Below are 56,770 nucleotides of genomic sequence, written 5' to 3' on the forward strand. Positions count from 1 at the left end.
GCCGTGCTGCTACGGGGTGGGTGGCGAGCCGCCAATCAGGCAGGCACGCGCCAGATTCGTGGCGTCTGTTGTTCCCCACGGCTACATGAAACTTTCTTCATTGCCTGCCCCAGGGTGCGACAAAACGCCACATACCCTGCAAAAACAAGCACTTCCGTACTCTTGCCTGATTGGTAAAAAACTCTTTCCAGAATCGTCGGTTTACTTAGCAAGCTACCAAATTCTATAAAGAACCTACTGCGACGTCCTGCCGCAGATATCAAAGAGTCAGGAGTTTTCAATATGACGGTAACGGTTACTGAACGCGACGAAGCGCACAAATCCCATGAGAGCATCGCGGATGGCATTCAGATCTGGGATGTACGCCAACAAGATCAATTGGTAGGGATGTTCCACCACGAATCGGACGCTCAGCGTTACGCAGCAGAGCTCGCGGAACTGGAAGCCAGGAAGGCGGCAGCGAGCCGTACGTGATTACAGGATCGCAGCAAGACAAAACCCGCCCAGGCGGGTTTTGTCGTCATGGGCTTACCACATCAGATCGTCAGGGATCTTGTACGCCGCATACGGATCGTCGCCATCCGGCTCTTCGGTCGGCTCGCTGAGCAGCACGATACGACGCGGGTCACGTTCCTGGACCTTGAGCGCGGCCTCACGGGGAATCACCTCGTAACCGCCGCCATGGTGCACGATGGCCAGCGAGCCGTTGCTCAGCTTGCTGCGCATCAGCGAGTTGACCGACAGACGCTTGACCTTCTTGTCGTCGACGAAGTTGTAGTAATCCTCGGTGGTCAGCTTCGGCAGGCGCGTAGCCTCGATCAACTGCTTGACCTGCGCGGCACGGGCTTTCTGCTCGGCTTTCTCCTGCTGCTGGCGGTTCAGCTCCTGGTCGCGCTTGGCTTTTTCGGCCATGGCTTCCTGAGCGGCACGCTGGGCGGCATCGTCGGCGACAGCCTGGCCCTTGTGCACCAGACGCTGTTCTTTCTGTTTGCTCTTGGTGACCTGCTTGGCCTGCTTCTCGTTGACCAGACCTGCCTTGAGCAACTGGTCACGAAGGGAAATACCCGCCATCTGTCTTCTCTCTCTGCCTTCTATTCCTAAATCGTCAGCTCAACCGCAGTCTGGCGAGTTCTTTTCCTGGCGCTTGGCTTCACCCCAGAGCGCATCCATCTCTTCGAGGCTGCAATCTTCGATGGGGCGCCGGGCTTCGCGCAAGGCCTGTTCGATAAATCGGAAGCGCCGCTCGAACTTGCCGTTGGCGGCGCGCAATGCGTTCTCCGGATCGACCTTCAGATGCCGGGCCAGATTGACCACGACAAACAGCAGGTCGCCGATTTCTTCGTTGATGCCTTCACGGTCGTTGTCGGCCATGGCTTCGAGGACTTCATCGAGCTCCTCGCGCACCTTGTCGATCACCGGTAGCGCCTCGGGCCAGTCGAAACCGACCTGGGCGGCACGTTTCTGCAACTTGGCGGCGCGGGACAAGGCCGGAAGTACCGTCGGCACGTCGTCGAGCAGCGACAACTGCTCGGGCACATGGGCCTTCTCGGCGCGCTCTTCGGCCTTGATCTCTTCCCAGCGATGCTTGACCTGGTCTTCGCTCAGGCGTGGCGTCTCCAGCGGTGCGTACAGATCGCCCGTGGGGAACACGTGGGGGTGACGACGGATCAGCTTGCGGGTGATGCCATCGACCACGCCGTCGAACTCGAACCGGCCCTCCTCGCGCGCCAGTTGGCAGTAGTACACCACCTGGAACAACAGATCGCCCAGCTCGCCCCGCAGGTCATCGAAATCCCCGCGCTCGATGGCGTCGGCGACTTCATAGGCCTCTTCGAGGGTGTGCGGCACGATGGTCGCGTAGTTCTGCTTCACGTCCCACGGGCAACCGTACTGCGGATCGCGCAGCCGGGCCATGAGGTTGATGAGGTCTTGGAGTGTGTACATGGAAATCCTGTTGGCATTTCAACTCAAGGCATCGCGCGCCTGACCCGACGCCTTCGCGGGCAAGCCCGCTCCCACAGATGAACCCGTTGAACCCTGTGGGAGCGGGCTCGCCCGCGAAGACGTCATCACAAACGCTGCAAACCTCAAGGCGTACGGTTACGCCGCGTCTCGATGATGTTCGGCAACTGCGAGATGCGCCCCAGCAACCGGCCCAGTGCATCCAGCCCCGGAATCTCGATGGTCAGGGACATCAGCGCGGTGTTGTCTTCCTTGTTCGAGCGGGTGTTGACCGCCAGCACGTTGATGCGCTCGTTGAGCAGCACCTGGGACACGTCACGCAACAATCCTGAACGGTCGTAGGCACGAATGATGATGTCCACAGGATAGGTGAGCACCGGCACCGGCCCCCAACTGACCTGGATGATCCGCTCCGGCTCGCGCCCGCCCAGTTGCAGCACCGAGGCGCAGTCCTGGCGGTGAATGCTCACGCCACGGCCCTGGGTGATATAGCCGACGATGGCATCCCCCGGCAGCGGCTGGCAGCAGCCGGCCATCTGCGTCATCAGGTTGCCCACGCCCTGGATCTGGATGTCGCCACGCTTGCCCGGCTTGTAACCGGAGGCTTTGCGCGGAATCAGTTCCAGCTGTTCGTTGCCACGCTCGGGCTCGACCAGTTGCTGCGCCAGGTTGACCAGTTGCGCCAGGCGCAGATCACCGGCACCCAGGGACGCGAACATGTCTTCGGCGGTCTTCATGTTGGCCTTGTCCGCCAACTTGTCGAAGTCCACCTGCGGCAGGGCCAGGCGCAGCAGCTCGCGTTCGAGCTGGACCTTGCCCGCCGCGACGTTCTGATCCCGGGCCTGGAGCTTGAACCAGTGCACGATCTTGGCCCGCGCCCGGGAGGTGGTGATGTAGCCCAGGTTCGAGTTCAGCCAGTCGCGGCTCGGCGTGCCGTGCTTGCTGGTGATGATCTCGACCTGCTCGCCGGTCTGCAGGCTGTAGTTGAGCGGCACGATGCGGCCGTTGATCTTGGCGCCACGGCAGTTGTGGCCGATCTCGGTGTGCACGCGGTAGGCGAAGTCCAGCGGCGTCGCGCCCTTGGGCAGGTCGATGGCGTGACCGTCCGGGGTGAACACGTAGACCCGGTCTGGCTCGATATCCACGCGCAATTGTTCGGCCAGGCCGCCAATGTCACCCAGTTCTTCATGCCATTCCAGCACCTGACGCAGCCAGGAGATTTTCTCTTCGTAATGGTTGGAGCTGGATTTGACGTCGGTGCCCTTGTATTTCCAGTGGGCGCAGACGCCAAGCTCGGCCTCTTCGTGCATGGCGTGGGTGCGGATCTGCACCTCCAGCACCTTGCCTTCGGGGCCGATCACCGCAGTGTGCAGCGAGCGATAGCCGTTTTCCTTGGGGTTGGCGATGTAGTCGTCGAACTCCTTGGGAATGTGCCGCCACAGGGTGTGGACGATACCGAGCGCGGTGTAGCAGTCGCGCATCTCCGGCACCAGCACGCGCACGGCGCGCACGTCGTAAATCTGGCTGAACTCCAGACCCTTGCGCTGCATCTTGCGCCAGATCGAATAGATGTGTTTCGCCCGGCCACTGATGTCGGCGGTGACGCCGGTGGCCAGCAGTTCGTTTTCCAGCTGCGACATCACGTCGGTGATGAAACGCTCGCGATCCAGCCGGCGCTCGTGCAACAGCTTGGCGATCTGTTTGTACTGCTCAGGCTCCAGATAGCGGAAGGACAGGTCCTCCAGCTCCCACTTGATATGGCCGATGCCGAGGCGGTGGGCCAGCGGCGCGTAGATGTCGAAGACTTCCCGGGCAACCCGGTTGCGCTTCTCGTCGGTGGTGTTCTTGACCGCGCGGATGGCGCAGGTCCGTTCGGCCAGCTTGATCAGCGCGACGCGCACGTCATCGACCATGGCCACCAGCATCTTGCGCAGGTTTTCCACCTGCGCCTGAGTGCCCAGCACCAGCGACTGGCGCGGGCTGAGACTGGCGCTGATGGCCGCCATGCGCAGCACGCCGTCGATCAGCTTGGCCACCGTGGGGCCGAACCGCTGGCTGACATCCGGCAGCGGGATCTTGCCTTCACGCACCGCGCGATAAATCACGGCGGCAATGAGCGAGTCCTGGTCGAGCTTGAGGTCGGCCAGGATTTCAGCGATTTCAAGACCCGTCTGAAAACTCGACGTGCCTTCGGCCCAGAGGTTCTTGGCGGCGTTGTCCTGTTGCTCGGCCTGTCGGGCAAATTCGCAGGCTTCTTTCAATGCCTGCCGGTCTACCGCCAGGTCGACGCTGACCACGTGATCAAGCCAAGCGTCGAGATTGATACTGCCGTCTGTGTTTATCGGCTGGTGTGCTCTCACCTGTACCATGTTGCTTACCTTCCCTACGGCGCGATGAAATGCGCCATCAGTCGCCAGCCTTCTACAGCGCACCTGCCTTGCGGGCCTTGCAAGGTTCACGTGCGCGGGCCAGTCGGATTAAACGAGACTCCGTGTGAGGCGCTGACTTGTGTCCTTAAGTCGGCGCTTCACTTACTCGCTTCAAATAACGCCATCGCCTCGACATGCGCTGTCTGCGGAAACATGTCGAGAATTCCGGCACGTCTTAAACGGTAGCCCTGCTTCTTCAATTCGACCGTGTCGCGCGCCAGAGTTGCCGGGTTGCACGACACATACACCAACCGTTCGGCGCCCAGTGACTTGAGCTTGCCGACCACCTCGAACGCCCCGTCACGGGGAGGATCGAGCAGGACCGCGCTGAAACCTTCCGCCACCCAGGCCGCCTTGTCCAGCGGCTGCGACAGATCCGCCCGGTAAAATTTCACATTCTGCAAATCATTGCTCAATGCGTTGTCGGTTGCACGTTGAACCATGGTATCAACGCCCTCCACCGCCACCACTTCGCGCACATTCTGCGCCAGCGGTAGAGCGAAGTTACCAAGCCCGCAGAACAAGTCCAGTACTCGTTCGTCCGGACGTGGCGCAAGCCAGGCCAGCGCCTGTTGAATCATCGCGACGTTGACCTGCGCATTGACCTGCACAAAGTCACCAGGACGATACGCCAGTTGCAGATTCCACGGCGCAAGCTCGTAACCCAACTGCGCCGAAGGGTCCACCGGCTGTGGCTCCCCCTCACCGTGCAACCAGAGCTGCGCGTCGTGGGTTTCACAAAATGCCTTGAGTGTCGCCAAATCCTGCTCGGCCAGCGGCGCGGTATGGCGCAAAAGCACGGCATTGGCCGAACCACTGAACAACTCGACATGCCCCAGCGCCTGCGGCTTGCTCAAGCTTGCAAGCATGGCCGGCAGTGCCGTCATAATCGGCTGCAAGGCCTGTACCAGCACCGGGCATTGGTCGATGGCGATGATGTCCTGGCTGGAGGCTGCGCGAAAACCCACGTCCAGGCGCTTGGCCCTGGCGTCCCAGCGCACGGCGATGCGGGCGCGGCGGCGGTAGGCGTATTCGTTACCGGTCAGCGGCGCGGCCCACTCTTCAGGCTCGACACCGGCCACGCGGCTCAACTGCTCGGCGAGCATGTGCTGTTTGAGGGCAAGCTGTTCGGCATGGGGCATCTGCTGCACGCTGCAACCGCCGCATCGACCGAAATGCGGGCACGGCGCCGGGCGACGCAGGTCGCTTGCCTGAAACACCCGTTCGGTGCGCGCTTCGACCACCTTGCCGTGGGCGCCGAGCACCCGCGCTTCGACCTCCTCGCCGGCCAGGCTGCCCGCGACGAACCAGGTACGACCGTCGACAAAACCGACGCCACGGCCGTCATTGGCCAGGCGCTCGATGGTCAGACGCTGTTTCTTGCCCGTAGGCACCTGCGCGGTCCGTGTGCCGCCACTGGGCTGGAAGCGCAGTCCTGAATCACGCTTGGCCATCAGTTGGGTGCATCGTAGATGCCGGTCGACAGGTAACGGTCGCCCCGGTCACAGATGATCGCGACGATCACCGCGTTCTCGACTTCTTTCGAAATACGCAGCATCCCGGCGACGGCACCGCCCGAGGAGACGCCACAGAAGATGCCTTCCTCGCGGGCCAGGCGACGCATGACGTCCTCGGCTTCGGCCTGGGCCATGTCGACGATGCGATCGACGCGGTCGGCCTGGTAGATCTTTGGCAGGTATTCCTGCGGCCAGCGACGAATGCCGGGAATCGAGGCGCCGTCCATGGGTTGCAGGCCGACGATCTGAATCTCGGGGTTCTGCTCCTTGAGGAAGCGCGAGGTGCCCATGATGGTGCCGGTGGTGCCCATGGAGCTGACGAAGTGAGTGATGGTGCCTTCGGTCTGCCGCCAGATTTCCGGGCCGGTGCCAAGGTAGTGAGCTTCGGGGTTGTCGCCATTGGCGAACTGGTCCAGCACCTTGCCGCGGCCTTCGGCCTGCATGCGCTCGGCCAGGTCACGAGCGCCTTCCATGCCTTCTTCCTTGCTGACCAGGATCAGCTCGGCGCCATAGGCGGTCATCGCGGCCTTGCGTTCGGCGCTGGAGTTGTCCGGCATGATGAGAATCATGCGGTAACCCTTGATCGCCGCGGCCATGGCCAGGGCGATGCCGGTGTTGCCGGAGGTCGCTTCGATCAGGGTGTCGCCCTGATGGATCTGCCCGCGCAACTCTGCGCGGGTAATCATCGACAGCGCCGGGCGATCCTTCACGGAACCGGCCGGGTTGTTGCCTTCGAGCTTGAGCAGCAACGTATTGCTGGTATTCCCGGCCATGCGTTGCAGACGCACCAGCGGGGTGTTGCCGATGCAATCGGCGATGGTTGGATACTGCAGGGTCATGGCGTTTCGCGGTCCAGACGTGCGGGGGTCGCCTATCATACCGGCAATCGCCTCAACCCCATATCACGCAAAGTGAGTTGGATATTTCGAAAAGGAATAAGGGTGTAAAAGGAAGCGACTGACACCACTTATCCCCGTAGCAGCACGGCTTGCCGGCGGGAGCGGTGGATCAGACAAAGATTCATTGCCTGACACGACGCCCCCGCCGGCAAGCCGTGCTGCTACGGGATCATGTGACGGTTAGAATTTCTGCGGCGGGAAGGCGCATGATCATCCGCAACCCCTGCGCGGTGTTTTCCGCCCACATGTCACCACCCTGCAAACGCAGCGAATTACGCGCGATGCTCAGGCCCAGACCGAAACCGCCGTCCCCCGGCCGGGCGCCGTCCAGGCGAATGAACGGGGCGAAGATGCGCTCCAGATCGCTGTCATCAACGCCGCCGCCTTGATCCTCCAGCCACAGCAGCCAGTCATCGCCATCCAGACGCCCGCCCAGGCGCACGATGCCTTCAGGGGGCGAATGCCGGATCGCGTTGCGCAGGATGTTCTCCAGCGCCTGGGCCAGGGTATTCAGATGCCCGCGCACCCAGCATTCGCTGCCCAGGTCGCAGACCAGTTGCCGCGACGGCCAGCAGCTTTCGAAACAGGCGTTGTCCACCAGCATGTCCCACAGCGCCTGCACCTGAATGTCTTCATCGGGGAGTTTCTCGCGCTCGGCGTCGAGCCAGGCCAGATGCAGGGTGTCGTCCACCAGCCGGCGCATGCCTTCCACTTCGCGCCCCAGGCGCTCACGCAGTTCGGGCAGGCTCTGCTCGGTGTCGCAGGCCACCCGCAGGCGGCTCAGCGGCGTGCGCAGCTCATGGGACAGATCGCGCAACAACTGTTGCTGGATCTGCACCGTGGATTGCAAGCGCGTGGCCATGTGATCGAAGGCGCGGTTGAGTTCGCCCAGCTCGTCCTGACGCGAAGTCATCTGCGACGACAACCCGCTGGACAAGCGGTCGGCACGCCAGGCATTGGCGTGTTCACGCAACTGGTTGAGCGGGCGAATCAGCAGCCGGTACAAACCCACACACAACAAGAGTGTGAACAGCGCCGGGATGATGACGTTGGTCAGCATCTGCCAGATCAGGGCATGCCGCCCCGGCTTGAAGCGCTCGGGCAGCTCGATAATCAGGCTGCCCACGCTGGCGTCCCGGGGGAACGGGATTTTCAGCCAGGGCGCGGTCTTCTGCCGGCGGCTCATGGGCCAGTCGACCCCGCGCATGAAGGTCAGGCGCTGCACCTGGGCGTCGCTGAGGGGCAGACTGCCCAACGATTGCAGGTCGCTGCCGATCACTCCGACCCAGCCGGATTCGTGCTGGCGCACCTCCCTGAGCCAGTCATCGACGCCCTGCTCCTTGCCCACTTCCCAGGCCTGCTCGGCCTCGGCCGCGTAGCTGTTGAGGACCCGCCGCGCATCAGGCGAAAGAAAGGCATTCTGGGTTTCGATATAGCGGCCCCAGTACCAACTGAGCCAGATCATCAGCAGGCAGAAACCCACCAGCAAAATGGCCAGCCGCCAGAACAGCGAGTGCCTTCCCGGCAGTCGAAAGCGTTGTTCAGCCATCCAGGTCAGCCGCCGTCAGCACGTAGCCCTTGCCCCACACGGTACGCACCTGCCGCGCCTCGTAGCCGATGGCCTTGAGCTTGCGACGGATCTGGCTGATGTGCATGTCCAGGCTGCGATCATGCTGGGAATAGCCCCGCTGCAGCACATGCTGATAAAGGAAGGGCTTGCTCAGCACGTCCTCGGGGCTGCGCCACAGGGTTTCCAGCAGGCGGTATTCGCTGCGGGTCAGTTGCGCCGATTTGCCGGCGAAGCCGACGTCGCACAGGCCTTCATCGAAGGTCAGTTCGTCCTGGGCGGGCATCGCAGGCGCCGGCACCGCCATGTTGAACCGCCGCTCCAGTTCCACCCGGCGCAGGATCGCCTCGATACGCACCTTCAGTTCATCGACGCTGAACGGCTTGGGCAGGTAATCGTCCGCGCCATTGCGAAAACCAGTGATGCGGTCGGCCTCGGCTCCCAGCGCCGACATCAGGATGATCGGCATCGAATGCTGGCGCCGCAGGTGGATCAGCACGTCCAGGCCGTTCATGCCGGGCAGCAGGATGTCCATCAGCACCACGTCGAACGGTTGCTGTTGCGCCCGGGCCAGCCCCTCGCTGCCGTTCTGGCACCAGGTGACGTGGAAGCCGCAACGGTCCAGTTGGTCGTGCACGAAGGCGCCCAGCATCGGATCGTCCTCGATGGCGAGTATGCTGGGGCGATGAATGATGGCGGGATTCATTGGCGTCTGCGAGTGATTCTCAAGGCGGCGATTATTCAAGATTGCTTGAGTATCGGCAATGGCGATTGATCCGAACGTTCTGTAGGAGCCTGAGGTGATCGCCAATCAGCCGAGATTCCCCGCACGCAACTGGCTACACTGCGCAAACTACCAAAGGTGCTGTACGTCCCAATCACAGGCAACCATGGTCCGCGTCTTGCCTTCATGAACCGGCATGACGACGTGAACAGGATTGCCGGAGAACAAGTGTGCTGAACAAACTGGGCATCAAAGGCCGCGTATTGCTGCTGACCCTGCTGCCGACCTGCCTGATGGCGGCGCTCCTGGGCGGTTATTTCACCTGGATGCAGCTTTCGGAGTTGCAGACCCAGTTGCTCAAGCGTGGCGAAATGATCGCCAACGAACTGGCCCCGCTGTCGGCCACCGCCCTGGCCAACAACGACAAGGGCCAACTGGACCGCATCGCCGGCCAGGTGCTGGAACAGGCCGACGTACGCGCGGTGTCGTTCCTGGATGCCAACCGCAATCCCCTGGCACACGCCGGGCCGAGCATGATCAACCAGGCGCCGGTCGGCAACAGCACGCACATGCTGCAGCGCTCGGAAAACGACGCCACCCGCTACCTGATGCCCGTTTTCGGGCGTAACCGGCACCTGACCGGCGAAGTGATTCCCGCCGAGGCCGACCGCCTGCTGGGCTGGGTGGAACTGGAACTGTCCCACAGCGGCACGCTGCTGCGCGGGTATCGCAGCCTGTTCGCCAGCCTGCTGCTGATCGCCGTGGGCCTGGGCCTGACCGCCATGCTCGCGCTGCGCATGAGCCGCACCATCAACGGCCCGATCTCCCAGATCAAGCAGGTGGTGGCGCAACTCAAGGACGGCAATCTCGAAGCGCGACTGCCGCCCATGGGCAGCCACGAGCTGGACGAACTGGGCTCGGGCATCAACCGCATGGCCGCGACCCTGCAGAACGCCCAGGAAGAATTGCAGCACAGCATCGAGCAGGCCACCGAAGACGTGCGCCAGAACCTTGAAACCATCGAGATCCAGAACATCGAGCTGGATCTGGCGCGCAAGGAGGCGCTGGAGGCCAGCCGCATCAAGTCCGAATTCCTGGCCAACATGAGCCACGAGATCCGCACCCCGCTCAACGGCATCCTGGGCTTCACCCACCTGTTGCAGAAGAGCGAACTGACCCCGCGCCAGTACGATTACCTGGGCACCATCGAGAAATCCGCCGACAACCTGCTGAGCATCATCAATGAGATCCTCGACTTCTCGAAGATCGAGGCCGGCAAGCTGGTGCTCGACGCCATCCCCTTCAACCTGCGCGACCTGCTGCAGGACACCCTGACCATCCTCGCCCCCGCCGCCCACGCCAAGCAGCTGGAGCTGGTGAGCCTGGTCTACCGCGACACGCCGCTGTCGCTGGTGGGTGATCCGCTGCGGCTCAAGCAGATCCTGACCAACCTTGTGAGCAACGCGATCAAGTTCACCCGCGAAGGCACCATCGTCGCCCGGGCCATGCTCGAAGAAGAAGCCGACGACCAGGTGCAATTGCGCATCAGCGTCCAGGACACCGGCATCGGCCTGTCCAGCCAGGACGTGCGCGCGCTGTTCCAGGCGTTCAGCCAGGCCGATAACTCGCTGTCGCGGCACTCAGGCGGCACGGGCCTGGGGTTGGTGATCTCCAAGCGGCTGATCGAGCAGATGGGCGGGGAAATCGGCGTCGAGAGCAACCCCGGCGAAGGCTCCGTGTTCTGGATCAGCCTGACCCTGCCCAAGACCCGCGACGATCTGGAAGACCTCCCCGCCCCACCGCTCATGGGCCGCCGGGTAGCGGTGCTGGAACATCACGACCTGGCGCGCCAGGCGCTGGAGCATCAACTGGAAGACTGTGGTCTGCAGCCGATGGTGTTCAACAATCTGGAGAACCTCATCAACGGCGTCACCGTGGTGCACCAGACGCCCCACGCCATCGACATGGCGGTGCTCGGCGTGACCGCCCACCAGTTGCCGCCCGAACGCCTGCGCCAGCAGATCTGGGATCTGGAAAACCTCGACTGCAAGGTCCTGGTGCTGTGCCCGACCACCGAGCAGGCGCTGTACCAGGCTTCGGTGCCTGACGCCTACACCCAGTTGCAGGCCAAGCCTGCGTGCACCCGCAAACTGCGGCGCAGCCTGTCGGAGCTGATCAACCCCAAGCAATTGCGCAACGAGCTGCCGGAACCGGTGTCCAGCCGCCCGCCGCGCATCCTCTGCGTCGACGACAACCCGGCCAACCTGTTGCTGGTGCAAACGCTGCTCGAAGACATGGGTGCCAAGGTGCTGGCCGTCGACAGCGGCTACGCGGCGGTTCAGGCCGTGCAGGACGAACCCTTCGACCTGGTGCTGATGGACGTGCAGATGCCGGGCATGGACGGGCGCCAGGCCACCGAGGCGATCCGCAGCTGGGAGACCGAACGCCAGTCGACGTCCCTGCCCATCGTCGCCCTCACGGCCCACGCCATGGCCAACGAAAAACGCGCGCTGCTGCAAAGCGGCATGGACGACTACCTGACCAAGCCGATCAGCGAACGGCAACTGGCGCAGGTGGTGCTCAAGTGGACCGGCCTTGCGCTGCGCAACCAGGCGCCGGAGCGACACCCGGAAATCAGTCATGGCGGCGTCAGCCTGCAGGTGCTCGATCATGAGGAAGGCCTGCGACTGGCGGCAGGCAAGGTCGATCTGGCGGCCGACATGCTGGCGATGCTGCTGGCCTCCCTTGAGACTGACCGCGAGGCCATCCGCGCCGCACGCGAGGCCGATGATCAGGTGGCCCTGATCGAGCGGGTCCACCGCCTTCACGGTGCCACCCGCTACTGCGGCGTGCCGCAACTGCGCGCCGCCTGCCAACGCAGCGAGACCCTGCTCAAGCAGGATTCCCCGGACAGCGACAAGGCCCTGGACGACCTGGAAACCGCCATCGCCCGGCTGGAAGTCGAGGCGCGGGTGAGCGCTTGATGCAGTCCCGTAGCAGCCCGGCCGGGCGGCGCTCCGCTTGCCGGCGGGGGCGTACTCAAGATCGCCCCCGCCGGCAAGCCGTGCTGCTACGGGGTAGCGTACCGCCCTGTAGGAGCGCGCTTGCCCGCGACCGCGGTGGGTCAGATACCCGGGATGCGCCTGACACACCGCCATCGCGGGCAAGCGCGCTCCTACAGGTGTCAGGTGCCAGGTGCCAGGCCGTCGCCCTGGAGCGGGCATCCGTATTCTAAAGTGTTAGCATGCGCGCCTATTTGGAGACCCCCATGGCCGAACACGATTTTCGCTACAGCATGCTCACCCCGCACCACACCCTGATCGAATGCCGCAGCCTGGCGCTGGGCCGCTATCAAGTGACCGGCAACGGCGGCTCGATCAAGCACGACGACGTGCTGCTCGTCACCGTCAAAGGCAGCAAAGACCTCTACATGCGCCTGAACGTGGAAAAGGTCCGTCACCTGATCAACCCGCCCGGCCAATGGGTCGCGGTCGCCAATGGCCCGGCGTTCACGGAGCTGGCGATCCATCAGTGGAAGGTCAACTGCAACGGCTGCGGCAAGGAGCAGGACATCGAATTCATGGTCGATGGCAAGGAAGGCAAAAAGGCCCTGAAACCGGCTGCCACCGCGCGCATCGCCGAACTGGGCTGGAAAACCGTCGGCGAGAACCACCTGTGCCCGGCCTGCGCGAAGAACGCCGCATGAAATGCCTCGCTCTGCCCTTGCTAGCCACTGCCCTGCTGACCGGCTGTGCCAGCGATACTGGTGCGCTCCAGCGTGACCATGGCTATGTGCTGGAGTGGATCGGGGAACGCCCGCTGATCGACAACAGTCACCTGACCATGACCTTGGGCGAGGATGGCCGCGCCTATGGCAATGCGGGCTGCAACCACTGGTTTGCGTCCTACCGGCTGGACGGCGACTCGATCAGCTTCGGCCCCGTGGGCAGCACCCGAAAAATGTGCGCCCCGGCGCTGATGGACCAGGAACACCGCTTCCTGGAAGCCATGGGCAAGGTCGAGCATTGGGATGTATCAGACGTGCAGCAACTGGAGCTATGGCCCGCGCAGGGCCTGCCGCTGCGCTTCTGGCCCGAGGAAGGCTGAGGGTCGCCCACAATCCTGTAGGAGTGAGCTTGCTCGCGATGGCGACCTCAAGACCGCCCCGCCGGCAAGCCGTGCTGCTACGGACCGCGTGAGCGACACAGATCGAAGTAGCAGCCGGGCTTGCCCGCGGGTCGATTCCGAATCCGCCGACGCCGGCAAGCCGGACTGCTACGGGCCGGTTTCGCTCAACCCTTGCCCTTCAACTCCGCCAGCTTCTGCGCCACGCCGGCTGCGGTCTGTTCGCCCATCAACTGCTCGCGCACCTTGCCCTTGTCGTCGATGATGTAGGTCACCGGCAACGCTTCGCTCTTGGGCAGGTCGTACTGGTCGGCTGGATCGTTCGCCAGCACCGTGAACTTTATGCCCAGCGCATTGCTGGCGTTTTTCAGCTCGTCGCCCTGCAAATTATCGAAGTTGACCCCGAACACGCTGACCTTCTGCCCGTTCATCTGCTCGGACAGCTTGTTCAGCTCGGGAATCTCGGTGCGACACGGGCCACACCATTCGGCCCAGTAATTGACCACCAGCCAATGTTTGTCGACCCGTTCACTGGCCACTTTCTGGCCGTTCTGATCGGTGCCCAGATCCACCCCGCACCCGCTGAGCAACATGCTGCCGATAAGTGCTACTGCTGCTGCCAACCGCCTTGCCATGATGCCTGTTCCTTTAAGAGAAAACGTAACCGGGCCCCATCTTGGCCTTTGTCGTCACAGCTGTAGAATAGCCGCCACCTCATGAAAGATGCGACCGCAAATGACCGATCTGACGCTTTATCACAACCCTCGCTGCTCAAAATCCCGTGGCGCGCTGGAACTGCTTGAAGCGCGCGGCCTGACCCCGACCATCGTGCGCTACCTCGAAACCCCGCCTGACGCCGGCCAGTTGCGTGAGCTGCTGGGCAAGCTGGGCATCGGCGCCCGCGACCTGCTGCGTACCGGCGAAGACGAATACAAGACGCTGAACCTGGCCGATGCGAGCCTCACCGATGAGCAACTGATCGCCGCCATGACCGCCCATCCCAAGCTGATCGAGCGCCCGATCCTGATCGCCGGCGACAGGGCCATGATTGGTCGTCCGCCGGAAAAAATCCTGGAGATCCTGCCGTGAGCGCGCCGTACATCCTGGTGCTGTTCTACAGCCGCAACGGCTCGACCAGCGAAATGGCCCGGCAGATCGCCCGCGGTATCGAGATGGGCGGCATGGAAGCGCGCCTGCGCACGGTGCCGGCGATTTCCACCGAATGCGAAGCCGTTGCCCCGAGCATCCCGGAAACCGGTGCTCTCTACGCCACCCTCGACGACCTGAAGAACTGCGCCGGCCTTGCGCTGGGCAGCCCGACCCGCTTCGGCAACATGGCCGCGCCGCTCAAGTACTTCCTCGACGGCACCAGCAGCCTGTGGCTGACCGGCGCGCTGGTGGACAAACCGGCCGCAGTCTTCACCTCCACCGCCAGCCTGCACGGCGGCCAGGAAACCACGCTGATGTCGATGCTGCTGCCGTTGCTGCACCACGGCATGCTGATCACCGGCCTGCCCTACAGCGAAGCGGCGCTGATCGAGACCAGCGGCGGCGGCACGCCCTACGGCGCCAGCCACCACGCCGGCGCAGACGGCAAGCGCCCGCTGGACCCGCACGAAACCAAGCTGTGCCGCGCACTGGGCCAGCGCCTGGCAAAAACCGCACGGGCGCTGGAACCTTCCCGTGGCTAGAAAACCCAAGGTGCTGCCCGCGCTGCAATGGCTGGAACCTCGGGTTCGCTGGAGCCGGGTTGGCGCCTTGCTGTGTTTTCTGGGCCTGATCGCGCTGTTGGCGATCTATTACCTGATCTTCGCCGACGTGCACGGCGCACGGCCTTGGGTGATCCTGTCGATCGAGCTGGTGCCGTTGCTGCTGCTGGCGCCCGGCATGCTGACCGGCAGCGCTCGCGGGCATGCCTGGACCTGCTTTGTGGTGAACCTGTATTTCATCAAAGGCGCTCTGGCCGCCTATGACCCGAGCCGCTCGCTGTTCGGCGTGCTGGAAATGCTGGCGAGCCTGGCGGTGTTCACCAGCGCGTTGCTGTATGTGCGCTGGCGGTTTCAGTACAACCGCAAGCTCGCAGGTGAATCTTCCTGATCTAACCCGCGCATCCTCGTAGCAGCACGGCTTGCCGGCGGGGCGGTGTGTCAGACGACATATCACTGCCTGATCTGCCGCTCCCGCCGGCAAGCCGTGCTGCTACGGGAGTGCGGTTAAACGACGTAACAATGTTCTGGAGAGGGCATGCAAGACTACAAATGGCTCAATGAATACTGCCTCAACCGCTTTGGCTCCGCCGCCGCGCTCGAAGCGCACCTGCCGACTCCCGCCACCCCGAAACAACTCAAGGCCATCAGTGACGACCGCTACCTGTCGACCCTGGCCCTGCGGGTGTTTCGTGCCGGTTTGAAGCACAGCCTGGTCGATGCCAAGTGGCCGGCGTTCGAGCAAGTGTTCTTCGGCTTCGATCCGGAAAAGGTGGTGCTCATGGGCGCCGATCACCTGGAGCGCCTGATGCAGGACGCCCGCATCATCCGCCATCTGGGCAAGCTCAAGAGCGTGCCGCGCAACGCCCAGTTGATCCTCGACATCGCCCACGAACACGGCAGCTTCGGCAACTTCATCGCCCAGTGGCCGGTGACCGACATCGTCGGCCTCTGGCGCTACATGGCCAAACACGGCAACCAGATGGGCGGCCTTTCTGCACCGCGCTTCCTGCGCATGGTCGGCAAGGACACCTTCATTCCCTCCCAAGACGTGGTCGCCGCGCTCAACGCCCAGAACATCGTCGACAAGGTGCCCAGCAGCCAGCGTGACCAGGCGGCGGTACAAGCGGCGTTCAACCAGTGGCACGCCGAAAGCGGCCGTCCGCTGTGCCAGATCTCGATGATGCTGTCCTATACCGTGAACCACTGATCTTTTTTCGTACGAAGTCTTATGACATCAGATGTAACAAATCGAAGGTCGTATACAATATCCGTCACCCACTCATTGCCTGAGTCTTGCGCGTGCCTCTTCTCCTATCCGACGCCCCCAACCTCGGCGTCGCGCCGTCCGCGTCCGAGGTGATCTCCAGGTACCTGCGCGAGTCGATCATTTCCGGCCAGTTCGCCGAAGATGAGCCGATTCGCCAGGACGACATCGCGCGCATTTTCAACGTCAGCAAAATTCCCGTGCGCGAGGCGCTCAAGCGCCTGGAGGCCGAGGGCCTGGTGCAGTTTCATCGCAACAAGGGCGCGGTGGTCACGCGGATCTCGGAGCCTGAGCTGGCGCAGATCTTCGAAGTGCGGGTGTTGCTGGAGGTCCAGGCCATTCGCCTGGCCGTGCCGAGGTTGACGGCAGCCCACATCCGCCGGGCCACGGCCATCTGTGACGAGTTCGTTGCCGACGATGACATCGGCCGCTGGGCCGAGTTGAACTGGGCCTTTCACACCTGCCTGTACGAGGCGGCGCAACGGCCATTCCTGCTGAACATGATTCGCTCCATCCACGACAAGATCGAGCGCTACCTGCGGGTGCAGATGAGCTTCGAGGAAGGCAAGGAGCGCGCCGACCAGGAACACCGCGGCATCCTCAAAGCCTGTGCCGAACGCGACGTCGAGAAAGCCTGCGAATTGATCGAGCATCACATCATGAGCGTCTGCCGCTCGCTGTACACCCACCTGCCCAACGCGTCCACCAGCGAAATCTGAATCCGGACACTGTGCCGATTTCGTCATCCGTGAGGGCGAAATCGGTCAAGACCCGCCCCCTGCTTTACTGCCACTCTGACGCAGCGCCATCCACGGCGCACACCTAACTAGAAGACGTGCATGTATGAAGCACCGCACACCATTTTGCTCCTTTATGTAACACCGCCCGGTCGCCAGCCGCCCGGGAAAACCTTGAAACCCGCCGAGTCGTCGTCCTACAGCTATAGTGGCAAAGCAGGCACAAACTGTGCTTAGAAAATATCGTATACGAAATTACTTATCCGACTGTGTTCCATTACTTGCACCATTAGAGGCTCTTATGAAAAAGCATGGCATTGCTGTAGCCCTCCTCGCTGTAATGAGTACTTCTTTCATCAGTACGGCATTTGCCGACAAGCTCGATGACATCATTGGCTCCGGCAAGCTGCGTTGTGCGGTCACCCTGGACTTCCCGCCGATGGGCTCGCGCGATGACAAGAACAACCCGGTCGGATTCGACGTCGATTACTGCAACGACCTGGCAAAAGTGCTCGGCGTGACCGCCGAGGTAGTGGAAACCCCGTTCCCTGATCGTATTCCCGCTCTGATGTCGGGCCGCGCCGACGTGATCGTCGCCTCTACCTCCGACACCCTGGAACGCGCCAAGACCGTGGCGATGACCATCCCCTACTTCGCCTTCCAGATGGTGGTACTGACCACCGACAAGACCGGCATCAGCAAGTACGAAGACCTCAAGGGCAAGAACGTCGGCAACACCAGCGGCACCTATGAAGCCATCGCCCTGGAGAAGGACCAGAAGAAATGGGGCAGCGGCAGCTTCCGCGCCTACCAGACCCAGAACGACACCATCCTGGCCGTCGCCCAGGGCCAGATTGAAGCGTCCGTGGTGACCAACACCGTGGCCGCCGCATCGATCAAGTCCGGCAAGTACAAAGGCCTGAAAGTCGCCGGCAACGCTCCGTATGTCATCGACTACGTGTCGCTGGCCGCCAAGCGCAACGAATACGGCCTGATCCACTACCTGAACCTGTTCGTGAACCAGCAAGTGCGCTCCGGCCGCTACGACGAACTGTGGAAAAAATGGGTCGGCGACGAGATTCCACCAGCAAGCCTGACCGTACCGGGCGTCTACTACTGAGTTGAGGCCGCCTCTCCTGTAGGAGTGAGCTTGCTCGCGATGACGGTGTGTCAGGCAATGCATCTGTTGCTCATGGACCGCGATCGCGAGCAAGCTCACTCCTACAACGATCGGATTCTGACCTGGCCCTCTTTTTCAGGAGCCTTTGATGTCTGAAATTTCGTTGAACGGGCGTTGCCTGGTTGCAGGCAGTGCCCAAGGCTCATTGCTCTACGCCGATATCGGCCTCAGCTTCTGGGGCGGGGTCGAGCCGTTCACCGGTGAGGTCATCGACCGCCACCACCCCCTGAGCGGGCAAATCATTACCGGCTGCGTCCTCGCGATTCCCAGCGGGCGCGGCTCATGCACCGGCAGCAGCGTGCTGCTGGAACTGATCCTCAACGGCCACGCCCCGGCGGCGCTGGTGTTCGAGCGGGTCGAAGACATCCTGACCCTCGGTGTACTGATCGCCGAACAGATGTTTGGCCATTCGATCCCTGTCGTCAGCCTCGGCGAAGCCGGTTTTGCCGCGCTGCGCAATGTGCAGTTCGCCCGGGTCGAAGACGGCCGCGTCACCTGTTTCGACAGCCTGCCGCCGCAATTGCACGCCACCGTCAGCCCCACCCGCTCGAACACCGCCATCCAGAGCCGGATCACCCTGACCGAGATGGACCGCGGTTTTCTCGATGGCGCCTACGGCAAGGCCGCGCAGGTCGCCATGGGCATCATCCTGCGCATGGCCGAGCTGCAAGGAGCGACCGAGTTGCTGGACATCACCCAGGCGCACATCGACGGCTGCATCTACACCGGCCCCGCGAGCCTGCGCTTCGCCCGGCAACTGGTGGACTGGGGCGCCCGGGTACGGGTGCCGACCACGCTGAACTCGATCTCCGTGGACAAACGCCGCTGGCGTGAACTGGGCGTGGACCCGGCCCTGGGCGAACCCGCCAGCCAGTTGGGCGATGCCTATCTGGACATGGGCGCGAAGGTCAGTTTCACCTGCGCGCCTTACCTGCTCGACAGCGCGCCGCAACTGGGCGAGCAGATCGTCTGGGCCGAATCCAACGCCGTGGTCTATGCCAACAGCGTGATCGGCGCGCGGACGCTGAAGTACCCCGACTACCTGGACATCTGCATCGCCCTCACCGGCCGCGCACCGAAAATCGGCTGCCACCTGGCGCCCCAGCGTCACGCGACCTTGCGCATCGACGTGCCTTACATGGCCGAGCTGGACGACAGTTTCTACCCGCTGCTGGGCTACCACATCGGCCTGCTGTGCGGCGCCGAGATCCCGGTGGTCTGCGGCCTGGAACACAGGGCGCCGACCCTCGATGACTTGAAGGCCTTCGGTGCGGCATTTGCCACTACCTCGGCCGCGCCAATGTTTCATATCGCAGGCGTGACTCCGGAAGCCACCAACGCCGAACTGGCCCTTGGCGGACATCCGCCAGCCAAGACGTTGCGCATTGAAGAGATCGACCTGCTGCACAGCTGGCGTGAACTCAACAGCGCGCAAACCCCGCAAGTGGATGCCGTGACCCTGGGCAATCCGCACTTTTCAGTGAGCGAATGCGCAACCCTCGCCCAGCTATGCCACGGCCTGCGCAAGCACTCGAAGGTGGCGGTGGTGATCACCTGCGGCCGGGCCACGCTGGAAAGTGCGCAACGGGCCGGCTATGTCGCGACGCTGGAAGCCTTTGGCGTGCAGTTCGTCACCGACACGTGCTGGTGCATGCTCGCGGAACCGGTGATTCCGCCCGCGGCGAAAACGCTGATGACCAATTCCGGCAAATACGCCCACTACGCACCGGGCCTGGTGGGGCGCAACGTGCATTTCGCAAGCCTTGCCGAATGCGTCGACAGTGCCTGCACCGGCCTTGCCAGCGGTCGCCTGCCGGTCTGGTTACACGCTGCAGAACAAAAAGAGGCGCTCGTTCATGTTTGATTACACCTTCCAATGGCGCGCCGCGTTCAAGGCGTTGCCGGACATGCTGCAGGGCGCCTGGGTGACGTTCGAAACCGCTGCGCTGTCGATGATCCTGGGGGTCATCATCGCGCTGTGCCTGGTGTTCATGCGCCAGGGCAAGAACCTGATCCTCAAGGGCTTCGCCGCCACCTGGATTTCCATCGCGCGCAACACACCGTCACTGTTCCAGGTGTACATCCTGTACTTCGGCCTGGGCTCCTTCGGTATCCACATCAACTCCTGGGTGGCGTTGCTGGCCGGGATCACCATCAACAACGCAGGGTACCTGGCAGAAAACTTCCGTGGCGGCCTCAAGGCCGTGCCCGACACCCAGTTGCGCGCAGCCCGCTCCCTGGGCATGAGCGCACCGCAGGCCTATCGGCTGATCGTCATCCCGCAATTGCTGCGCATCGTCTTCTACCCGATGACCAACCAGATGGTCTGGGCGGTGCTGATGACTTCCATGGGCGTGGTCGTGGGCCTGAACAACGACCTCACCGGCGTGACGCAGAACTACAACGTCATGACCTTCCGTACCTTCGAGTTCTTTGCCATTGCGGCGGTGCTCTATTACCTGATCGCCAAGCTGATCGTGGGCCTTGCGCGCCTGCTGTCCTGGCGCCTGTTCCGGTACTGAGGAGTTGACCATGTTCGAGACCACTTTCAGTTGGGGCGATCTGCAGTACATGCTTCAAGGGGCCTGGGTCACCATCCTTTTAACTGTCATTTCGATGATTATCGGCACCATTGCCGGCGTGATCTGCGGCATGGCCCGGGCCCTCCTGCCCCGCAGCACCATCCCGCTGGCCTGGGTGCTGGATGTGTTTCGCAGTGTGCCGCTGCTGATTCAATTCGTGCTGTTCAACGCCCTCAAGAGCATCGCGGGCCTGGACTGGAGCGCCTTCACCGTGGCCTGCATCGTGCTGGGCCTGTACGTGACCGCCTACGGCACGGAAATCGTGCGCAGCGGCGTGCTCTCGGTGCCGCTGAACCTGCGCCGCGCCAGCCGCTCGCTGGGCCTGAGCTACTGGCAGGATCTGCGCCAGATCGTCATGCCGATGGCCACCCGCGTCGCCTTCCCCGGCTGGGTCAACCTGCTGTTGTCGGTGATGAAGGACACGGCGCTGGTGATGTGGATCGGCATCGTCGAGCTGCTGCGCGCCTCGCAGACCATCGTCACGCGCATTCAAGAACCGCTGCTGGTGCTGTGCATCGCAGGCCTCATCTACTACGTCATGAGTCTGGTAATCGCCCGTATCGGCGCCCGGCTGGAAACAAGGTGGCAAGAAAATGATTGAGATCGACAACGTACACAAATCATTCGGCGAGCTTGAAGTCATCAAGGGCGTCAGCCTGCAGGTCGAGAAAGGCGAAGTGGTGTCGATCATCGGCGGTTCGGGCTCGGGCAAGTCGACGCTGCTGATGTGCATCAACGGCCTTGAGTCGATCAAGAGCGGCAGCATCCGCGTGGACGGCACCGAGGTGCACGCCAAGAGCACCGACATCAACAAGCTGCGGCAGAAGATCGGCATCGTGTTCCAGCAGTGGAACGCCTTTCCGCACCTCACAGTGCTGGAAAACGTGATGCTGGCGCCACGCACCGTGCTGGGCAAGAGCAAGCAGGAAGCCGAGGCGATTGCCGTCAAGCAACTGACCCACGTGGGCCTGGGCGACAAGCTCAAGGTGTTCCCCGGCAAGCTCTCCGGCGGCCAGCAGCAACGCATGGCGATTGCCCGGGCGCTGGCGATGTCACCCAACTACATGCTGTTCGACGAAGCCACCTCGGCGCTGGACCCGCAACTGGTGGGCGAAGTGCTGGACACCATGCGCATGCTGGCCGAGGACGGCATGACCATGATCCTGGTGACCCACGAAATCCGCTTCGCCCGCGATGTGTCCGACCGCGTGGCGTTCTTCCGCAACGGCCTGGTGCATGAAATCGGCTCGCCGGACCAGGTGATAGGCAACCCGCAACGTCCGGAGACGGCGGATTTCCTCAAGTCGATCAAGTAGCACCCAAAGTCCAACCGTAGCAGCACGGCTTGCCGGCGGGGGCGTCCTTAAGGTCGCCGTCCACCTCAAGACCGCTCCCGCCGGCAAGCCGTGCTGCTACGGGGGGTGCGGTATCACCTTTTACTGGAGGGTTCCTGGCAATGCGCTCATCGAAAGTGATTCATGTGGTCAGTTGTCATGCCGAAGGCGAAGTCGGCGATGTCATCGTCGGCGGGGTCGCGCCGCCGCCGGGCGATACGATCTGGGAGCAGTCGCGCTGGATCGAGAAGGACAACGTGCTGCGCAACTTCGTGCTCAACGAACCGCGCGGCGGTGTGTTCCGTCACGTCAACCTGCTGGTGCCACCCAAGAACCCCAAGGCGCAGATGGGCTGGATCATCATGGAGCCCGCCGACGTACCGCCCATGTCCGGTTCCAACTCCCTGTGCGTGGCCACGGTGCTGCTCGACAGCGGCATCCTGCCCATGACCGAACCGGAAACCCGCCTGATTCTCGAAGCGCCGGGCGGCCTGATCGAGGCCATCGCCCAGTGCCGCGACGGCAAGGTGCAGAGCGTGGAAGTGCACAACCACCCCTCCTTCGCCGACCAGCTGGATGTGTGGATCGAAGTGCCGGGCCTGGGTTCGATTCAGGTCGACACGGCCTATGGCGGCGACAGCTTTGCCATCGTCGATTCGACGAAACTGGGCTTTTCTCTGAAGGCCGACGAGGCGAAGGATCTGGTCGAGACCGGTCTCAAGATCACCAAGGCGGCCAACGAGCAACTGGGCTTCACCCATCCGCAGAACAAGGACTGGAACCACATTTCCTTCTGCCAGATCGCCGCACCGGTCAATTACGACGGCGGCGTGGCCAACGCGGCGAACGCGGTGGTGATCCGCCCCGGCAAGATCGACCGCTCACCCTGCGGCACCGGCTGCTCGGCGCGTTTGGCGGTGTTGCATGCCAAAGGGCAGTTGAAGGTGGGCGATCGGTTTATCGGGCGCTCGATCATCGGCTCCGAATTCCATTGCAAGATCCAGAGCGAAACCGAAATCGCCGGGCGCAAGGCCATCGTGCCGAGCCTGTCGGGCCGCGCCTGGATCACCGGCACCCACCAGCACATGCTCGACCCCAGCGACCCGTGGCCTGAAGGCTATAAGCTGACCGACACCTGGCCGATCGGGTTGCAACTGTAGGAGCGCGCTTGCCCGCGATGGCGGTGGGTCAGACACATCTACATATCTGACACACCCCACCCGTAGCAGCACGGCTTGCCGGCGGGGGGGTCCTCAAGATCGCTCCCGCCGGCAAGCCGTGCTGCTACGGGGTTGTGTGTGCCTACGAGTTAGAGATTCACCACATTGACGAACCGCGAAGCGGCGGTTTCGTCGATGGTCAGGCTGGCGAAGTCGAACAGGTTGCGGTCGGCCAATTGCGACGGTACGACGTTCTGCAAACTGCGGAAGATCATTTCCGAGCGGCCTGGCGTCTTGCGGTCCCACTCCTGGAGCATGTCCTTGACCACCTGGCGCTGCAGGTTCTCCTGAGAACCGCAGAGGTTGCAGGGGATGATCGGGAACTGCTTCATGTCCGAATAGGCCTGGATGTCCTTCTCGGCGCAGTACGCCAGCGGGCGGATCACCACGTTGCGGCCGTCGTCGGCACGCAGCTTGGGCGGCATGGCCTTGATGGTGCCGTTGAAGAACATGTTCAGGAAGAAGGTCTCGACGATGTCGTCGCGGTGGTGACCGAGCGCCATCTTGGTCGCGCCGATTTCATCTGCGAAGGTGTACAGCGTGCCGCGACGCAGGCGCGAGCACAGCGAACAGGTGGTCTTGCCTTCCGGAATCAGCTCCTTGACCACCGAATAGGTGTCTTTCTCGACGATGTGGTATTCCACGCCCAGCTCTTTGAGGTAGGCCGGCAGCACGTGCTCGGGGAAGCCAGGTTGTTTCTGGTCCATATTCACGGCGACGATGTCGAACTTGATCGGCGCGACCTTCTGCAGGTGCATCAGCACGTCGAGCATGGTGTAGCTGTCCTTGCCGCCGGACAGGCAGACCATGACCTTGTCGCCCTCTTCAATCATGTTGAAATCGGCCACCGCTTCGCCTGCGAGCCTGCGCAGACGCTTCTGCAGTTTGTTCTGATTGACTGAAAGGGTGCCCATGGCGCTGATGTCCGCTCGCTGTAACTTGAGGAAAGGGGCGGTATTTTACGCATAAACGCCAGAGCTGGTAATGCCTGCTGATCGCGCAATTCAGGAGCACCATCGACCCTGTAGGAGTGAGCTTGCTCGCGATAGCGGTGTGTCAGGAACATTTGCGTATCTGACACTCCGCTATCGCGAGCAAGCTCACTCCTACAGGGGGCGGTGCTGGAAATGTACCGTTCATCCCCCTGTAATGGTTTCTTGATCGCCAACAGCTATTAATAACCCTCTTGAATGACCCAATTACTCTAAAGCCCACGGTTTCCGTGGCTTGCAGCTTTCTATACTGGCAAATGAGGTCGCAGCCGTTTTCCTTGTTGAGATTGTGGCCTTGCCCTGGCGGCATATGGCCGGTCAGGTGCGACGGCGTCCACCACGAGGAGTAACGGGCATGATCCATCACGTTTGGGGGTTGTTCACCCACCCCGATCAGGAATGGCAACAGATACGTGGCGATAAGGAAGAAACCATCGGCCACATGTACCTCACCCACACGCTGGTTCTAGCGGCGATACCGGCCATTTCAGCCTACATCGGCACCACGCAGGTCGGCTGGGTCATCGGCAGCCGCGCGCCGGTCATGCTGACCAGCGAAAGCGCGATCTGGATGACGATCATGTCCTACATCGCCATGCTCGCAGGCGTCGGCGTCATGGGCGGCTTCATTCACTGGATGGCGCGCACCTACGACGCCTCACCCAGCCTTGCCCGCTGTGTGGCGTTCGCGACCTACACCGCCACGCCGTTGTTCCTTGGCGGGCTGGCGGCGCTGTACCCGCACATGTGGCTGGGGATGATGGTGGGCCTGGCGGCGGTCTGCTACACGGTTTACCTGCTGTATGTGGGCTTGCCGGTGTTCATGAACATTCACCCGGACGAAGGCTTCATGTTCTCAAGCTCGGTGTTGGCGGTGGGCCTGGTGGTGCTGGTGGCGATCATGGCGTTCACCGTGGTGCTCTGGGGCATCGGCGTGGGGCCTGAGTACACCAACTGACCTGATGGAATGACATATTCCTCGTAGCAGCACGGCTTGCCGGCGGGGGCAATTTCAAGGACGCCCCCGCTGGCAAGCCATGCTGCTACGGTTGTATTGCGGTGGATTCTCGACCATTCGGCAGCTTGAGTTTTCGGCCAGCACTCGCTTTGCGGCATACTCGCCTCCTCTGGAGACCGATGAAGCATGCTCGAGCAACTCAATTCCCGCGTCGAATCCTGTTACCAACTCGCTGAAGACTTTTTCAAACGCCCTTTCAAACGCCCGGTCGTGAGCCTCAAGCTGCGCGGCCAGAAGGCCGGTGTCGCGCACCTGCACGAAAACCTGCTGCGCTTCAATCCGCAACTGTACCGCGAAAACAGCGAAGACTTCCTGCGCCAGACTGTGGCCCACGAAGTCGCGCACCTGGTCGCCCATCAACTGTTCGGCGACAGCATCGCGCCCCACGGCGAAGAGTGGCAACTGATCATGCGCGGCGTGTACGAACTGCCGCCCAACCGCTGCCACACCTACGAAATCCAGCGTCGCCGCGTGACCCGCTACATCTACCGCTGCCCGTGCCCCGAGAGCGATTTTGCGTTTTCCACGCAAAGGCACAAGCTGGTGCACAAAGGGCGGCGTTACCTGTGCCGTAGGTGCCGGGAGATCCTGGTGTTCAGCGGTGAGACGCGGGTGGAATGACACCCGCATCGCGCATCGCGTCGATCTGCTGCTGATCGAACCCCGCCTCCAGCAGCACCTGCTCGCTGTGCGCGCCTGCCGCCGCACCGATGAATCGTTGCGCGGGCAACCCTTGCGAGAACTTCAGCGGGCAGGCCATCTGCGCTTGCAGGCTGCCATCGGGCCTTGGAACCTGGGTTACCACTCTGCGGGCCTGCAACTGAGGATGGCCGACGGCCTCTGACAGGCTCAGCACCGGTTCGACACAGGCGTCTATCGTTGAGAACAGCCCTTGAAGTTCATCGAAACTGCGGCGTTCGAATTCCATTTGCAGCGCTTGCTTGATGAAGGCCTGGTCAGCTGCCTCGGCGGATAACCCTTTCGCCGCCAGCTCCGGCCGTTCCAGGGCGGTGCACAGCGCCTGCATGAACACCGGCTCCAGGCTGCCCACGGAAAACCAGCGCCCGTCGCGGCTGCGGTAATAGTCGTAGTAACTGCCGCCATTGAGTATCTGACCTTCAGGCTGGGGTTCGACACCGGCCGCCAGATACCCCGCCCCCGCCAGCGCATTCAGGCTGAAGGCGCAGTCGGTCATGCTCACGTCCACATACTGCCCCTGCCCGGTCTGCTGGCGTGCAACCACGGCCGCGAGCAGGCCGACCACGCCATGCAGCGAACCGCCCGCCACGTCTGCCACCTGTACACCCGAAGGCGAAGGGCCTGAGTCCTTGCGTCCGGTATGGCTGGTGACCCCGGCCAGGGCCAGGTAGTTGATGTCGTGGCCTGCACGCTCGCGATACGGCCCTGTCTGGCCGTAACCGGTGATGGCGACGTAGATCAGCCGCGGGTTGATCGCCTTGAGCGCCTCATAGCCGATTCCCAGCCGGTCCATCACTCCGGGCCTGAACTGCTCCAGCACGATGTCGTAATCAGCCACCAGCCGCTTGATGACCTCCACCGCCTGGGGCTGCTTGAGGTCCAGCGCCAGACTGCGCTTGTTACGATTGAGATACGCGTGGCTTGCCGAAACACCCTGATCGAAGGGCGGCAGCTCACGCAAAAGGTCCAGCCGGGTAGGCGACTCGATCCGCAGCACCTGCGCCCCCATGTCCGCCAGCAACAGCGAAGCGAAGGGCCCGGGCAACAACGTGGAGAAATCGAGAACCTTGAGCGACGACAGCGGACCTTGCATGCGTGGGCTTCCCTGAATGGTGGCTGAGGTCAGAGTAGGCAGGGCGTTGGATGTCGGCAATGACCCAAGCCGACATCAGGGCTGACGCATTCTCTGTGGGAGCGGGCTCGCCCGCGAAGGCGTCAGGCCTGGCAACACGTCTTTGACTGGCCCACCGCATTCGCGGGCAAGCCCGCTCCCACAGGGTTTTGTGTTGGCTACACACTGGGTTTTCTATGGCCACACACAGGGTTTTGTGTTGGCCAAACACAGGGTTTTCTATTGGCCACAAAAAAGCCTGTCCGAAGACAGGCTTTTTTTCAACACGCCAGGCGTATTACGAACGGGTTGCCTGAGGAGTGCCTTCGGCAACGCCCAGGTCGTCCTGCGGACGCATGTCTTCGATGGCACGGCCGCCCGAGGCCAGTTCGGCCTGCATTTGCGGCACATCCAGTTCCTTGACCCACTTGGCGACAACCAGGGTGGCAACAGCGTTACCGACCAGGTTGGTCAGGGCGCGGGCTTCGGACATGAAGCGGTCGATACCCAGGATCAGCGCAAGGCCCGCTACCGGCAGATGACCTACAGCCGACAGGGTGGCTGCCAGCACGATGAAGCCGGAACCGGTCACGCCAGCCGCGCCCTTGGAGGACAGCAAGAGCACCAGCAGCAGGGTGATCTGGTGGGTGATGTCCATGTGGGTGTTGGTCGCCTGAGCGATGAACACGGCCGCCATGGTCAGGTAGATCGAAGTGCCGTCCAGGTTGAACGAGTAACCGGTCGGGATCACCAGACCCACGACGGATTTCTTCGCGCCCAGGCGCTCCATCTTGATCAGCATGCGTGGCAGGGCCGATTCCGAAGAGGAAGTACCCAGCACGATCAGCAGTTCTTCACGGATGTACTTGATGAGCTTGATGACGCTGAAACCGTGGGCGCGAGCGATACCGCCCAGTACCACCAGCACGAACAGCAGGCAGGTGATGTAGAAGCACAGCATCAGCTGGCCCAGTTGCACCAGGGTGCTCACGCCGTAGGCGCCGATGGTGAAGGCCATGGCACCCAGCGCACCCAGTGGCGCCAGCTTCATGATCATGTTGATGATGTTGAACATCACGTGGGCGAAGCGATCGATGAAGTCCAGAACCGGCTTGCCGTAGGCACCCAGGCGGTGCAGGGCGAAACCGAAGATCACCGAGAACATCAGCACTTGCAGGATGTCACCGTTGGCGAAGGCGCCGACGATGGTGTTCGGGATCACGTTCAGGATGAAGCCGATCACGCTCTGATCCTGGCCTGCGGTGACGTAGGCAGCGATCTTGGAAGCGTCGAGGGTCGAGACGTCGACGTTCATGCCGGCACCCGGCTGAACCACGTTGACCACGACCAGGCCGATGATCAGCGAGATGGTGGAGACGATTTCGAAGTACAGCAGCGCGTAGCCGCCGGTCTTGCCCACGGATTTCATGCTCTGCATGCCAGCGATGCCGCTGACCACGGTGCAGAAGATGATGGGGGCGATGACCATTTTGATCAGTTTGATGAACCCGTCACCCAGCGGCTTGAGGGCCTTGCCGGCATCGGGGTACCAGTGACCGATTGCAATACCGATGATGATTGCAACGATTACCTGGAAATACAGGGATTTGTAGAGTGGCTGACGAGTCGTCATTGCAGTTTCCTCAAGAGCATCGGGCTGAATCATTCCTGATACACCGACACCTAAAGTACGAACCCTCCTGCTCGGAGGGATTTGTTTTTGTCGAGCTGCGCGAGGCAGGTCTCTGCTCGTTGTATCGCAAGCCCCGTGCCACTATTGGAAAATTCCCCGAAAGCCCCGTGCGGCATGGACTGTCTGGTTAACCCTAGCTAAAAAAGCCCCATCGCGATGGCGGATTTCCGCCAACTCTCGAAAAATAAGCGCTGGTATTGGCGGGTATCCGCCTTGTCCGGGGCCTGCATGCCTGCCTACCATCAGTCACTTTCATTCTCGGTGCGACGACCTGCCCCGCCATGCGCCATCGAACCATTGCCAGCCACTTTGCCCGCGCCGTGCTGCAGGGCGCCCGCCGCTATGATCTGGACTGCCAGCCGATCCTCGCGCAGGCCGGCATCACCCCTGAATTGCTCAACGAGCCCCGCGCACGCATCGCGCCGGAACAGTTCGCGCTGCTGATCCAGCTGGTGTGGCGGGCGCTGGACGACGAATACATGGGGTTTGGCCTGGCGCCCAGCAAACGCGGCACCTTTGCCATGATGTGCCACGCGCTGATCCACTGCCGCACGCTGGACAAGGCCCTGCAGCGCGGCTTCAGGTTCTACGGGCTGTTTGCCGATTCGCCACGCCTGAGCCTTGAACGGGAGGGCGACTGGGTGCGTTTATGCCTGGATGAAAGCAGCCTGCGCGATCCGGAGCACTTTTTAAGCGAATCGCTGCTGGTGATCTGGCATCGCCTGGCCAGTTGGCTGATTGGCCAGCGCATCCGCCTGGATCACGCCACCTTCGCGTATCCGAAACCTGCCCACAGCGCCGAGTACGACCTGCTGTTCTATTGCCCGATGACCTTCGACGCCGGCCAGACCGCACTGACCTTTCACGCCCGCTACCTGAGCATGCCGCTGCTGCAGGACGAACGTACGTTGAAGCGCTTTCTGGAACGCTCGCCCGCCGACCTGCTGGCGCGCCCGGACGAGGGTGACAGTCTCACCAGCCAGTTGCGCCGCCTGCTCAGCCGTGACTGCACCCAGTGGCCGGACCTGGAAACCGTGGCCGATCACCTGCATATCAGCCCCCAGACCCTGCGCCGGCATCTGCGCGACGAAGGCACGAGTTTTCAGGGGTTGAAGGACGAACTGCGGCGGGACATGGCGATTTTTCATCTGGGCCAGGCGGACCTGTCGTTGCAGCAGATCGCCGAGCAACTGGGGTTTTCGGAGCCTTCGGCGTTCCACCGGGCGTTCAAGAAATGGACCGGACTGACGCCGGGCGCGTATCGCGAGAAGGAAGCCTGACGGGCCCCCTTCAAATCGCGAACTTGATCCTGAACGCCGCGCCGCCCAGGTCCGAATCACCCAGGGTCAACTGCGCGCCGTAGCTTTCGATGATGTCCTTGACCACCGCAAGCCCGATCCCCTGCCCCGGGTTCTGCCGGTCCAGGCGTTCGCCACGTTCGAGAATTCGCGCCCGCTGGCTCTGGGGCACGCCAGGCCCGTCATCCTCGATGCACAACTCATCGCCCATCATCGACGGCCGCCAGCTCACCCGCACCTGGCCGATGCACAGGCGATAGGCGTTTTCCAGCAGGTTGCCGAGCATTTCCAGCAAGGCGCCCTCCTCCATCTGCACCTGGCAGTCGTCGGGCAGGTCGAGTACCACCTGCACCCGCTTGTCGCGATAGACCTTCTCCAGCGTGTTGCACAGGCTCTCGACCACGGGCTTGAGGCTGACGTGATGCCGCACCAGCCCGCTCTTGCGCAGGCTGGCGCGCTGCAACTGATAGCCGATCTGCTGGCTCATGCGCTCGATCTGCGATTGCAGGATGCGCGCCTGCTCCAGATCCTCGGGGCGTTTGGCGATGGTTTCACTCACACCCTGCAACACCGCCAGCGGGGTTTTCAGGCTGTGGGCCAGGTCGCCCAGCGAGTCACGATAACGAATGCGCTGCTCACGCTCGCTGCGCAGCAGGCGGTTAAGCGAGCCGGTCAGGCGCAGCAGTTCGCTGGGGTGCTCCTCGCTGAGGCTTTCCCTGGAGCCAGTCTCGACCTGATCGAGCTCCTGGCTCATGCCTTTGAGTGCCCGCAGGCCCCAGGTCAGGCCGCCCCACAGCAGCGTCAGCAGCACCAGCAAGGCCGCGCCGAAGCCCAGGTAAAGCTTCTCGCGCAGGCCGGAAATGGTTTCCTGATATTCGCGCACCGGTTGCAGCGCCACGATGCTGAACGCCGCGTTGCGCCCACCCAACAGCTTGATCTCGACGTCATAGACGAAAAACTCTTCGCCATTGGGCTGGCGAATCTTCGCGAACTCGGTTCCGCGCCCGTCATAGCGCGGCTGGTAGTCGATCTCTTCGTCTTCGGTGGCACGGGAGCGCCACACCAGCTTGCCGGAGCGGTTATAGATGTAGCCCAGCAGGCGGCTGTCAGGCAGGCTGAACTGCTCGCCGGGCAGCAAGGTAGGCATCAATAGCCGGTCATCCTCGACCCGTGCGGCAGAAATCAGCGTGGTGACATCGGACGCCAGGCGTTTCTCGATGGAGCTTTCCAGCGCCAGGCTGAAAGCGCTCTGCAACGCCGGCAACATCAGCAACATGAAAATGACCGCCAGGGTGGCGGCGGCCAGCATCAGGCGAACGCGAAGCGATCGAATCATCGGCAGCGCTCGGTGAAGAGGTAACCCAGGCCGCGCACAGTATCGATCGGCTTGAACCCTGCCGGCCCTTCGAGCTTGCGACGCAGACGCCCGACCAGCACTTCGATCACGTTCGGATCGCGCTCGTCGTCATCGGGGTACAACTGCTCCATCAGGCGTTCCTTGGGCACCACCTGCTGATGGTGGCGCATGAGGTATTCCAGGATCCGGTATTCGTAGGCGGTGAGTGCCAGCGGCTGCTCATCCAGCGACGCCTGCTTGCGGTTCAGGTCAAGCAGCAAGGGGCCAGCGGTGATGGTGGACTGGGTGAAACCGCTGGAGCGGCGCAGCAGTGCGTTCATCCGCGCTTCCAGCTCTTCGAACTGGAACGGCTTGACCACATAGTCGTCGGCACCGGCGGCGAGGCCTTCGACCTTGTCCTGCCAGTTGCCGCGGGCGGTGAGGATCAGGATCGGAAACGCCTTGTTCTGGGCGCGCAGTTGACGGATCAGATCGAGGCCGCCCATGCCCGGCAGGCCGAGGTCGATCACCGCCAGGTCGTGATTGAACTGGGCGGCCTGGTACAGCGCCTCGTCGGCATTGCCCACCGCTTCGACCACGTGGCCGCTTTCGGTCAGGCGGGTCTGCAGGTGGTGGCGCAACAGGGCTTCATCTTCGACAACCAGCAACTTCATGCATATCTCCCCTCAATGTCCTGCCGAACCCGGCAAAACCTGAAAATAGTGCTGCCGGGGTCACGCATCGCATGAACCCGGCAGTGTTCCAGCCATCCGCGCTTCAGAAATTGTAGTTGGCGGCCAGGTAAGTCTGGGCGCTGCTGTCGAGCTTCAGCGAGCCAACCTTGGCCGCGTGGTGCGGCGCGACCTCGACGCTGGCATTGCTGCGCAGGTAACGATAACCCAACTCTACCGACGCGTTCTGTGCAACTTGCTGCAACACACCTGCCTGCAGGCCTGCGGCATAGCCCATGCCGGTATCACGGCTCATGCCGCTGCTTTCCTGGGACAGCTTGGTGACGCCCAGGGTGGCGCCGCCGAACAGCTTGGTGCTGGCGCCGATCGGAGAGAACAGGTCATAGCTGCCCAGCAGGTTTTCCTGACGCAGTTTCAGGCCGTTGTGGCTGGCGGAAACGTTGTCGTAGGTGGCGTAGTAGCGGCTGTCAGCGTTCTGCTGGCCCAGCCGGACACCCCAGGTGCTGTTCTTGTGGATGATGTGGTCCGCGTGGGGAGCGTTCAGGTTGCGGTTGATGCCGTTGGATTTGGAAATCTTGTCGCTGGTGTTGCCGTAGGTGACACCGCCGAATGTGCTGCTACCCTCAGAGGCTTGAGCGACTGCGCTGCCGCCTACGAATGCCAGGGCCATGATGAGCTGATTGATCTTGAGCATGGTTATGTCCTTATAAGCGCTTGGCGCTTGCTGTGAATACGGGACTCAAGGTAATGCGCCATCGCTGAACTCCCACTGAACGTGCACTGAACCTGCGCTGAACGTTCGCCAATGGATCGATCCGGCGCCTGATCAGTCCATTGCTTGTGCACTGTCGCCCCGTACCCCTCTAAGACCCCAGGAGAGATGACCATGCGATTGCTGATTGCCCTGACCCTCATGTGCCTTGCAGGCCTGGCCCAGGCCGAGATCAAGACCCGCACCCTCGACTACCAGGCCGCCGATGGCACCAGGCTCGTGGGCTATTACGCCTACGACGACGCGATCAAGGGCCCGCGCCCGGGTGTCGTGGTGGTTCACGAATGGTGGGGCCTGAATGATTACGCCAAGCGCCGGGCTCGTGATCTGGCCGCGCTGGGCTACAGCGCCATGGCCATCGATATGTATGGCGAAGGCAAGAACACCGAGCATCCCAAGGACGCCATGGCCTTCATGACCGCCGCGACCAAGGACGCTGCCGCCTCGGCCAAGCGCTTCGATGCAGGCCTTGAGCAATTGAAGAAGCAGCCCGAGACCAACCCGCAGAAAATCGCCGCCATCGGCTACTGCTTTGGCGGCGGCGTCGTGCTGGATGCAGCCCGTCGCGGCGAGCCACTGGCGGCGGTGGTGAGCTTCCACGGCGCGCTGGCGACCAAGACCCCGGCCAAGGCAGGCGTGACCAAAACGCCGATGCTGGTCGAACACGGCAACGGCGACACCATGGTCACCGCGCAGAACGTCGCGGACTTCAAAAAGGAAATGGATGCGGCCAAGGCTGACTACAAGTTCGTCGGCATCGACGGCGCCAAGCACGGCTTCACCAACCCCGACGCCGACAAGCTCAGCCACGGCGACCACGGCGGCCCGGACATCGGCTACAACCAGGCTGCGGACATGAGCTCGTGGGCCGACATGAAGGCGTTCCTCAAGGAGCAGTTCGCGAAGAACTCGACGCTCTGAAGCCCACCACATCTCCCGTAGCAGCACGGCTTGCCGGCGGGAGCGTAGTGTCAGTGAGTGATGAGTCGTCTGACACTACGCTCCCGCCGGCAAGCGGAGCGCCGCCCGGCCGGGCTGCTACAGGGGGTGTATTCAATGCCATTTGCTTTCCGGCAAAATGCCGACCCATGACCCAGACACTCCCCCCCTGCTGCCCCATCCTCACCACCCACTGGCCCCTGCCCCACCCGCTGGCCAATGTGGTGCTGGTCAGCGGCCGGTTCGATCCACAGCAACTCACCGACGGCGATTTTTCGCGCTGCCTGATCGAGCCGCCCGCGAGCATCCAGCGCTCGGTGGCCAAGCGTCAGGCGGAGTTTCTCGCCGGGCGGCTGTGCGCGCGGGAGGCGATGCGTCAGCTGGACGGTCGCCTTCACGTGCCACCGATTGGCGATGACCGTGCACCGACCTGGCCCGCCGATCTGTGCGGCTCGATCACCCACAGCACCGGCTGGGCTGCGGCGCTGGTGGCCCATAAACACCACTGGCGCGGCTTGGGGCTGGATGTCGAGCAGGTAATGAGCAGCGAGCGCGCCGCCCGCCTGGCCGGAGAAATCCTCACCGCCTACGAACTGCAACGCATGGCCCAAGGGCCTGAGCATCAGGTCGCGCTACGGGTCACCCTGACCTTCTCGCTCAAAGAAGCGCTGTTCAAGGCGCTCTACCCCATCGTGCTCAAGCGCTTCTATTTTGAAGATGCCGAGTTATTGCAGTGGTCAGAGGACGGCAGCGCCCGCTTGCGGCTGAAGATCGACCTGTCTGAGGAATGGCACAGCGGCAAGGAGCTCGACGCGCAGTTCAGCGTGCAGGATGGGCAGTTGTTGAGCCTTGTAGCAATCCCAGCTTCACCACCTCCCCTGTAGGAGTGAGCTTGCTCGCGATTGCCATCTATCCAATACACCTACGGATCTGACATACCGCAATCGCGAGCAAGCTCACTCCTACAGGTCCGTGTTTTTTGATGGGCAATGCTCACACCGTCCCACCCACTCCACCTGATAACTCAAACAGCAACTTCGCCGCTGCCTGCGGGGAGGTCGTTCTATATAGGTGATGGTATTGAACAGCGGATTGGGCTGCCCATCGGTCTGCAAACGCTCACGCAGCAGTCGATGAGCCGGCTCCAGCGAAACGTCACTAACCAACGCCAGCCGCCGCAGGCAGGTCTCCAGATAATCCCCGGCGCTGCTCCAGAACACCGACGCTCCCACGCCAGCGTAGGCGCTCAATGCATCGATCACCTTGCGCAAATGGACCAACAACGGTCCGAATCGCGTGAATGGGTCAGATGACGGTGACAGCGAAACTCGGTCCCCGAAAAACCTCACCCCGTCGAGCAACCCGCGCTCGTTCACCGCAAACGCCACCTCATCGAGCCCCAGCGGCCAACTGACGTCATCCACCAGGCTTGCCACCACGACAGGTGGAATAAGCTGCATGAAGTAATACTTGGCAAACTGCGACACCAGTACCGGGCGCTTCTCGGGCATCAACTCCGGGCCATAGACGCGCAGCAACAGCCGATCCAGCGTCACAGGCTGCAACAGTTCAGGCACCGCAACGACCGCCCACTGTTCATCGACTACCAACGTCTCGGCAAAAGGTGCGAGCGCCCCCGCGAACAATCCGGAATTCACGGTTCACCCTGCTGGCGCGGCCAGGTCAGGCTGAAGCACGCCCCGCCCAGCCCCTGGCTGCGACCGATCAGCGCCCGGCCGCCGTGCCAGTAGATGATCCGCCGCACAATCGACAAGCCCAACCCGTGGCCGCCAGAGGCTCGGGTGCGGCTGTCGTCCAGGCGCATGAAGGGCGTGAAGATTCGCTCCCAGGCGCTTTCCGGCACACCGGGGCCATCGTCCTCGACATCGATCCGGCAGCGCTCCTGACTCAACTGAAAACCGACCCGCACCTGGGATTCGGCGTGACGCATCGCATTGCTCACCAGATTCTGCAAAGCCCGGTGCAGATAACGCGGCTCAGCCTCGACCCAGGCCTGGGCATCATCGCCCACCGCCACCGATTGCCCGCGACTGACCCGCACATTGGCCCGCAATGGCGCCAGTTCAGCGACCACCTGGTCGATCAGCGCCGCCAGATCGATGCGCTGGTAATTGAGCGTCGGCGAGCCCTGCTCAAGCCGCGCGTAGGTCAGCATCTCGTCCACCAGCTTGTCCAGGTCCTGGATGTCGTTGTCCATGCCGATCATGTACTTGTGGCGCGCCTCCGGGGTGCTGGCATCGCCGATCATCTCAAGCCCGAAGCGCAGGCGCGCCACCGGGGTGCGCAGCTCGTGGGACACCGCCCGCACCAGCTCGCGCTGGATGGTCAACGAACGCTGCAGGTGCTCGGCCATGCCGTTGAACGCCGAGGCCAGCCGGCCCACCGAGTCCGCGCCTGACTCAGGCACGCGGGTTTCCAGACTGCCCTGAGCGATCTGCGTGGCGGCCGCTTCCAGTCCGCGCAGGCGATGTTCCAGCCGCCGCACCAGCAGATACACCACCAGCCCGATCAGGCACAGGCCGAGAAAGGCGATCAGCACCAGCAGCTCAGGCGGGTACGGGTTCATCTGGTACAGCGGACCGATTTCGAGCACCCACTGCGTCTCGCCGACGCCCGACAGCACCCGGATCGAGTCGCCGCCCTTGCCCAGCGCCATCACCGTGTCGCCTTCGTCGATGCGCCGGCGCTGGTCATCGTCGACGTCTGCCTGTTCGAGCCGGATCAGGTGCATGTCAAAGCCGAAACCTTTGCTCAGGCGCAGGGTTTCCAGACGAATCGGCTGCTCATCCACGGGAAATCGCACCAGCTCGTCCAGCAGCAGGAAAATCGTCGCCCGTGCCAGTTGCTCGCTGATCTGCTGCACCTCGCCGGTCAACAGTAACGCGCTGCCGGGCTTGCCAGCGGTCGCCGGTATCACCTCGCGAAACACCCGCGCGGCATGGGGGCCGGTCTTCTCGACCACCACCTGGCCGCGGCTCAGGCGATTGCGCGCGCCGCCGTCCAGATGCGCCTGCTCGGCGGTCTGCAGCGACAGCGGAATGCCCATCAGGCGCTCCCACACCGCCAAGGCCCGGATGCGTTCGATATCGTTCATCGGCGCAAGGTTGTCGCCCATCAAGGCGAAGGTGCCGTGGGCCAGTTGTTCGCGGTATTGCTCGGCGCGCACCTTGTTGACCAGGTGCAGCGTCAACACGCCCAGCAGCGCGACCAGCACCAGTACGCCCAGCATGCCGCCATATATACGCAGGAAAATGGAGTTCATGCCGTAGTCACCTGACTCAACCGTTCAGCATGAAGTTGGTCACGTCCCGGGCCGCTTCGGGCACGAACAGGTAGCCCTTGTTGCGCACGGTCTTTATCAGACGCGGGTGGACGGGGTCGTCGCCGATGCGCGGGCGAATCTTCGAGATGCGCACGTCGATGGAGCGGTCCTGCCCGTCGTAGCCCACGCCACGCAGGGCGGTGAAGATTTCCTCGCGGGACAGGATACGCCCGGCATTCGCCACCAAGAGCCACAACAGGTCAAATTCGGCGCTGGTCAGGTCGATGCTGCGCCCGCTGAGCCAGGCCTCGCGCAGGGCGTTGTCGACGATCAACGGGCCGAAGGTCAGGCGCCGCTCCTCTCGGGCTGGTTCGTCGGGGGTGTCGCTGCGGCGCAGCAGGGCGTGTACCCGCGCCAGCAACACTCGCGGATGCACCGGTTTGCAGACGTAATCGTCGGCGCCGGTGTCCAGGCCCTGAATCTGATCGCTGTCGTCGGTGCGCGCGGTGAGCATCAGGATGGGGCCGTCATAGCGCCCGCGCACCTTGCGGCAGATGCTCAGGCCATCCTCACCGGGCAGCATCAGGTCGAGAATCACCAGTGCCGGCTGCTCGTCGACGATCCGCTGCACCGCCCGCGCACCGTTGCCCTCAAGGCTCACGCGCAGGCCGTTGCTCTCCAGGTAATCGCGGGTCAGTTCGGCCAGCCGAAGGTCGTCCTCGACGATCAGCACCTGCCAGGGCTCTTGCTGCACGATCCGTGTCTCCTGATGTTGTTCTTATCGATACCCGACACTGCGGGTCATTCTACCCACTGCCCCAACATGACACACCTCATTCAAAACGCCCCACAACCAGCCTTGCCAACCCCACTTTCTGTGATAGGGTTCGCGCCCGCAAAAAACCGGGCAACTCTTTTTGCAGGCTGAAAAAACAGTGACCGGCGGCCCATCCCAGTGGTTACGCGGCCTACGTGGGATTTCCCCAATTCCCACACAAATTACACACAGACTTATCCACAGCTCGTACATTGCATTTAGTGTCACGAGCACATAATCTAGTACCTCGTTGCTCAGCCAGCCCCTACATGTAGGGTTTAGGCCGAAAAACCAAACACAAATGACCGAGAGATTTCAAGCCTTTTTCTCGCGCCAAACGGGTTGACTTACCCTCTGTTTCACCGCCTGACCGCTCACACGCGAATGGCAGACACCACGCTTCATGATCTGCGCGTTACGGTACAAGTGTTGCAACATAAAAACTGCATATTGAACAAGCTTTTACAGGGTGCCAGCCACAGAGCCGCGCCCTTTTGGACTTCAAAGCCAGGGTCGGCAATCCTTCAGCCTTCCCATCCGTTTTGAAGTCATTGGATCGACACTCGTCGGTCAACTGCTTCAAGACGGAACGGTGGGTACGCAACCCGTGCCCAAATAAACATAGAGAACGTGGAGACACCCATGCAAACAGACACAACTCGCGAGAATCCGCAGGCCATTGCGCCGCAGACAGGTGCGACCCAGCAGGACCTGTCCGCCACCGCTCCGGGTCAGCTTCGCGTGATCAAGCGTAACGGCACCGTCGTTGCGTACACCGATGACAAGATCACCGTCGCCATCACCAAGGCTTTCCTCGCAGTTGAAGGCGGCACTGCCGCTGCGTCTTCGCGCATCCACGACACCGTTGCGCGCCTGACCGAGCAGGTCACCGCGACCTTCAAGCGTCGCATGCCTTCGGGCGGCACCATCCACATCGAAGAAATCCAGGATCAGGTAGAACTGGCGCTGATGCGCGCTGGCGAGCAAAAAGTGGCTCGCGACTACGTGATCTACCGTAACGACCGCTCCAAAGAGCGTGCCGGTCGTGGCGGCGAAGCGCCGGTCCAGGCTCACCCGTCGATCCGCATCACTGCCAAAGACGGCAGCCTGGTGCCACTGGACATGGGCCGTCTGAACACCATCGTCACCGAAGCGTGCGAAGGCCTGGCCGAAGTCGACGCCAACCTGATCCAGAACGAAACCCTGAAGAACCTCTACGACGGCGTAGCGCTGACTGACGTCAACACCGCCCTGGTGATGACCGCGCGTACCCTCGTTGAACGCGAGCCGAACTACTCGTTCGTGACCGCGCGCCTGCTGATGGACACCCTGCGTGCCGAAGGCCTGGGCTTCCTGGGCGTAGCCGAAAGCGCTACCCACCACGAAATGGCCGACCTGTATGCCAAGGCGCTGCCTGCGTACGTTGCCAAGGGTATCGAGTTCGAACTGCTGAACCCTGTGCTGGCCGAATTCGACCTGGAAAAACTGGGCAAGGCGATCAACCACGAGCGCGACCAGCAATTCACCTACCTGGGCCTGCAAACCCTGTACGACCGTTACTTCATCCACAAGGATGGCGTGCGTTTCGAACTGCCGCAGATCTTCTTCATGCGTGTGGCCATGGGCCTGGCAATCGAAGAGAAAGCCCGTGAAGACCGCGCCATCGAGTTCTACAACCTGCTGTCGTCCTTCGACTACATGGCCTCGACCCCGACCCTGTTCAACGCCGGTACCCTGCGTCCACAACTGTCGAGCTGCTACCTGACCACCGTTCCGGATGACCTGTCGGGCATTTACCACGCCATCCACGACAACGCCATGCTGTCCAAATTCGCAGGCGGCCTGGGCAACGACTGGACTCCGGTTCGCGCGCTGGGCTCGTACATCAAGGGCACCAACGGCAAATCCCAGGGCGTCGTACCCTTCCTGAAAGTGGTCAACGACACCGCTGTTGCAGTGAACCAGGGCGGCAAGCGCAAGGGCGCTGTCTGTGCCTACCTGGAAACCTGGCACATGGACATCGAAGAGTTCATCGAGCTGCGCAAGAACACCGGTGACGATCGTCGTCGTACCCACGACATGAACACCGCCAACTGGATCCCTGACCTGTTCATGAAGCGCGTCTTCGACGACGGCAAGTGGACCCTGTTCTCGCCATCCGAAGTCCCGGACCTGCACGACCTGACCGGTAAAGCCTTCGAAGAGCGCTACGAGTACTACGAAGCGCTGACCGAGTACCCAGGCAAGGTCAAGCTGTTCAAGACCATCCAGGCCAAAGACCTGTGGCGCAAGATGCTGTCCATGCTGTTCGAAACCGGCCACCCATGGCTGACCTTCAAGGATCCGTGCAACCTGCGCTCGCCGCAGCAGCACGTGGGCGTGGTCCACAGCTCGAACCTGTGCACCGAGATCACCCTCAACACCAACAAGGACGAGATCGCGGTCTGCAACCTGGGCTCGATCAACCTGCCGAACCACATCGTCAACGGCAAACTGGACACCGACAAGCTCAAGCGCACCGTCGACGTAGCCGTTCGCATGCTCGATAACGTCATCGACATCAACTACTACTCCGTGCCACAGGCGAAGAACTCCAACTTCCGTCACCGTCCGGTCGGCCTGGGCATCATGGGCTTCCAGGACGCTCTGTACCTGCAGCACATCGCCTACGGCTCCGACGCTGCCGTCGAGTTCGCCGACCGCTCCATGGAAGCCGTCAGCTACTACGCCATCCAGGCTTCCTGCGACCTGGCCGACGAGCGCGGCGCCTACGAGACGTTCCAGGGCTCGCTGTGGTCCAAAGGCATCCTGCCGCTGGATTCGCAACAGATCCTGATCGAGGCTCGTGGCCAGAAGTACATCGACGTCGACCTGAATGAAACCCTGGACTGGGCGCCTGTCCGTGCCCGCGTTCGGAAAGGCATTCGTAACTCGAACATCATGGCCATCGCACCGACCGCCACCATCGCCAACATCACTGGCGTATCGCAGTCGATCGAACCGACCTACCAGAACCTGTACGTGAAATCGAACCTCTCGGGCGAATTCACCGTGATCAACCCGTACCTGGTTCGCGACCTCAAGGCGCGCGACCTGTGGGACTCGGTCATGATCAACGACCTCAAGTACTACGACGGTTCGGTACAACAGATCGAGCGCATCCCGCAGGAGCTCAAAGACCTCTACGCCACCGCGTTCGAAGTCGATGCCCGCTGGATCGTCGACGCAGCAAGCCGTCGCCAGAAGTGGATCGACCAGGCTCAGTCCCTGAACCTGTACATCGCTGGCGCCTCGGGCAAGAAGCTGGACGTGACCTACCGCATGGCCTGGTACCGTGGTCTGAAAACCACCTACTACCTCCGTGCCCTGGCCGCGACCAGCACCGAGAAATCGACCATCAACACCGGCAAGCTCAACGCAGTATCCAGCGGCGGCCACGGCCCGGACGACTCGGCGATCACCGCCCCACGTCCAGCCGAAGCAGCGCCGGCAGGTCCGGCACCCGTGCCGAAAGCCTGCGCCATTGACGAGCCGGATTGCGAGGCTTGCCAATAATCACGCTGGACGCCGCACGTTTCTGAACGGCGTCCGCGTTGTTGCCGAGTTTTCCGGCCTCCTCACGTACTAATGTACGCTCCGGGGTCCGAAAAACTCGGCGCCTAGCGGCCACTCGCCCAGATTCGCGCTCTTCATGCGGCGCCAGTCATACAAAGCAAAATCAGGGGCACCGTCCCCAAGACTTCATGTTCTTTGCGTGCAACGCCTGATACGCAACCAACACTCAAGATCCATCCGGTCAGTCATTACCACTGACCCTCAAGCAGGAGACTCAACGTCATGCTGAGCTGGGACGAATTCGACAAAGAAGACGCCGTCGCTGAACCCGTGAAAGGCGCCAACGCCGGCCACGCTTCGGAAGCCGCCATGGACAAACTCGACAGCGCCGGTGGTGCCGCCGCTCGAGAAGCACGCGCCGTCAACACCAGTGACTCCGCCGCCGTCGCCCGCGCCAAAGCCGCGCTGGACAAACTCGACATCGCCGAAGGCCTGGCCGAACTCGAAGGCTCCGCCGCACGCGTTGCCGTCGACGAAAAGCGCATGATCAACTGCCGCGCCGACCTCAACCAACTCGTACCTTTCAAGTACGACTGGGCCTGGCAGAAGTACTTGGACGGCTGCGCAAACCACTGGATGCCGCAAGAAGTCAACATGACCGCCGACATCGCCCTCTGGAAAAACCCGGAAGGCCTGACCGACGACGAACGCCGCATCGTCATGCGCAACCTGGGCTTCTTCTCCACTGCCGACTCCCTGGTTGCCAACAACCTCGCGCTGGCCGTGTATCGCCTGATCACCAACCCTGAATGCCGCCAGTACATCCTGCGCCAGGCCTTCGAGGAAGCGATCCACACTCACGCCTACCAGTACTGCATCGAATCGCTGGGCATGGACGAAGGCGAAATCTTCAACATGTACCACGAGATCCCGTCGGTCGCGAAAAAAGCCGCCTGGGGCCTCAAATACACCCGCGCCATCTCCGACCCGGAATTCAACACCGGCACCGTCGAAACCGACAAAGAGCTGCTGCGCAACCTGATCGCCTACTACTGCGTCCTGGAAGGCATCTTCTTCTACTGCGGCTTCACCCAGATCCTCTCCATGGGCCGCCGCAACAAAATGACCGGCGTCGCAGAACAGTTCCAATACATCCTGCGCGACGAATCCATGCACCTGAACTTCGGCATCGACGTGATCAACCAGATCAAGATCGAAAACCCACACCTGTGGGACGCCGAACTGAAGGAAGAAGCCAGCCAGATGATTCTGCAAGGCACCCAACTGGAAATCGAATACGCCCGCGACACCATGCCACGCGGCGTACTGGGCATGAACGCCGCGATGATGGAGGACTACCTCAAATTCATCGCCAACCGTCGCCTGTCGCAGATTGGTTTGAAAGAAGAGTATCCAGGGACCACCAACCCGTTCCCATGGATGAGCGAAATCATGGACTTGAAGAAAGAGAAGAATTTCTTTGAGACGCGAGTGATTGAGTATCAGACGGGTGGGGCGTTGAGCTGGGATTGATTTGATCCTGCTTTCACCGGTTGGAATGCAAAGGGGCTGCCAGAGATGGCAGCCCTTTTTTGTACATGATCGTTCCCACGCTCCGCGTGGGAACGCAGCCCAAGACGCTCCGCGTCGCCCCCTAACCCCAACAACCCGAAGCACCCAGAAACACCAATCCTCTCAAACTCAATCGTCGTCTGAAGTAGCCTCCAACGCTCCGCGCCCAATACCAAACTCAAGGAAGAGCCGTGGCCCGCAGCCGCTACACCATCACCGAAATCGATAAACCCCACTTCCTCACCTGCACCATCGTTGAATGGCTCCCACTATTCACCCGCCCTGCCCTGGTGGATATCGTCTTGAACGCGTGGCGATTTCAGCAGGACAACCAAGGCCTCGAACTCTACGGCTACGTGATCATGGAGAACCACCTGCACTACCTCGCCCAATCTCCCAACCTCGCTAGATCAGTCGCAAGCTTCAAATCCTTCACCGCCCGAAACATCATCGATCACCTCGAAACCATACATGCCGAAAACACTTTGCAGCGGCTACGATTCGCCAAGCGAGCACATAAGGTCGACCGTGTGTATCAGGTCTGGCAGGAAGGCGTGCACGCGGAGTTGGTGTAGAGCGAAAACGTGATGCGACAGAAGCTCGATTACATTCATCACAATCCGGTGAAGCGGGGGTATGTGGATGTTGGTGAACACTGGAGGTATTCGAGTGCACGGGATTATCAGGGGAAGCCGGGTTTGATTGAGGTGCAGCGGTGGGTCTAGCTGACGCGGAGCGTCAGGGAATGCGTTCCCACGCGGAGCGTGGGGACGATCATGTATGAGGCCTGAAAGGTTGATAGTCCTGTGATATCACATTGACCCGAAACAGGTTGTAACGTAGTCCCAGCGTGGCGCAACATTCCTTTTCCTACATGTTCTGTGGAAAAGGACTACAACGTGGCGAAGAAAAACTCACAACAGGTTCTCACTGGTACCAACACGTCTAGCTCGCTCAACGAAGGTCACGTGTATAGCCGCAAGGATTTGCGTACCCAGTTCCAGATCATCGACGCCAATATCAAGAACGGCATCTTCAAACCCGCGGCTTTCGATTCCGTATGGATCTTCGTCACAGAAACCAAGACAGCAGATAAAACTCAATACGAGGACGTACTTATCGGCGATGTGTTACGGATGGAAGGACAGACCGAAGGACGGACCGATTACCTTCTTGAGAACCACGTCGAGCGCGGGCTAGAACTGCTGCTTTTCTACAGGACAAAGAAAAATCAGCATCCCGGATATGGCTTTACCTACAAAGGGCGTTTCCTCTATCAAAGCCAGTCAGGTTCGAAACCAACCAAATTTGTTCTCCGCCATGAAAGCAGCCCTCACCTCAACGCATCTGTCGTCGAAGAGGAACTGGCAGATTCAGGTGAATTCGATCCTCAAAACATCATCGACGCTCGCAAGAAGGTCATTGCATCGGTAGTTCGTCGCAAAGGCCAAGGCAAGTTCAGAGCCGCGCTGCTCAAAGCCTACAAAGGCAGATGCGCCGTCACCGGGTGCACCATTGAGGCTCTCCTAGAGGCAGCTCACATCGTCCCTTACCTGGGTGATGAAACCAACGTCGTCAGCAATGGTTTGTTGCTTCGCGCTGATATTCATACCCTTTTCGACTTGGGGCTTTTGTGGATCGACCCTGAGAATCGAACGGTAAAATTAACTGAACCGCTGATCGGAAGCGAGTACGAGGAATGGGCGGATAAAGCCCTATCCGTCCCTGAAAGCTCGAAAGATTGGCCTAGCGTCAAAGCGCTGAAGTTGCAATTCAATACCTTGCAACTGTTCGCTGGCTCACGCGGCAATCCACAGCCGTCAGGATCGTTAAACGCTCCTGATGACGCCATTCCGTTTGAGATCGCCCAGGAACACCAAGTGCTAGTAGCAGCTTTGAAGTAGCGATACCTGACCAACCGTGATGATTTTCAGAATTTTCCTACAACATCGAATCTTGCCGAGGCAGGCCCAGCCACCTACCCTGCCTCAGCGCCTAAGAAACGCAGTAGAAATACCCCAGCAGAGCGGCCCGTCCGCTCCCGATAGATGCGGCTTATGTGCGCCTACGGCCTCTGCCTGCGCGCCATAAATCTCTGCTATGTCGGGAGTGGGCGAATACAAGACCCGTAAGGGAAATATGCCCGGCTCTTTTCTCTGCTGAGAGTTTCTTAGCTCCCGACACCCAATTCAGCCATGGATGGCAAACTTCGCAGAGATATGGAAATGCCTATAACCCACGCCCCCACCACCTTCCACCGCCACAACCGCCCCCTGCGCACCCTCCTCCTCGAATCCCAGGTCTGGTTCTGCGCCAAGGACCTTGGCCGTCTCGTAGGCTGGCCTTTGAACGAACGCACAACGCGCAAGCTGGATGCGGATCAGCGGCGGGTGATGCGGTTGGTGGATTCGTGCGGTGAGGAGGATGAGCTGATGGTGAGCGAGTCCGCGGTGTATGTGCTGTTGGTGCATCACTACCACGTTGAGAACCGGGGTTTGCGGCAGTGGATCACTCATGAGGTGGTGCCGTGTTTGCGGGATGAGTGGGTGGCGCCGTGCAGTCCTTGTTTGAGTTTTCTTCAATGGCCGGGGTTGTCGGTGAGCATGCTGCATTGGCGCAGTGAGGCTTGGATTCGGTTGCGGGATATGCCGCGGGTGCTGGCGGTGGATGAGGTTCGGGGTGAGATGCGGGTGCCGTGGTGGCGGTCGGTGGTTCGGGGGTTGAGATTGGGGTGACTGGGCGGGCCTGATCGCGAGCAAGCTCACTCCTACAGGATTGGGGGGTATCCGCGGGCAAACATCACGAATTGTTTAACCTTCCGGGAGGATTTGGTGACCGGGTTTCTTGCACAGTGGTTGTGCAGTTTGAAGTCAAAACAATCATTTCCGGACACTTCCGAAGGAATTCAAAATGAACAAGATGATCGCAACTGTTTTTTCCGGTGCTTTGCTGTTGGCGGTTTCTGGCGCCTATGCGGCAGACACCATGTCCAAGGATGCCATGAGCAATGACAGCATGAGCAATCAGAGCGGGATGTCTCATGACGCGATGAGCAAGGACAAGATGGCGAAGCCTGCCACCAAGGGTGACGCGATGAAGAAGGATTCGATGAAGAAAGATGCTATGTCTAACGACGGCATGAAGAAAGACGCCATGTCCAAGGACAGCATGAAGAAGGGCGACATGAGTCAGTGATCTGTCGCATAGCCGGGCATGATGACGATGCCCGGTGTTTTGCTGTTTTTGACGGGCGGGTGGCGCTGTATTGAATGTCCTGGCACCGTCGCGGGCAAGCGCGCTCCTACGGGGGCGGAGTTTGTGATTGAGCGGGGCGTTAGCCTTTGTTGCGTTGGCGGTATTCCTGGACCATGTCGCGGGACACGTCTTCCTTGAAGCACAGCGGCGCGTAGCCACCCGCACGGTTATAGGCGCTGCGTTTGCCGCAGCGGCTGCCGTTGCGGGCGGTGTTGTAGGGGCATGGGCAGTTGCCGGGGTAGCCGGCGATGGAGTTTTCGATGATGCGCTGGACAATGACGGCGTCGGCGGGCATCGCTTCCCTGGCGAATGCATTGAAGGCGCACAGCAATGCGAGTATTGCGATGAAGCTGGTTCCTACCTTGTTCATGGCCATTCCCTAGCGGTACGGATGAATATTCCGGATAGCTTTTTACCATGACATCATTGAGCCATTACAGAGGCTTTTCTCTGTAGAATTGGCTTTTTTGAAATGGACCAGGGATATGGCCAGGAAAACTTCACTGTTTGACGATCTCTTTTATATCGCCTCAAGACTGCCGTGGTGGCTCAGCCTCGCTATTGCGCTGGGCTCGTGGCTTTTTCTGCATTCAGTTGCCAGTCAGCCGTTGGCGAGTGCGTCGGATATTCATCATCTGCAAGCCACGGTATTGACCAACATGGCGCATATGGCGGCGAGTTTTTGCCAGTATCTCTTGCCGCTGATTTTTACCTTGGGCGCAATCGCCTCGATCGTTGGCCGACGCAAGCGCCGCAATCTGCTCGATTCAGCCGCCAACACCAAGGGCAACTCCCTTCTCGGCATCACCTGGCAGGATTTCGAGTTGCTGGTAGGCGAAGCCTTGCGACGTCGGGGTTATGCGGTGCAGGAAACCGGCGGCAAGGGCCCGGACGGTGGCGTCGATCTGATTGCCCGCAAGGATGGAGAAATCTATCTGGTGCAGTGCAAGCAATGGCGTGCGGTGCAGGTGGGGGTGCCGGTGGTGCGGGAGCTGTATGGCGCGATGGCGGCCGAGGGGGCTGTCGGCGGTTTCGTGATTACCAGTGGGAAGTTCAGTAAACCGGCGCGGGAATTTGCGTCGGGGCGCAATCTGCAGCTGATCGATGGCGCGGTGTTGAAGCAGTGGATTGCCGAGGCGAAGAAGCCGATGCCAGGGCCCACTACCGAGGTATTACGGGAGCGGGTTGAGCCGGTGGTTGAAGTGCCGAAGGTGGTGCCGCCTGTTGTAAAGGATCCGGTGCCAGAGCCGCCGGCCGAGCCAGTCCCGCCGCCAGCACCGGCGTGCCCCCATTGCCGCAAGACGATGGTGATGCGGGTGGCGCGCACCGGTGCCAATGCCGGGGGCAATTTCTGGGGCTGTACGGATTATCCGAAGTGCCGGGGGATCAGGGCGATTTTTCCGGCGATGAAGGTTTAAGGTCGGTTCAAGCTGCCGCAAACCTCTGCTGCGAAAAATTCCCGGCCTTTCACATAACAATTTCTCTAAAAAATAGTTACCCGGGTTTCATTTGATCCCGGGGCGTCAGCTTTTTACAGTGGGGGCACCTGATCGGACTTGCACCAGCAAGGAGGTTACAACCCGGACCAAGCCTGCAGTTTTTTTCATTGTGTTTGTTCGCGTCATTGCTCGTGGCGCGATGCCCCAAGCTCCAAAATTTCAGCCGCTGCCTCTAGCGGCTTTTTTGGCTGCGGATAAGCCCCCGCACGTCACCCCATCGCTTTCCTACCAATGCCCGGTACACGTCAGGCAAAATGCCAACCCTCTGTAAGTATCAGCTTTTAAAGAGGTAGGAATGCGTCTGTTCACCTTGAGATCCGCCCTGCTCTGCTCCGCACTGGCCTTCGGCCTGGTGGCTTGCGGCGCGCAGGCTGCAACCGAGACAAAGCACCCTGCCAAGTCGTCCAAGACCACCCACACAGCCAAACCCTCAAAAGCTGCGCCCGCCAAACCCGTTGGCCAGAAGGTCTCGATGCTCAGCGGCAAGTTTGTCTTCACCCTGCCCAAGGGCTACGTGAAAGGGCCGATGGAAGAGATCGACGACAAGGCCAAGGCGGCAGGCGTGACCGGGGCGCTGTACATGAATAAACCGGCGCGGCGTGTGGTGATCATCACCGAAACGCCGCTGCCCGATGGCCAGAAGGTCACGCCCAACGACGCCAAGACCCTGGACAACATCATTGCCGAAACCCTGGTGCAGCAGCAGTCCAGCTACAAGGACTTCAAGAAGCTCGGTGAGAAGAAGATCGTGCGAAAAGGCCTCGGCCTGCGTCAGTTGGATGCGTCGGGCAGTGTCGATGGCGGCAACGTGCTGAGCACCACCATCACCGCCGCCTCCGGCACCCGCACGGCGATGGTCAACGTGATCTCGTTGGCCAAGGATGCCAAGGCCCATACGGCAGTGGTCAAGGGTGTGACGGGGTCGAAATAAGGACAGGCTTTCAGACACAGGCCTCGTAGCAGCGCGGCTTGCCGGCGGGAGCGGTGGGTCAGATTGAAATAAGTTGTCTGACACACCGCTCCCGCCGGCAAGCCGTGCTGCTACGGGCTATCCATGACGTAGACGATCGATAAACCAGTTATCGATATCCAGGAGCAGATCGACCGCCTGATTCACCGCATCCTGTGCCATCGCTTCGCTAACAGGATCTCCTGAGTAATCGCTCAGATTGCGCTGTTTGCGAAGACCGTCCAGCGTGATCATTCGAATCCGGTCCAGCCCCATCGTCAGCGGGAGTGTCTGAATCATCGTCTGATGGTGACCGGGTGTGCTGGTCAAGGTACGAAATCCGTTAGCCTGCAGTACCGCGTTGGCCGCTTGCATGATCGACTTGTAAGCCATGTCGAACCGGCCTTCGCTACTCATTCCTGGCAACTGCGCGTCCTCAAGACTTCTACGCGCCGCAGCCATCAACCGCTCCACATTCACCGCATCCTTGGGGACGGCCTCCAGTGCTCTGCCTAAAAGATTATCCAGCGTCATTCGTCACTCCTGATGCTTGGCCAGACCCTCCTCCGACCCAATGACGAACAGCTTAGGCTTGGCCATTAAATCCCGCACGAACCCACCCTGTGCGGTTAACAATTGGAACCACTCTTTCTCAGGATACTGCTTGGCATTGATCTCCCGACCGAGTATTTCCTGCAACGGATACAAGTGCTCAATCAGCTCACTGAAGCTGACGCTGCCAATCACCATCAGATCTACGTCGCTATGTGAGGAGGCTTTGCCGCTGGCGATGGAGCCGAAGACAAAAGCGGTCCTTATCCGATCCGACAGTGGTTCGAGTGCCAAGGCAATGCTGTCAGCCAGACCATCTGTCTTGTGCAGGATACTGACGAGCTCGGAAAAAATGGGGCATTGACGATTTGCCCGATACTGCATCAGGTTGCCGACAGGCACCTTGAGCAGCACTCCCGCCTCTACCATCTTGCTCAGCTCCCGGCTCAACGTGCCGGAAATCGTCTGGGTCAAGCGAGCGATTTCCCTTTGATGGTATTGCCGGTCCGGATTCAAAAGCATCAGAACCAGCACCTTTCTGCGGTACTCGGAGAACAAAAAAGAAGCGAGCGACATAACGCAACCATATTGCTGCTTTAAAGGCAGCAATTGAAGCCTTAAAAGCAGCACTTTTCAAGTCACTAATGCCCGCAACAGTATTATCTCTTGCTCTCCACCGCCATCCGCACCGCAAACCCGAACAACACCGTGCCCATCAGCCAGCGCTGCACCATCGCCCAGCTCGGGCGTTGGGTGAGGAAGAAGGCGATGGAGCCGGCTGCCATGGCGATGGTGGCGTTGACCATCAGGCTGATGCCGATCTGCACGCTGCCCAGCACCAGGGACTGGCCCAGCACGCTGGTGCCGTTGTCGACGCTGATGAATTGCGGCAGCAGCGAGAGGTAGATCATGGCGACCTTGGGGTTGAACAGGTTGGTGATCATGCCCATGAAAAACAGCTGGCGGTTGCTGTCCTGGGGCAGGTCCTTGATCTGGAACGGCGAGCGCCCGCCCGGCCGGACGGCTTGCCAGGCCAGGTAGGCCAGGTATGCAGCCCCCGCCAGACGCAGGGCGTCATAGGCGTAGGGCACTGCCATGAGCAGGCCGGTGATGCCGAAGGCCGCGCATAGCATGTAGAACAGAAAACCGATGCCCACGCCGCCCAGAGAGATCAGTCCTGCCTTGCGACCCTGTGAGATGGATCGGGAAATCACGTAGATCATGTTCGGCCCAGGCGTCAGAACCATGCCCAGCGCGATGAGAGAAAAAGCCAACAGGTTTGAAAGTTCAGGCATGACGACTTCCGCCAACGGGTTGAGGTGGGATGTCGAAAACAGCTCGACGCAGCACCTGCATTCCAGCCCAATCGCAGGGTGCGGTAAATACACAGATCGGGGTCAAGTCAGGCCATACAGACGCCAGGTGCTACGCTGCAAAGCCTGGCCGACAGTCGGCGGTGTGATTCGGACGAATAGTGGCATTTTGCTCTTCCCAGCCCCTGACAGGCAGGCGACACTCATGGGTGTTCGTCGTGGCTGATGTTTCAGTCGGGATGCTGCATTACACAACCCGGTGAAGAGCTATGAACAACTCCATCCACAAGGGTCTTTCCTACGCCCGACGCATGTACCTGCCGCGCACGGTCGGTCTGGGCATCGGGTTCTTTTCCGTCGCGGCCGCTGTTTACCCCTCGCATCCGCCCGCGTGGGTATGGGCGTTGATGCTGTTTCATGGCTACGCCTGGCCCCATGTCGCCTACCAACTGGCGCGTTTTTCGAGCCAGCCGTATCAGGCCGAGCGGCGCACGCTGATTTATGACTCGCTGGCAGGCGGCTTCTGGGCCGGCGCCATGGGGTTCAATCCGCTGCCGACCGTGACGGCGCTGTCGATGATGGCCATGAACAACATCGCGGCCGGCGGCCCGCGCCTTTTTGTTCTCGGCTGTATCGCGCAGTTGGCCGGCTCTGCGGTGGGGTATTGGATTCTCACGCCTGTGCTGTTTCCGGACGTCACCCAGATTCAGATCTACGCCTGCCTGCCAATGCTGGTCATCTACCCGCTGGCCATTGGCCTGGTGTGCTATCGGGTGGCGGTGCAGCTGTCACGGAGCAAGAAGGCGCTGGAGAAACTCAGCACCACCGACAGCCTGACGGGCCTGATGAATCACGGCGCCTGGAAAGATCTGCTGACAGTCGAGTTCAACAATTGCCAGACCCTGAACCGGCAGAACAGTGTTGCATTGATCGACATCGATCACTTCAAGTCCATTAACGACACCTACGGTCACATCATCGGCGACAACGTGCTCAAGCAACTGGGCGGCGCCCTGACCGCGAGCCTGCGCGAGACCGACCTGGCCGGCCGCTACGGCGGTGACGAATTCTGCGTGATCCTGCCCGACACCACACTGGCCCAGGCCGGCGAAATCCTCGAACGCCTGCGCCGCACCGTCCACGAACACACCCACAGCGCCCTGCCCAACCTGAAATTGAGCCTGAGCATCGGCATCGCCGCCTACGGCCCGCACCTCACCGACGCTGGCATGTGGCTGCACGAAGCCGACATGGCGCTGTACGACGCCAAAAGCACCGGGCGCAACCGCGTGACGTCGGCGCAACCCGGGGTGAAGACGGCGTTGATGGTGCGGTAAGCGGCCCGGGTTCCAAGGTTGTCCGGCCGGCTTGACCTGGTATTCATAGCAGCGATTCGGAGGGAGGCTGAACCTGTTTGAGCAAGCTCAACGGCGTCATCTTTTCCAGCAGCTTCATCAGGCTCCCGTCGAGGGACAGCGGACCATGGAGCGCTTCCTCCCGATCCAGATGCCCCTGTTGAATGCTTCGATAGCCTTCGGGGTAGATACACCTCTCCAGCGGCATCAGGCTGTCGTAGTGTTCGAGCAAGCCGCGAAACACGATTCGGCGCTCGGACACGCCCCGGGTAGTGGCGATGAGTTTGATGAAGAAGGTCGAATCATTCTGGCGTAGTGCCTCATAGGCGGCGTATCGCTCCACCAGCGTGAGCCCTGCACAGTCATCGAATGCCACGCAGCAGAGCGCTTCACGGCGTCGGCCAGCAAACGGGTTTTTCGCAGCCACACGCCGATGGCTCTGCCCCAGGACGAAAGCCACCGCCGACTCAGCCTGCTGCAGACGCAGGTCATCGAGGATGTCGTCCAGTTCGTCGAGTGAGGGCGCCTGTCGTCCCAGCTGTTCGATCTCCCGTCCAAACGTGGCAAACAGGCCCCGAGGACCGAGCCATTCCCTGTGCAGTTCGCCAAGCATCTCTGTGCACATGGCCCCCTGCCGCTCGACCAACCGGTTGAAGTGCACCATGACGTTGTCGTGTATCGAGGCCTGAAGTTCAGGCTGCACGCGCGCGCTGGTCATCGCGCCATGAACGGAGTTACATGTAGTCATCGACTGCTTCCTTTATTGTTATCAATATTATTTTTTGAAATCTGCGATTCCCCAAAACAGACAACGCTAACAAATACCACCCGACACTTTGACTTTAGGCATTGTGTATATACAAGGCAGATGAAACTTGCACGTCAGCTATCTTTACGCTCCCGAAAAAATAAACGTGCACGCAAAACCAACAGCCCGATTGCCCCGGCACCTTGACTCGAATTCAAACTTTCAAGAGCCCTCATTATGCGCAGCCGGCTCACCAATACAATCCGTCAGATGTAGGGGGTATTCGAACTGTTTACGGGCCTTGGGACTCACGTGCAGGGCCATCAGTTGTGCGCGGTTGTGGACTTCATTCTTCTTGAGCAGCGCCGAGACGTGGTCCCGGGCCGTGTAATCACTGATCCCCAGCGCCTGGGCGATGCCCTTGTTGGTGTAGCCGGCCAGCAGCAGCTGCAGCACTTCCTGTTCTCTGGGGGTGGTGCGATTGGGGCGTTTGTATTTACGTTTTCGTTCCGTCATACGCTGGCATTATCCTTAAATCAATTGCCATCCGTGGCGTCAAACATTCCATCGGCTTGAACCGACTTTTATTGAGGTTATTTTCAAGCGACTGCGCTGGGGCCCGCAAAGCAATAAAGGTAAATATTCCTACAAGGGCAGGCGACATTTCTCTGTCACGGTCTTACAAGGTTGTAAATTGGAAATAACGGAACGCCCGTGCAAACTCCGTATGCACGTTTCATTGGGGGAAAGTGTTAGTGCCCGCGACAATAAACGCTGCAAATGCGAATTACAATCATCGGTTACAAATGACCTGATGGGCTCGGCAGGCGCCGGGCAATGGTCTGTCACGTTGCGGGGCAATCGGTGTCATGGCAACGCCGATCGCCCTGCGAAGAGAATGGAGTTGGACTACCGGCGATCAGGACGGCGCCTGTCCGAACATCTTCATCGCGCGTTCGCGGATTTCATCGGGAGTGAGATCTTCCTTGTGGGTGCCGATGAACCACAGGTGACCGAATGGATCACGCACACTGCCGCTGCGATCGCCGTAGAACATGTCTTGAACTTCGGAGACTACGGTGGCCCCAGCGTCGACGGCGCGCTTGAATTGTTCATCGACGTCAGGCACGTAGAGGTGCATGGCGAACGAGGTTTTGCTGCCCGGCTCGGGGCTACCGAAACCGCCCTGGTCACAGGGCTCGGACAGCATCATGCGTGAATCGCCGATTTGCAGCTCGGCATGGCCAACCCGGCCACCGGGCGCATCCAGACGAAACATTTCCTTGGCACCGAAGGCCTTCTTGTAGAACTCGATGGCCTGGTCTGCGGGCGAAACGCCCATGTACACGGTGAGGCTGTGCTGGCCCTCGGGAATGGGTTTGACGCTCATGGGAATTCTCCTCAGGGGTTCTTGTTGTAGGAAAAATCAGGGCTGCAGTTCGAAGAGCGCCTTGCCGCTGGCCATGTCGAAGGGTGCGGAAAAGTGCTCGTGAACCGCTTTCCAGCCATCGGCGGTCTTGCGGTAGCCCGCGCTGGCGCGCATCCACGAGGACTTTTCCTCGCCTTTGTCGTCGGTGCCGCCGCATTTGTTGAGCCAGTGGGCGAAGGCGACGTCGTCGTTGCCGTGAACCACCAACTGATGGGTTTCGAACAGCATCGCGCCCTCGCACATCCCCAGGCAGAACTGCCAGTGCTGGCGGTAGGCGTCGATGCCGCGAAACTGCAACTGGATGATGGCGTCGTAGGCGACAATCTCTGGATCGTAGTAGGCCATGATCGCGTCGAGATTTTTCTCACGCACGCCCGTGCACCAGCCTTCGAGCAGGGTCTTGATTTCGGCGTGGACGTTGGATGCAGTGGTCATGATGCGGCTCCCGAGGCGACGGGCCGGTGTTGGTAGTCCTGGGACTGGCCCTGTTGCAGGTTCAGTTCGCGGACGGGTCGTACTTCCACGCTGCCGACCCGCGCTGCAGGAATGTGCGCCGCAACTTGTAGGGCATCGTTCAGATCCCGCGCCTCTATGAGGTAGAAACCTGCCAGTTGCTCTTTGGTTTCCGCGAACGGACCATCGGTAATCGACACCTTGCCGTTGCGCATTCTGACCGTGGTGGCGGTTTCCACCGACTCCAGCGGCTCGGCCGCCAGCATCCGCCCGCTGGCCTGTACTGATTGCGCGTAGGCCAGGCATTCATCGTCCCGGGGGCTGTCGGGGTGTGAATGCAGGGTTTGCTCGTTGCTGTAGATCAGACACAGGTATTTCATGGTGATCTCCTTGGGCTGATGGTCGTGCGTTGCCTGATAGACCGCTCCCGCCGGCAAGCCGTGCTGCTACGGGGGCCGTGGTCTACTCCACCCCGTAGCAGCACGGCTTGCCGGCGGGGGCATTTGTGAAGTAGTCGAACGCCGCGGCTTGAGATCGACAGCCCTGCAAGCGAACGGACGAACGGTCATTCACGCTCCGGCAATTCATCAAGCCGCCGCTGCAAGAAGGCTCGGTCAACCGCCTGGTTCGCCTGGTCGATGGCCCTGCCGTAAGCGCTGCGCGCATCTTCGTAACGCTCCAGGCGGCGGCACAAATCAGCACGCGCCGCCCAAGCGAGGTGGTAGTCCCGCAGTTCTCCATCAGCCAACAACTGATCGACCAGCGCCAGCCCCGCCGCCTCCCCTTCCACCATGGCCAGCGCCATCGCCCGGTTGAGCCGCACCACCGGGGAATCATCCAGGCGTAGCAGCACGTCATAGAGCCCGAGAATCTGCCGCCAGTCGGTGTCCTCTGGCCGTGCGGCTTCGGCGTGCACGGCTGCGATGGCCGCTTGAACGCTGTAGGGCCCTGTCCTGCCTGAGCGTAGGGCCTGTTCCACCAGCATCTCGCCTTCCTCGATCAAGGACCGGAGCCACAGGCTGCGATCCTGCTGGTCGAGCATGATCGGCTCGCCCTGCGCGGAAAGCCGCGCCCCACGGCGGGACTCGCTCAGCAGCATCAACGCCAGCAAACCCGCGACTTCAGGCTCCGGCAGCAGATCGAGTAACAGGCGCCCCAGACGGATGGCTTCGGCCGACAGGTCGCTGCGGGTCAGTTGTTCACCGCTCGATGCGAAATAGCCCTCGTTGAACACCAGATAGATCACCCGCAATACCGCATCGAGCCGCTCGGGCAACTCTTTCAGCGCCGGGACTTCATAGGGAATATGGGCATCGCGAATCTTGTTCTTGGCGCGCACGATGCGCTGGGCCACGGTGGTGGCGGTGATGAGGAACGCCTTGGCGATTTCTTCGGTGGTCAGGTTGCAGACCTCACGCAGCGTCAGCGCAACCTGGGCGTCGGGGCTCAAGGCCGGGTGACAACAGACGAAAATCAGCCGCAGCCGATCATCCTCGACCTCGTCGACTTCGCTGCGATCTTCGCCGAAACGCTGCTCCAGTTGGCGGGCCATTTCATTGAGCGAGGCGTCGAAGCGCGCTCGGCGGCGCAGGCTGTCGATGGCCTTGAAGCGCCCGGCCGACACCAGCCAGGCGCGCGGGCTGTCGGGGATACCGGAACGCGGCCACTGCTCGACCGCCGCGATGAAGGCGTCTTGCAGGGCTTCTTCGGCCAGTTCGAAATTGCCCAGCAGACGTATCAGTGTCGCCAGCACCCGACGGGATTCCTGGCGGTAGAGGGTTTCGACCACCTGGCGTGGGGCTGACGCGGTGTCGAGATCTTTCTTATTGGAGTTATCGCTCATTCCCACACTCGCCGACGACTATTGAGGTAGCGGTCGGCCAAGCGTAGTTGTGGATCGGGCGTCGCTCCATGACGCCCCGACGGTCAGTTGTCCGGGCAGACAGCCAGTACGTCATCCACCTGCATGCCACGGCGCATGCCGAAGAACATCGCGGTCAACAGGCCAACGGCGCCCATGATGACGCAGTAGCCGACGCACACCCACGGGCTCCACGGCATGAGCGCGATCAACGCCAGTGGCGTGGTGCTGGCCCAGAGCGCGTAGCTGATGTTGTAGGTCAGGGAAATGCCGGACACCCGAATATTCGCCGGGAACAGTCCGACCATGACCGACGGCACCACGCCGACG

57 protein-coding genes and 1 pseudogene (1 of these 58 cut by a window edge) are annotated in these 56,770 nt (G+C 61.3%); 30 read left to right on the top strand and 28 right to left on the bottom strand.

Going from position 1 to position 56,770, the window contains the following annotated elements; all coding sequences use genetic code 11:
- Together NPS29_RS18560 and NPS29_RS18565 are read left to right on the top strand one after the other, a co-directional pair.
- A partial coding sequence (locus NPS29_RS18560) for a hypothetical protein (RefSeq protein WP_274134203.1) occupies positions 1-229 on the top strand: 229 nt, incomplete at its 5' end.
- A gap of 53 nt (positions 230-282) precedes the next feature.
- Positions 283-474, top strand: coding sequence for a hypothetical protein (locus tag NPS29_RS18565; protein ID WP_274134204.1), 192 nt, complete (start codon positions 283-285; stop codon positions 472-474).
- Between the two features lie 54 nt (positions 475-528).
- Here the strand turns inward: NPS29_RS18565 and NPS29_RS18570 are convergent, their stop codons facing one another.
- From NPS29_RS18570 to NPS29_RS18600, 7 genes are all read right to left on the bottom strand, one after another.
- Positions 529-1,071 carry a DUF2058 domain-containing protein gene (locus tag NPS29_RS18570; protein WP_274134205.1) on the bottom strand — a complete coding sequence of 181 codons (543 nt, stop codon included), beginning with the start codon at positions 1,069-1,071 and terminating at the stop codon, positions 529-531.
- Between the two features lie 39 nt (positions 1,072-1,110).
- Positions 1,111-1,944, bottom strand: coding sequence for a nucleoside triphosphate pyrophosphohydrolase (gene mazG, locus NPS29_RS18575; protein WP_274134206.1), 834 nt, complete (start codon positions 1,942-1,944; stop codon positions 1,111-1,113).
- Positions 1,945-2,087: 143 nt separating this feature from the next.
- Complete coding sequence (gene relA, locus NPS29_RS18580) at positions 2,088-4,331, bottom strand: GTP diphosphokinase (RefSeq protein ID WP_274134207.1); 2,244 nt, start codon at positions 4,329-4,331, stop codon at positions 2,088-2,090.
- A 158-nt stretch (positions 4,332-4,489) separates the two neighbouring features.
- Positions 4,490-5,845 carry a 23S rRNA (uracil(1939)-C(5))-methyltransferase RlmD gene (rlmD, locus tag NPS29_RS18585; RefSeq protein WP_274134208.1) on the bottom strand — a complete coding sequence of 452 codons (1,356 nt, stop codon included), beginning with the start codon at positions 5,843-5,845 and terminating at the stop codon, positions 4,490-4,492.
- On the bottom strand, positions 5,845-6,747 hold the full coding sequence (cysM, locus tag NPS29_RS18590) for a cysteine synthase CysM (RefSeq protein WP_274134209.1): 903 nt from the start codon (positions 6,745-6,747) through the stop codon (positions 5,845-5,847). Before cysM ends, rlmD begins: the two co-directional genes overlap by 1 nt.
- Before the next feature lie 229 nt (positions 6,748-6,976).
- The gene (locus NPS29_RS18595) at positions 6,977-8,356 is read right to left on the bottom strand and encodes a sensor histidine kinase (RefSeq protein WP_274134210.1); all 1,380 of its coding nucleotides are present in this window, start codon (positions 8,354-8,356) and stop codon (positions 6,977-6,979) included.
- Positions 8,349-9,080, bottom strand: a complete 732-nt coding sequence (locus tag NPS29_RS18600; protein WP_274134211.1) for a response regulator transcription factor — start codon at positions 9,078-9,080, stop codon at positions 8,349-8,351. Before NPS29_RS18600 ends, NPS29_RS18595 begins: the two co-directional genes overlap by 8 nt.
- 248 nt (positions 9,081-9,328) lie before the next feature.
- Here NPS29_RS18600 and NPS29_RS18605 point away from each other — a divergent pair, with 248 nt between their 5' ends.
- The 3 genes from NPS29_RS18605 (at position 9,329) to NPS29_RS18615 (ending at position 13,205) form a co-directional block, all read left to right on the top strand.
- Entirely contained in the window at positions 9,329-12,082 is a 2,754-nt protein-coding gene (locus tag NPS29_RS18605; protein ID WP_274134212.1) for a response regulator, read from the top strand.
- A 284-nt stretch (positions 12,083-12,366) separates the two neighbouring features.
- Entirely contained in the window at positions 12,367-12,804 is a 438-nt protein-coding gene (locus NPS29_RS18610; RefSeq protein WP_274134213.1) for a hypothetical protein, read from the top strand.
- Positions 12,801-13,205 carry an META domain-containing protein gene (locus NPS29_RS18615; protein ID WP_274134214.1) on the top strand — a complete coding sequence of 135 codons (405 nt, stop codon included), beginning with the start codon at positions 12,801-12,803 and terminating at the stop codon, positions 13,203-13,205. The genes NPS29_RS18610 and NPS29_RS18615 overlap by 4 nt, the downstream gene beginning before the upstream one ends.
- Positions 13,206-13,390: 185 nt before the next feature.
- On the opposite strand, the gene NPS29_RS18620 is transcribed toward NPS29_RS18615, so the two are convergent.
- Positions 13,391-13,858 (bottom strand): TlpA family protein disulfide reductase, encoded by a 468-nt coding sequence (locus tag NPS29_RS18620; RefSeq protein ID WP_274134215.1) that lies wholly within the window; start codon positions 13,856-13,858, stop codon positions 13,391-13,393.
- Between the two features lie 100 nt (positions 13,859-13,958).
- On the opposite strand from NPS29_RS18620, the gene arsC reads away from it, so the two are divergent.
- From arsC to NPS29_RS18675, 11 genes are all read left to right on the top strand, one after another.
- Positions 13,959-14,312 (top strand): arsenate reductase (glutaredoxin), encoded by a 354-nt coding sequence (gene arsC, locus NPS29_RS18625; protein WP_274134216.1) that lies wholly within the window; start codon positions 13,959-13,961, stop codon positions 14,310-14,312.
- A complete protein-coding gene (gene wrbA, locus NPS29_RS18630) occupies positions 14,309-14,914 on the top strand; it encodes an NAD(P)H:quinone oxidoreductase (protein ID WP_274134217.1) in 606 nt (201 codons plus the stop codon). Before arsC ends, wrbA begins: the two co-directional genes overlap by 4 nt.
- Entirely contained in the window at positions 14,907-15,320 is a 414-nt protein-coding gene (locus NPS29_RS18635) for a DUF2069 domain-containing protein (protein ID WP_274134218.1), read from the top strand. Before wrbA ends, NPS29_RS18635 begins: the two co-directional genes overlap by 8 nt.
- A gap of 147 nt (positions 15,321-15,467) precedes the next feature.
- Positions 15,468-16,139: a DNA-3-methyladenine glycosylase I gene (locus NPS29_RS18640; RefSeq protein ID WP_274134219.1), complete on the top strand. Its 672-nt coding sequence runs from the start codon at positions 15,468-15,470 to the stop codon at positions 16,137-16,139.
- A 92-nt stretch (positions 16,140-16,231) separates the two neighbouring features.
- Positions 16,232-16,915 carry a GntR family transcriptional regulator gene (locus NPS29_RS18645; RefSeq protein ID WP_274134220.1) on the top strand — a complete coding sequence of 228 codons (684 nt, stop codon included), beginning with the start codon at positions 16,232-16,234 and terminating at the stop codon, positions 16,913-16,915.
- A 319-nt stretch (positions 16,916-17,234) separates the two neighbouring features.
- On the top strand, positions 17,235-18,053 hold the full coding sequence (locus NPS29_RS18650) for a transporter substrate-binding domain-containing protein (RefSeq protein ID WP_425312533.1): 819 nt from the start codon (positions 17,235-17,237) through the stop codon (positions 18,051-18,053).
- Positions 18,054-18,201: 148 nt separating this feature from the next.
- Entirely contained in the window at positions 18,202-19,977 is a 1,776-nt protein-coding gene (locus NPS29_RS18655) for an aconitase X (protein WP_274134222.1), read from the top strand.
- A complete protein-coding gene (locus NPS29_RS18660) occupies positions 19,970-20,635 on the top strand; it encodes an amino acid ABC transporter permease (protein ID WP_274134223.1) in 666 nt (221 codons plus the stop codon). The genes NPS29_RS18655 and NPS29_RS18660 overlap by 8 nt, the downstream gene beginning before the upstream one ends.
- A gap of 10 nt (positions 20,636-20,645) precedes the next feature.
- Positions 20,646-21,296 (top strand): amino acid ABC transporter permease, encoded by a 651-nt coding sequence (locus tag NPS29_RS18665; RefSeq protein ID WP_274134224.1) that lies wholly within the window; start codon positions 20,646-20,648, stop codon positions 21,294-21,296.
- A complete protein-coding gene (locus NPS29_RS18670; protein WP_274134225.1) occupies positions 21,289-22,011 on the top strand; it encodes an amino acid ABC transporter ATP-binding protein in 723 nt (240 codons plus the stop codon). Before NPS29_RS18665 ends, NPS29_RS18670 begins: the two co-directional genes overlap by 8 nt.
- A 140-nt stretch (positions 22,012-22,151) precedes the next feature.
- Complete coding sequence (locus NPS29_RS18675; RefSeq protein ID WP_274134226.1) at positions 22,152-23,189, top strand: trans-3-hydroxy-L-proline dehydratase; 1,038 nt, start codon at positions 22,152-22,154, stop codon at positions 23,187-23,189.
- A 149-nt stretch (positions 23,190-23,338) separates the two neighbouring features.
- Here NPS29_RS18675 and ttcA read toward each other — a convergent pair whose 3' ends face one another.
- Positions 23,339-24,163 carry a tRNA 2-thiocytidine(32) synthetase TtcA gene (gene ttcA / locus NPS29_RS18680; RefSeq protein ID WP_274134227.1) on the bottom strand — a complete coding sequence of 275 codons (825 nt, stop codon included), beginning with the start codon at positions 24,161-24,163 and terminating at the stop codon, positions 23,339-23,341.
- Positions 24,164-24,596: 433 nt separating this feature from the next.
- On the opposite strand from ttcA, the gene NPS29_RS18685 reads away from it, so the two are divergent.
- Complete coding sequence (locus tag NPS29_RS18685; RefSeq protein WP_274134228.1) at positions 24,597-25,199, top strand: Yip1 family protein; 603 nt, start codon at positions 24,597-24,599, stop codon at positions 25,197-25,199.
- Between the two features lie 186 nt (positions 25,200-25,385).
- Complete coding sequence (locus NPS29_RS18690; protein WP_274134229.1) at positions 25,386-25,880, top strand: SprT family zinc-dependent metalloprotease; 495 nt, start codon at positions 25,386-25,388, stop codon at positions 25,878-25,880.
- Here the strand turns inward: NPS29_RS18690 and NPS29_RS18695 are convergent.
- Together NPS29_RS18695 and NPS29_RS18700 are read right to left on the bottom strand one after the other, a co-directional pair.
- Complete coding sequence (locus tag NPS29_RS18695; RefSeq protein ID WP_274134230.1) at positions 25,855-27,051, bottom strand: CaiB/BaiF CoA transferase family protein; 1,197 nt, start codon at positions 27,049-27,051, stop codon at positions 25,855-25,857. The two genes, NPS29_RS18690 and NPS29_RS18695, sit on opposite strands and share 26 nt — an antisense overlap.
- A 316-nt stretch (positions 27,052-27,367) precedes the next feature.
- Positions 27,368-28,702, bottom strand: a complete 1,335-nt coding sequence (locus NPS29_RS18700; RefSeq protein ID WP_274134231.1) for a dicarboxylate/amino acid:cation symporter — start codon at positions 28,700-28,702, stop codon at positions 27,368-27,370.
- A 341-nt stretch (positions 28,703-29,043) separates the two neighbouring features.
- Here NPS29_RS18700 and NPS29_RS18705 point away from each other — a divergent pair, with 341 nt between their 5' ends.
- Entirely contained in the window at positions 29,044-30,042 is a 999-nt protein-coding gene (locus NPS29_RS18705; protein ID WP_274134232.1) for an AraC family transcriptional regulator, read from the top strand.
- A gap of 10 nt (positions 30,043-30,052) precedes the next feature.
- Here NPS29_RS18705 and NPS29_RS18710 read toward each other — a convergent pair whose 3' ends face one another.
- The 3 genes from NPS29_RS18710 to NPS29_RS18720 form a co-directional block, all read right to left on the bottom strand.
- Complete coding sequence (locus NPS29_RS18710; RefSeq protein WP_274134233.1) at positions 30,053-31,396, bottom strand: ATP-binding protein; 1,344 nt, start codon at positions 31,394-31,396, stop codon at positions 30,053-30,055.
- Positions 31,393-32,070: a response regulator gene (locus NPS29_RS18715; RefSeq protein ID WP_274134234.1), complete on the bottom strand. Its 678-nt coding sequence runs from the start codon at positions 32,068-32,070 to the stop codon at positions 31,393-31,395. Before NPS29_RS18715 ends, NPS29_RS18710 begins: the two co-directional genes overlap by 4 nt.
- Positions 32,071-32,173: 103 nt before the next feature.
- Entirely contained in the window at positions 32,174-32,782 is a 609-nt protein-coding gene (locus tag NPS29_RS18720; protein ID WP_274134235.1) for a hypothetical protein, read from the bottom strand.
- Positions 32,783-32,974: 192 nt separating this feature from the next.
- Between NPS29_RS18720 and NPS29_RS18725 the strand changes: the two genes are divergently transcribed.
- Together NPS29_RS18725 and NPS29_RS18730 are read left to right on the top strand one after the other, a co-directional pair.
- Positions 32,975-33,781, top strand: coding sequence for a dienelactone hydrolase family protein (locus tag NPS29_RS18725; RefSeq protein ID WP_274134236.1), 807 nt, complete (start codon positions 32,975-32,977; stop codon positions 33,779-33,781).
- A gap of 167 nt (positions 33,782-33,948) precedes the next feature.
- Entirely contained in the window at positions 33,949-34,683 is a 735-nt protein-coding gene (locus tag NPS29_RS18730) for a 4'-phosphopantetheinyl transferase family protein (RefSeq protein WP_274134237.1), read from the top strand.
- A 78-nt stretch (positions 34,684-34,761) separates the two neighbouring features.
- Here the strand turns inward: NPS29_RS18730 and fhuF are convergent, their stop codons facing one another.
- The 3 genes from fhuF to NPS29_RS18745 are packed head-to-tail and all read right to left on the bottom strand — an operon-like array spanning position 34,762 to position 37,836.
- On the bottom strand, positions 34,762-35,457 hold the full coding sequence (gene fhuF, locus NPS29_RS18735; protein WP_425312534.1) for a siderophore-iron reductase FhuF: 696 nt from the start codon (positions 35,455-35,457) through the stop codon (positions 34,762-34,764).
- The gene (locus NPS29_RS18740; protein ID WP_274134238.1) at positions 35,454-37,082 is read right to left on the bottom strand and encodes an ATP-binding protein; all 1,629 of its coding nucleotides are present in this window, start codon (positions 37,080-37,082) and stop codon (positions 35,454-35,456) included. The genes fhuF and NPS29_RS18740 overlap by 4 nt, the downstream gene beginning before the upstream one ends.
- A gap of 16 nt (positions 37,083-37,098) precedes the next feature.
- A complete protein-coding gene (locus NPS29_RS18745; RefSeq protein ID WP_274134239.1) occupies positions 37,099-37,836 on the bottom strand; it encodes a response regulator in 738 nt (245 codons plus the stop codon).
- Positions 37,837-38,541: 705 nt separating this feature from the next.
- Between NPS29_RS18745 and NPS29_RS18750 the strand changes: the two genes are divergently transcribed.
- The 6 genes and pseudogenes from NPS29_RS18750 to NPS29_RS18775 all read left to right on the top strand — a co-directional run bounded on the left by NPS29_RS18750 (position 38,542) and on the right by NPS29_RS18775 (position 46,221).
- Positions 38,542-41,454: a ribonucleoside-diphosphate reductase subunit alpha gene (locus NPS29_RS18750; RefSeq protein WP_274134240.1), complete on the top strand. Its 2,913-nt coding sequence runs from the start codon at positions 38,542-38,544 to the stop codon at positions 41,452-41,454.
- A 282-nt stretch (positions 41,455-41,736) separates the two neighbouring features.
- A complete protein-coding gene (locus tag NPS29_RS18755) occupies positions 41,737-42,987 on the top strand; it encodes a ribonucleotide-diphosphate reductase subunit beta (RefSeq protein ID WP_274134241.1) in 1,251 nt (416 codons plus the stop codon).
- A 230-nt stretch (positions 42,988-43,217) separates the two neighbouring features.
- A pseudogene (locus tag NPS29_RS18760) lies at positions 43,218-43,751 on the top strand (REP-associated tyrosine transposase).
- Positions 43,752-43,925: 174 nt separating this feature from the next.
- Positions 43,926-44,930 (top strand): HNH endonuclease, encoded by a 1,005-nt coding sequence (locus NPS29_RS18765; RefSeq protein WP_274134242.1) that lies wholly within the window; start codon positions 43,926-43,928, stop codon positions 44,928-44,930.
- A gap of 315 nt (positions 44,931-45,245) precedes the next feature.
- Positions 45,246-45,761 carry a BRO-N domain-containing protein gene (locus NPS29_RS18770; protein WP_274134275.1) on the top strand — a complete coding sequence of 172 codons (516 nt, stop codon included), beginning with the start codon at positions 45,246-45,248 and terminating at the stop codon, positions 45,759-45,761.
- Between the two features lie 175 nt (positions 45,762-45,936).
- Positions 45,937-46,221, top strand: coding sequence for a pentapeptide MXKDX repeat protein (locus NPS29_RS18775; protein ID WP_337993900.1), 285 nt, complete (start codon positions 45,937-45,939; stop codon positions 46,219-46,221).
- Between the two features lie 139 nt (positions 46,222-46,360).
- On the opposite strand, the gene NPS29_RS18780 is transcribed toward NPS29_RS18775, so the two are convergent.
- Positions 46,361-46,651: a hypothetical protein gene (locus tag NPS29_RS18780; RefSeq protein WP_274134243.1), complete on the bottom strand. Its 291-nt coding sequence runs from the start codon at positions 46,649-46,651 to the stop codon at positions 46,361-46,363.
- A 115-nt stretch (positions 46,652-46,766) separates the two neighbouring features.
- Between NPS29_RS18780 and NPS29_RS18785 the strand changes: the two genes are divergently transcribed.
- Both NPS29_RS18785 and NPS29_RS18790 read left to right on the top strand, forming a co-directional pair.
- A complete protein-coding gene (locus NPS29_RS18785; protein WP_274134244.1) occupies positions 46,767-47,699 on the top strand; it encodes a restriction endonuclease in 933 nt (310 codons plus the stop codon).
- A gap of 376 nt (positions 47,700-48,075) precedes the next feature.
- Entirely contained in the window at positions 48,076-48,711 is a 636-nt protein-coding gene (locus NPS29_RS18790; RefSeq protein WP_274134245.1) for a polyribonucleotide nucleotidyltransferase, read from the top strand.
- Between the two features lie 117 nt (positions 48,712-48,828).
- Here the strand turns inward: NPS29_RS18790 and NPS29_RS18795 are convergent, their stop codons facing one another.
- From NPS29_RS18795 to NPS29_RS18805, 3 genes are all read right to left on the bottom strand, one after another.
- Complete coding sequence (locus NPS29_RS18795) at positions 48,829-49,263, bottom strand: DNA-binding protein (protein ID WP_274134246.1); 435 nt, start codon at positions 49,261-49,263, stop codon at positions 48,829-48,831.
- A 3-nt stretch (positions 49,264-49,266) separates the two neighbouring features.
- The gene (locus tag NPS29_RS18800; protein WP_274134247.1) at positions 49,267-49,857 is read right to left on the bottom strand and encodes a nucleotidyltransferase domain-containing protein; all 591 of its coding nucleotides are present in this window, start codon (positions 49,855-49,857) and stop codon (positions 49,267-49,269) included.
- An 83-nt stretch (positions 49,858-49,940) separates the two neighbouring features.
- Entirely contained in the window at positions 49,941-50,576 is a 636-nt protein-coding gene (locus NPS29_RS18805) for a LysE family translocator (protein WP_274134248.1), read from the bottom strand.
- A gap of 287 nt (positions 50,577-50,863) precedes the next feature.
- On the opposite strand from NPS29_RS18805, the gene NPS29_RS18810 reads away from it, so the two are divergent.
- Positions 50,864-51,931: a diguanylate cyclase gene (locus NPS29_RS18810; RefSeq protein ID WP_274134249.1), complete on the top strand. Its 1,068-nt coding sequence runs from the start codon at positions 50,864-50,866 to the stop codon at positions 51,929-51,931.
- A gap of 43 nt (positions 51,932-51,974) precedes the next feature.
- On the opposite strand, the gene NPS29_RS18815 is transcribed toward NPS29_RS18810, so the two are convergent.
- From NPS29_RS18815 to NPS29_RS18845, 7 genes are all read right to left on the bottom strand, one after another.
- A complete protein-coding gene (locus NPS29_RS18815) occupies positions 51,975-52,697 on the bottom strand; it encodes a hypothetical protein (RefSeq protein ID WP_274134250.1) in 723 nt (240 codons plus the stop codon).
- Between the two features lie 222 nt (positions 52,698-52,919).
- Positions 52,920-53,213: a LuxR C-terminal-related transcriptional regulator gene (locus tag NPS29_RS18820; RefSeq protein WP_274134251.1), complete on the bottom strand. Its 294-nt coding sequence runs from the start codon at positions 53,211-53,213 to the stop codon at positions 52,920-52,922.
- Between the two features lie 403 nt (positions 53,214-53,616).
- A complete protein-coding gene (locus tag NPS29_RS18825) occupies positions 53,617-54,087 on the bottom strand; it encodes a VOC family protein (protein WP_274134252.1) in 471 nt (156 codons plus the stop codon).
- A 36-nt stretch (positions 54,088-54,123) separates the two neighbouring features.
- Entirely contained in the window at positions 54,124-54,561 is a 438-nt protein-coding gene (locus NPS29_RS18830; protein WP_274134253.1) for a YybH family protein, read from the bottom strand.
- Positions 54,558-54,959 (bottom strand): YciI family protein, encoded by a 402-nt coding sequence (locus tag NPS29_RS18835; protein ID WP_274134254.1) that lies wholly within the window; start codon positions 54,957-54,959, stop codon positions 54,558-54,560. Before NPS29_RS18835 ends, NPS29_RS18830 begins: the two co-directional genes overlap by 4 nt.
- Before the next feature lie 185 nt (positions 54,960-55,144).
- Positions 55,145-56,422 carry an RNA polymerase sigma factor gene (locus NPS29_RS18840; RefSeq protein ID WP_274134255.1) on the bottom strand — a complete coding sequence of 426 codons (1,278 nt, stop codon included), beginning with the start codon at positions 56,420-56,422 and terminating at the stop codon, positions 55,145-55,147.
- 83 nt (positions 56,423-56,505) lie between these two features.
- Positions 56,506-56,770 carry the final stretch of an MFS transporter gene (locus NPS29_RS18845; protein ID WP_274134256.1) on the bottom strand. It continues 1,055 nt past the right edge of the window, so 265 of the gene's 1,320 nt are visible here — the last part of the coding sequence; its start codon lies beyond the right edge, outside the window — the gene reads right to left on this strand; it ends in the stop codon at positions 56,506-56,508.

It is taken from the genome of Pseudomonas putida (genome assembly GCF_028682175.1).
In the GTDB taxonomy this organism is placed as follows: domain Bacteria; phylum Pseudomonadota; class Gammaproteobacteria; order Pseudomonadales; family Pseudomonadaceae; genus Aquipseudomonas; species Aquipseudomonas putida_AD.

Coding starts and splice junctions, on each gene's coding strand:
- NPS29_RS18660 (WP_274134223.1), top strand. CDS start 19,970: ATGTTTGATTACACCTTCCAATGGCGCGCCGCGTTCAAGGCGTTGCCG.
- NPS29_RS18755 (WP_274134241.1), top strand. CDS start 41,737: ATGCTGAGCTGGGACGAATTCGACAAAGAAGACGCCGTCGCTGAACCC.
- NPS29_RS18570 (WP_274134205.1), bottom strand. CDS start 1,071: ATGGCGGGTATTTCCCTTCGTGACCAGTTGCTCAAGGCAGGTCTGGTC.
- NPS29_RS18815 (WP_274134250.1), bottom strand. CDS start 52,697: ATGACTACATGTAACTCCGTTCATGGCGCGATGACCAGCGCGCGCGTG.
- NPS29_RS18655 (WP_274134222.1), top strand. CDS start 18,202: ATGTCTGAAATTTCGTTGAACGGGCGTTGCCTGGTTGCAGGCAGTGCC.
- NPS29_RS18790 (WP_274134245.1), top strand. CDS start 48,076: ATGCGTCTGTTCACCTTGAGATCCGCCCTGCTCTGCTCCGCACTGGCC.
- NPS29_RS18595 (WP_274134210.1), bottom strand. CDS start 8,356: ATGGCTGAACAACGCTTTCGACTGCCGGGAAGGCACTCGCTGTTCTGG.
- NPS29_RS18620 (WP_274134215.1), bottom strand. CDS start 13,858: ATGGCAAGGCGGTTGGCAGCAGCAGTAGCACTTATCGGCAGCATGTTG.
- NPS29_RS18695 (WP_274134230.1), bottom strand. CDS start 27,051: ATGCAAGGTCCGCTGTCGTCGCTCAAGGTTCTCGATTTCTCCACGTTG.
- cysM (WP_274134209.1), bottom strand. CDS start 6,747: ATGACCCTGCAGTATCCAACCATCGCCGATTGCATCGGCAACACCCCG.
- NPS29_RS18600 (WP_274134211.1), bottom strand. CDS start 9,080: ATGAATCCCGCCATCATTCATCGCCCCAGCATACTCGCCATCGAGGAC.
- NPS29_RS18770 (WP_274134275.1), top strand. CDS start 45,246: ATGGAAATGCCTATAACCCACGCCCCCACCACCTTCCACCGCCACAAC.
- NPS29_RS18640 (WP_274134219.1), top strand. CDS start 15,468: ATGCAAGACTACAAATGGCTCAATGAATACTGCCTCAACCGCTTTGGC.
- NPS29_RS18730 (WP_274134237.1), top strand. CDS start 33,949: ATGACCCAGACACTCCCCCCCTGCTGCCCCATCCTCACCACCCACTGG.
- NPS29_RS18800 (WP_274134247.1), bottom strand. CDS start 49,857: ATGTCGCTCGCTTCTTTTTTGTTCTCCGAGTACCGCAGAAAGGTGCTG.
- NPS29_RS18785 (WP_274134244.1), top strand. CDS start 46,767: ATGGCCAGGAAAACTTCACTGTTTGACGATCTCTTTTATATCGCCTCA.
- mazG (WP_274134206.1), bottom strand. CDS start 1,944: ATGTACACACTCCAAGACCTCATCAACCTCATGGCCCGGCTGCGCGAT.
- arsC (WP_274134216.1), top strand. CDS start 13,959: ATGACCGATCTGACGCTTTATCACAACCCTCGCTGCTCAAAATCCCGT.
- NPS29_RS18825 (WP_274134252.1), bottom strand. CDS start 54,087: ATGAGCGTCAAACCCATTCCCGAGGGCCAGCACAGCCTCACCGTGTAC.
- NPS29_RS18835 (WP_274134254.1), bottom strand. CDS start 54,959: ATGAAATACCTGTGTCTGATCTACAGCAACGAGCAAACCCTGCATTCA.
- NPS29_RS18665 (WP_274134224.1), top strand. CDS start 20,646: ATGTTCGAGACCACTTTCAGTTGGGGCGATCTGCAGTACATGCTTCAA.
- NPS29_RS18715 (WP_274134234.1), bottom strand. CDS start 32,070: ATGAAGTTGCTGGTTGTCGAAGATGAAGCCCTGTTGCGCCACCACCTG.
- NPS29_RS18830 (WP_274134253.1), bottom strand. CDS start 54,561: ATGACCACTGCATCCAACGTCCACGCCGAAATCAAGACCCTGCTCGAA.
- ttcA (WP_274134227.1), bottom strand. CDS start 24,163: ATGGGCACCCTTTCAGTCAATCAGAACAAACTGCAGAAGCGTCTGCGC.
- NPS29_RS18805 (WP_274134248.1), bottom strand. CDS start 50,576: ATGCCTGAACTTTCAAACCTGTTGGCTTTTTCTCTCATCGCGCTGGGC.
- NPS29_RS18610 (WP_274134213.1), top strand. CDS start 12,367: ATGGCCGAACACGATTTTCGCTACAGCATGCTCACCCCGCACCACACC.
- NPS29_RS18840 (WP_274134255.1), bottom strand. CDS start 56,422: ATGAGCGATAACTCCAATAAGAAAGATCTCGACACCGCGTCAGCCCCA.
- NPS29_RS18675 (WP_274134226.1), top strand. CDS start 22,152: ATGCGCTCATCGAAAGTGATTCATGTGGTCAGTTGTCATGCCGAAGGC.
- NPS29_RS18810 (WP_274134249.1), top strand. CDS start 50,864: ATGAACAACTCCATCCACAAGGGTCTTTCCTACGCCCGACGCATGTAC.
- NPS29_RS18780 (WP_274134243.1), bottom strand. CDS start 46,651: ATGAACAAGGTAGGAACCAGCTTCATCGCAATACTCGCATTGCTGTGC.
- NPS29_RS18725 (WP_274134236.1), top strand. CDS start 32,975: ATGCGATTGCTGATTGCCCTGACCCTCATGTGCCTTGCAGGCCTGGCC.
- NPS29_RS18720 (WP_274134235.1), bottom strand. CDS start 32,782: ATGCTCAAGATCAATCAGCTCATCATGGCCCTGGCATTCGTAGGCGGC.
- NPS29_RS18820 (WP_274134251.1), bottom strand. CDS start 53,213: ATGACGGAACGAAAACGTAAATACAAACGCCCCAATCGCACCACCCCC.
- NPS29_RS18775 (WP_337993900.1), top strand. CDS start 45,937: ATGAACAAGATGATCGCAACTGTTTTTTCCGGTGCTTTGCTGTTGGCG.
- relA (WP_274134207.1), bottom strand. CDS start 4,331: ATGGTACAGGTGAGAGCACACCAGCCGATAAACACAGACGGCAGTATC.
- NPS29_RS18795 (WP_274134246.1), bottom strand. CDS start 49,263: ATGACGCTGGATAATCTTTTAGGCAGAGCACTGGAGGCCGTCCCCAAG.
- NPS29_RS18685 (WP_274134228.1), top strand. CDS start 24,597: ATGATCCATCACGTTTGGGGGTTGTTCACCCACCCCGATCAGGAATGG.
- NPS29_RS18705 (WP_274134232.1), top strand. CDS start 29,044: ATGCGCCATCGAACCATTGCCAGCCACTTTGCCCGCGCCGTGCTGCAG.
- NPS29_RS18690 (WP_274134229.1), top strand. CDS start 25,386: ATGCTCGAGCAACTCAATTCCCGCGTCGAATCCTGTTACCAACTCGCT.
- NPS29_RS18565 (WP_274134204.1), top strand. CDS start 283: ATGACGGTAACGGTTACTGAACGCGACGAAGCGCACAAATCCCATGAG.
- NPS29_RS18750 (WP_274134240.1), top strand. CDS start 38,542: ATGCAAACAGACACAACTCGCGAGAATCCGCAGGCCATTGCGCCGCAG.
- NPS29_RS18700 (WP_274134231.1), bottom strand. CDS start 28,702: ATGACGACTCGTCAGCCACTCTACAAATCCCTGTATTTCCAGGTAATC.
- NPS29_RS18615 (WP_274134214.1), top strand. CDS start 12,801: ATGAAATGCCTCGCTCTGCCCTTGCTAGCCACTGCCCTGCTGACCGGC.
- NPS29_RS18740 (WP_274134238.1), bottom strand. CDS start 37,082: ATGAACTCCATTTTCCTGCGTATATATGGCGGCATGCTGGGCGTACTG.
- NPS29_RS18650 (WP_425312533.1), top strand. CDS start 17,235: ATGAAAAAGCATGGCATTGCTGTAGCCCTCCTCGCTGTAATGAGTACT.
- rlmD (WP_274134208.1), bottom strand. CDS start 5,845: ATGGCCAAGCGTGATTCAGGACTGCGCTTCCAGCCCAGTGGCGGCACA.
- NPS29_RS18670 (WP_274134225.1), top strand. CDS start 21,289: ATGATTGAGATCGACAACGTACACAAATCATTCGGCGAGCTTGAAGTC.
- NPS29_RS18710 (WP_274134233.1), bottom strand. CDS start 31,396: ATGATTCGATCGCTTCGCGTTCGCCTGATGCTGGCCGCCGCCACCCTG.